General features: G+C 60.4%; 56 protein-coding genes, 1 other RNA gene and 1 pseudogene (1 of these 58 only partly in view). 24 read left to right on the forward strand and 34 right to left on the reverse strand.

Going from position 1 to position 55,617, the window contains the following annotated elements:
* Positions 1-69: 69 nt before the first annotated feature.
* Positions 70-1,011 (reverse strand): phospholipase BipL, encoded by a 942-nt coding sequence (gene bipL / locus ACTD9P_RS01725; protein WP_438866534.1) that lies wholly within the window; start codon positions 1,009-1,011, stop codon positions 70-72.
* Between the two features lie 99 nt (positions 1,012-1,110).
* Between bipL and ACTD9P_RS01730 the strand changes: the two genes are divergently transcribed.
* The 4 genes from ACTD9P_RS01730 to ACTD9P_RS01745 all read left to right on the forward strand — a co-directional run bounded on the left by ACTD9P_RS01730 (position 1,111) and on the right by ACTD9P_RS01745 (position 3,767).
* A complete protein-coding gene (locus ACTD9P_RS01730; RefSeq protein ID WP_438866447.1) occupies positions 1,111-1,689 on the forward strand; it encodes a DUF6436 domain-containing protein in 579 nt (192 codons plus the stop codon).
* Between the two features lie 94 nt (positions 1,690-1,783).
* The gene (locus ACTD9P_RS01735) at positions 1,784-2,140 is read left to right on the forward strand and encodes an EamA family transporter (RefSeq protein WP_026013873.1); all 357 of its coding nucleotides are present in this window, start codon (positions 1,784-1,786) and stop codon (positions 2,138-2,140) included.
* A complete protein-coding gene (locus ACTD9P_RS01740) occupies positions 2,140-2,553 on the forward strand; it encodes a DMT family transporter (RefSeq protein ID WP_219269908.1) in 414 nt (137 codons plus the stop codon). Before ACTD9P_RS01735 ends, ACTD9P_RS01740 begins: the two co-directional genes overlap by 1 nt.
* Entirely contained in the window at positions 2,550-3,767 is a 1,218-nt protein-coding gene (locus ACTD9P_RS01745; protein ID WP_438866448.1) for a DegT/DnrJ/EryC1/StrS family aminotransferase, read from the forward strand. The genes ACTD9P_RS01740 and ACTD9P_RS01745 overlap by 4 nt, the downstream gene beginning before the upstream one ends.
* Here ACTD9P_RS01745 and ACTD9P_RS01750 read toward each other — a convergent pair.
* Positions 3,745-4,623: a hypothetical protein gene (locus ACTD9P_RS01750; protein WP_438866449.1), complete on the reverse strand. Its 879-nt coding sequence runs from the start codon at positions 4,621-4,623 to the stop codon at positions 3,745-3,747. The genes ACTD9P_RS01745 and ACTD9P_RS01750 overlap by 23 nt on opposite strands.
* On the reverse strand, positions 4,620-5,726 hold the full coding sequence (locus ACTD9P_RS01755; RefSeq protein ID WP_438866450.1) for a GNAT family N-acetyltransferase: 1,107 nt from the start codon (positions 5,724-5,726) through the stop codon (positions 4,620-4,622). Before ACTD9P_RS01755 ends, ACTD9P_RS01750 begins: the two co-directional genes overlap by 4 nt.
* Positions 5,727-5,884: 158 nt before the next feature.
* Between ACTD9P_RS01755 and ACTD9P_RS01760 the strand changes: the two are divergent.
* Positions 5,885-8,241: pseudogene (locus tag ACTD9P_RS01760) on the forward strand (penicillin acylase family protein).
* A gap of 145 nt (positions 8,242-8,386) precedes the next feature.
* On the opposite strand, the gene ACTD9P_RS01765 reads toward ACTD9P_RS01760, so the two are convergent.
* The gene (locus ACTD9P_RS01765; RefSeq protein ID WP_438866451.1) at positions 8,387-9,289 is read right to left on the reverse strand and encodes an AraC family transcriptional regulator; all 903 of its coding nucleotides are present in this window, start codon (positions 9,287-9,289) and stop codon (positions 8,387-8,389) included.
* A 99-nt stretch (positions 9,290-9,388) separates the two neighbouring features.
* Here ACTD9P_RS01765 and ACTD9P_RS01770 point away from each other — a divergent pair, with 99 nt between their 5' ends.
* The gene (locus ACTD9P_RS01770; RefSeq protein ID WP_058421201.1) at positions 9,389-9,742 is read left to right on the forward strand and encodes a carboxymuconolactone decarboxylase family protein; all 354 of its coding nucleotides are present in this window, start codon (positions 9,389-9,391) and stop codon (positions 9,740-9,742) included.
* Here ACTD9P_RS01770 and ACTD9P_RS01775 read toward each other — a convergent pair.
* The gene (locus tag ACTD9P_RS01775; RefSeq protein ID WP_438866452.1) at positions 9,720-10,685 is read right to left on the reverse strand and encodes a GlxA family transcriptional regulator; all 966 of its coding nucleotides are present in this window, start codon (positions 10,683-10,685) and stop codon (positions 9,720-9,722) included. The two genes, ACTD9P_RS01770 and ACTD9P_RS01775, sit on opposite strands and share 23 nt — an antisense overlap.
* A gap of 301 nt (positions 10,686-10,986) precedes the next feature.
* On the opposite strand from ACTD9P_RS01775, the gene ACTD9P_RS01780 reads away from it, so the two are divergent.
* Positions 10,987-11,628, forward strand: coding sequence for an HD domain-containing protein (locus ACTD9P_RS01780; RefSeq protein WP_438866453.1), 642 nt, complete (start codon positions 10,987-10,989; stop codon positions 11,626-11,628).
* Between the two features lie 125 nt (positions 11,629-11,753).
* Here ACTD9P_RS01780 and ACTD9P_RS01785 read toward each other — a convergent pair whose 3' ends face one another.
* The 8 genes from ACTD9P_RS01785 to ACTD9P_RS01820 form a co-directional block, all read right to left on the reverse strand.
* Positions 11,754-12,638 carry an ABC transporter permease subunit gene (locus tag ACTD9P_RS01785; RefSeq protein ID WP_034101352.1) on the reverse strand — a complete coding sequence of 295 codons (885 nt, stop codon included), beginning with the start codon at positions 12,636-12,638 and terminating at the stop codon, positions 11,754-11,756.
* A complete protein-coding gene (locus ACTD9P_RS01790) occupies positions 12,635-13,555 on the reverse strand; it encodes an ABC transporter permease subunit (RefSeq protein WP_438866454.1) in 921 nt (306 codons plus the stop codon). Before ACTD9P_RS01790 ends, ACTD9P_RS01785 begins: the two co-directional genes overlap by 4 nt.
* Complete coding sequence (locus ACTD9P_RS01795) at positions 13,552-14,694, reverse strand: ABC transporter ATP-binding protein (protein ID WP_003195240.1); 1,143 nt, start codon at positions 14,692-14,694, stop codon at positions 13,552-13,554. The genes ACTD9P_RS01790 and ACTD9P_RS01795 overlap by 4 nt, the downstream gene beginning before the upstream one ends.
* A gap of 65 nt (positions 14,695-14,759) precedes the next feature.
* The gene (locus ACTD9P_RS01800; RefSeq protein WP_438866455.1) at positions 14,760-15,854 is read right to left on the reverse strand and encodes a polyamine ABC transporter substrate-binding protein; all 1,095 of its coding nucleotides are present in this window, start codon (positions 15,852-15,854) and stop codon (positions 14,760-14,762) included.
* A gap of 239 nt (positions 15,855-16,093) precedes the next feature.
* Complete coding sequence (locus ACTD9P_RS01805; RefSeq protein ID WP_026013874.1) at positions 16,094-17,188, reverse strand: polyamine ABC transporter substrate-binding protein; 1,095 nt, start codon at positions 17,186-17,188, stop codon at positions 16,094-16,096.
* A 195-nt stretch (positions 17,189-17,383) separates the two neighbouring features.
* A complete protein-coding gene (locus ACTD9P_RS01810; protein ID WP_138813402.1) occupies positions 17,384-18,748 on the reverse strand; it encodes an aspartate aminotransferase family protein in 1,365 nt (454 codons plus the stop codon).
* A 59-nt stretch (positions 18,749-18,807) separates the two neighbouring features.
* Positions 18,808-20,166 carry a glutamine synthetase family protein gene (locus tag ACTD9P_RS01815; protein ID WP_083356224.1) on the reverse strand — a complete coding sequence of 453 codons (1,359 nt, stop codon included), beginning with the start codon at positions 20,164-20,166 and terminating at the stop codon, positions 18,808-18,810.
* A 39-nt stretch (positions 20,167-20,205) separates the two neighbouring features.
* Complete coding sequence (locus tag ACTD9P_RS01820; RefSeq protein ID WP_438866456.1) at positions 20,206-20,985, reverse strand: gamma-glutamyl-gamma-aminobutyrate hydrolase family protein; 780 nt, start codon at positions 20,983-20,985, stop codon at positions 20,206-20,208.
* Positions 20,986-21,263: 278 nt separating this feature from the next.
* Between ACTD9P_RS01820 and ACTD9P_RS01825 the strand changes: the two genes are divergently transcribed.
* Positions 21,264-22,640, forward strand: a complete 1,377-nt coding sequence (locus tag ACTD9P_RS01825; protein WP_003213894.1) for a glutamine synthetase family protein — start codon at positions 21,264-21,266, stop codon at positions 22,638-22,640.
* A 229-nt stretch (positions 22,641-22,869) separates the two neighbouring features.
* Entirely contained in the window at positions 22,870-23,499 is a 630-nt protein-coding gene (locus ACTD9P_RS01830) for a TetR/AcrR family transcriptional regulator (protein ID WP_438866457.1), read from the forward strand.
* Between the two features lie 136 nt (positions 23,500-23,635).
* On the opposite strand, the gene ACTD9P_RS01835 is transcribed toward ACTD9P_RS01830, so the two are convergent.
* From ACTD9P_RS01835 to ACTD9P_RS01870, 8 genes are all read right to left on the reverse strand, one after another.
* A complete protein-coding gene (locus ACTD9P_RS01835) occupies positions 23,636-23,851 on the reverse strand; it encodes a TOBE domain-containing protein (protein ID WP_003213899.1) in 216 nt (71 codons plus the stop codon).
* Between the two features lie 19 nt (positions 23,852-23,870).
* The gene (ssuB, locus tag ACTD9P_RS01840; protein WP_438866458.1) at positions 23,871-24,677 is read right to left on the reverse strand and encodes an aliphatic sulfonates ABC transporter ATP-binding protein; all 807 of its coding nucleotides are present in this window, start codon (positions 24,675-24,677) and stop codon (positions 23,871-23,873) included.
* Positions 24,674-25,462, reverse strand: coding sequence for an aliphatic sulfonate ABC transporter permease SsuC (gene ssuC, locus ACTD9P_RS01845; RefSeq protein ID WP_438866459.1), 789 nt, complete (start codon positions 25,460-25,462; stop codon positions 24,674-24,676). Before ssuC ends, ssuB begins: the two co-directional genes overlap by 4 nt.
* 9 nt (positions 25,463-25,471) lie before the next feature.
* Entirely contained in the window at positions 25,472-26,620 is a 1,149-nt protein-coding gene (gene ssuD / locus ACTD9P_RS01850) for an FMNH2-dependent alkanesulfonate monooxygenase (RefSeq protein ID WP_138813398.1), read from the reverse strand.
* Between the two features lie 25 nt (positions 26,621-26,645).
* Positions 26,646-27,614, reverse strand: coding sequence for a sulfonate ABC transporter substrate-binding protein (locus tag ACTD9P_RS01855; protein ID WP_200430493.1), 969 nt, complete (start codon positions 27,612-27,614; stop codon positions 26,646-26,648).
* A 94-nt stretch (positions 27,615-27,708) separates the two neighbouring features.
* Positions 27,709-28,302 carry an NADPH-dependent FMN reductase gene (ssuE, locus tag ACTD9P_RS01860; protein WP_017139541.1) on the reverse strand — a complete coding sequence of 198 codons (594 nt, stop codon included), beginning with the start codon at positions 28,300-28,302 and terminating at the stop codon, positions 27,709-27,711.
* Between the two features lie 331 nt (positions 28,303-28,633).
* Positions 28,634-29,272 (reverse strand): peroxiredoxin, encoded by a 639-nt coding sequence (locus ACTD9P_RS01865; RefSeq protein ID WP_016978988.1) that lies wholly within the window; start codon positions 29,270-29,272, stop codon positions 28,634-28,636.
* Between the two features lie 274 nt (positions 29,273-29,546).
* On the reverse strand, positions 29,547-30,890 hold the full coding sequence (locus ACTD9P_RS01870; RefSeq protein ID WP_200430494.1) for an OprD family porin: 1,344 nt from the start codon (positions 30,888-30,890) through the stop codon (positions 29,547-29,549).
* A gap of 370 nt (positions 30,891-31,260) precedes the next feature.
* On the opposite strand from ACTD9P_RS01870, the gene tauA reads away from it, so the two are divergent.
* The gene (gene tauA, locus ACTD9P_RS01875; RefSeq protein ID WP_438866460.1) at positions 31,261-32,247 is read left to right on the forward strand and encodes a taurine ABC transporter substrate-binding protein; all 987 of its coding nucleotides are present in this window, start codon (positions 31,261-31,263) and stop codon (positions 32,245-32,247) included.
* 145 nt (positions 32,248-32,392) lie between these two features.
* Here the strand turns inward: tauA and argA are convergent, their stop codons facing one another.
* Together argA and argE are read right to left on the reverse strand one after the other, a co-directional pair.
* Positions 32,393-33,691 (reverse strand): amino-acid N-acetyltransferase, encoded by a 1,299-nt coding sequence (gene argA, locus ACTD9P_RS01880; RefSeq protein ID WP_138813395.1) that lies wholly within the window; start codon positions 33,689-33,691, stop codon positions 32,393-32,395.
* A gap of 136 nt (positions 33,692-33,827) precedes the next feature.
* Complete coding sequence (gene argE, locus ACTD9P_RS01885) at positions 33,828-34,976, reverse strand: acetylornithine deacetylase (RefSeq protein ID WP_138813394.1); 1,149 nt, start codon at positions 34,974-34,976, stop codon at positions 33,828-33,830.
* Between the two features lie 158 nt (positions 34,977-35,134).
* On the opposite strand from argE, the gene ACTD9P_RS01890 reads away from it, so the two are divergent.
* The gene (locus ACTD9P_RS01890) at positions 35,135-36,502 is read left to right on the forward strand and encodes a CYTH domain-containing protein (protein ID WP_438866461.1); all 1,368 of its coding nucleotides are present in this window, start codon (positions 35,135-35,137) and stop codon (positions 36,500-36,502) included.
* A gap of 86 nt (positions 36,503-36,588) precedes the next feature.
* Here ACTD9P_RS01890 and ACTD9P_RS01895 read toward each other — a convergent pair whose 3' ends face one another.
* Positions 36,589-37,059, reverse strand: a complete 471-nt coding sequence (locus ACTD9P_RS01895) for an Lrp/AsnC family transcriptional regulator (RefSeq protein ID WP_305456475.1) — start codon at positions 37,057-37,059, stop codon at positions 36,589-36,591.
* 127 nt (positions 37,060-37,186) lie between these two features.
* Here ACTD9P_RS01895 and ACTD9P_RS01900 point away from each other — a divergent pair, with 127 nt between their 5' ends.
* The 6 genes from ACTD9P_RS01900 (at position 37,187) to ACTD9P_RS01925 (ending at position 42,445) form a co-directional block, all read left to right on the forward strand.
* Positions 37,187-37,525, forward strand: a complete 339-nt coding sequence (locus ACTD9P_RS01900) for an ACT-like domain-containing protein (protein WP_438866462.1) — start codon at positions 37,187-37,189, stop codon at positions 37,523-37,525.
* 82 nt (positions 37,526-37,607) lie between these two features.
* A complete protein-coding gene (locus ACTD9P_RS01905; RefSeq protein WP_438866463.1) occupies positions 37,608-39,302 on the forward strand; it encodes a GspE/PulE family protein in 1,695 nt (564 codons plus the stop codon).
* A 77-nt stretch (positions 39,303-39,379) separates the two neighbouring features.
* Positions 39,380-40,300, forward strand: coding sequence for an SPFH domain-containing protein (locus ACTD9P_RS01910; RefSeq protein ID WP_053258568.1), 921 nt, complete (start codon positions 39,380-39,382; stop codon positions 40,298-40,300).
* Between the two features lie 10 nt (positions 40,301-40,310).
* Positions 40,311-40,757: an NfeD family protein gene (locus tag ACTD9P_RS01915; protein ID WP_438866464.1), complete on the forward strand. Its 447-nt coding sequence runs from the start codon at positions 40,311-40,313 to the stop codon at positions 40,755-40,757.
* Positions 40,758-40,826: 69 nt separating this feature from the next.
* A complete protein-coding gene (locus ACTD9P_RS01920; protein WP_043046966.1) occupies positions 40,827-41,141 on the forward strand; it encodes a DUF2388 domain-containing protein in 315 nt (104 codons plus the stop codon).
* Positions 41,142-41,302: 161 nt separating this feature from the next.
* On the forward strand, positions 41,303-42,445 hold the full coding sequence (locus ACTD9P_RS01925) for a DegT/DnrJ/EryC1/StrS family aminotransferase (RefSeq protein ID WP_438866465.1): 1,143 nt from the start codon (positions 41,303-41,305) through the stop codon (positions 42,443-42,445).
* Between the two features lie 154 nt (positions 42,446-42,599).
* Here ACTD9P_RS01925 and gcvH read toward each other — a convergent pair whose 3' ends face one another.
* The 9 genes from gcvH to ACTD9P_RS01970 all read right to left on the reverse strand — a co-directional run bounded on the left by gcvH (position 42,600) and on the right by ACTD9P_RS01970 (position 52,074).
* Entirely contained in the window at positions 42,600-42,983 is a 384-nt protein-coding gene (gene gcvH, locus ACTD9P_RS01930) for a glycine cleavage system protein GcvH (RefSeq protein WP_438866466.1), read from the reverse strand.
* A gap of 52 nt (positions 42,984-43,035) precedes the next feature.
* Positions 43,036-44,118, reverse strand: a complete 1,083-nt coding sequence (gene gcvT, locus ACTD9P_RS01935) for a glycine cleavage system aminomethyltransferase GcvT (protein WP_438866467.1) — start codon at positions 44,116-44,118, stop codon at positions 43,036-43,038.
* A gap of 156 nt (positions 44,119-44,274) precedes the next feature.
* Entirely contained in the window at positions 44,275-45,891 is a 1,617-nt protein-coding gene (locus tag ACTD9P_RS01940) for an ABC transporter permease (protein WP_438866468.1), read from the reverse strand.
* A 182-nt stretch (positions 45,892-46,073) separates the two neighbouring features.
* Positions 46,074-47,078 carry an extracellular solute-binding protein gene (locus tag ACTD9P_RS01945; RefSeq protein WP_017135273.1) on the reverse strand — a complete coding sequence of 335 codons (1,005 nt, stop codon included), beginning with the start codon at positions 47,076-47,078 and terminating at the stop codon, positions 46,074-46,076.
* 206 nt (positions 47,079-47,284) lie between these two features.
* Positions 47,285-48,502 carry a 2-octaprenyl-3-methyl-6-methoxy-1,4-benzoquinol hydroxylase gene (locus tag ACTD9P_RS01950; RefSeq protein ID WP_438866535.1) on the reverse strand — a complete coding sequence of 406 codons (1,218 nt, stop codon included), beginning with the start codon at positions 48,500-48,502 and terminating at the stop codon, positions 47,285-47,287.
* Between the two features lie 9 nt (positions 48,503-48,511).
* Complete coding sequence (locus ACTD9P_RS01955; RefSeq protein WP_017135271.1) at positions 48,512-48,997, reverse strand: DUF4442 domain-containing protein; 486 nt, start codon at positions 48,995-48,997, stop codon at positions 48,512-48,514.
* The gene (ubiH, locus tag ACTD9P_RS01960) at positions 48,990-50,177 is read right to left on the reverse strand and encodes a 2-octaprenyl-6-methoxyphenyl hydroxylase (RefSeq protein ID WP_438866469.1); all 1,188 of its coding nucleotides are present in this window, start codon (positions 50,175-50,177) and stop codon (positions 48,990-48,992) included. The genes ACTD9P_RS01955 and ubiH overlap by 8 nt, the downstream gene beginning before the upstream one ends.
* Entirely contained in the window at positions 50,174-51,496 is a 1,323-nt protein-coding gene (gene pepP, locus ACTD9P_RS01965) for a Xaa-Pro aminopeptidase (protein ID WP_138813380.1), read from the reverse strand. The genes ubiH and pepP overlap by 4 nt, the downstream gene beginning before the upstream one ends.
* Before the next feature lie 20 nt (positions 51,497-51,516).
* Complete coding sequence (locus tag ACTD9P_RS01970) at positions 51,517-52,074, reverse strand: YecA/YgfB family protein (protein ID WP_438866470.1); 558 nt, start codon at positions 52,072-52,074, stop codon at positions 51,517-51,519.
* Between the two features lie 138 nt (positions 52,075-52,212).
* Between ACTD9P_RS01970 and ACTD9P_RS01975 the strand changes: the two genes are divergently transcribed.
* The 4 genes from ACTD9P_RS01975 (at position 52,213) to ACTD9P_RS01990 (ending at position 53,633) form a co-directional block, all read left to right on the forward strand.
* Positions 52,213-52,422, forward strand: coding sequence for a TIGR02449 family protein (locus tag ACTD9P_RS01975; RefSeq protein ID WP_003177365.1), 210 nt, complete (start codon positions 52,213-52,215; stop codon positions 52,420-52,422).
* Positions 52,419-52,736, forward strand: a complete 318-nt coding sequence (locus ACTD9P_RS01980) for a cell division protein ZapA (protein WP_065931843.1) — start codon at positions 52,419-52,421, stop codon at positions 52,734-52,736. Before ACTD9P_RS01975 ends, ACTD9P_RS01980 begins: the two co-directional genes overlap by 4 nt.
* A 30-nt stretch (positions 52,737-52,766) precedes the next feature.
* A non-coding RNA gene (ssrS, locus tag ACTD9P_RS01985) (6S RNA) lies at positions 52,767-52,945 on the forward strand.
* 58 nt (positions 52,946-53,003) lie between these two features.
* Positions 53,004-53,633: a 5-formyltetrahydrofolate cyclo-ligase gene (locus ACTD9P_RS01990; protein ID WP_438866536.1), complete on the forward strand. Its 630-nt coding sequence runs from the start codon at positions 53,004-53,006 to the stop codon at positions 53,631-53,633.
* 7 nt (positions 53,634-53,640) lie between these two features.
* Here ACTD9P_RS01990 and ACTD9P_RS01995 read toward each other — a convergent pair whose 3' ends face one another.
* Complete coding sequence (locus ACTD9P_RS01995; protein WP_010207387.1) at positions 53,641-53,790, reverse strand: hypothetical protein; 150 nt, start codon at positions 53,788-53,790, stop codon at positions 53,641-53,643.
* A gap of 194 nt (positions 53,791-53,984) precedes the next feature.
* Here ACTD9P_RS01995 and ACTD9P_RS02000 point away from each other — a divergent pair, with 194 nt between their 5' ends.
* The 3 genes from ACTD9P_RS02000 to rbbA all read left to right on the forward strand — a co-directional run.
* Positions 53,985-54,434: an EVE domain-containing protein gene (locus tag ACTD9P_RS02000; protein WP_438866471.1), complete on the forward strand. Its 450-nt coding sequence runs from the start codon at positions 53,985-53,987 to the stop codon at positions 54,432-54,434.
* Positions 54,435-54,574: 140 nt separating this feature from the next.
* Positions 54,575-55,540, forward strand: a complete 966-nt coding sequence (locus tag ACTD9P_RS02005) for an HlyD family secretion protein (protein WP_438866472.1) — start codon at positions 54,575-54,577, stop codon at positions 55,538-55,540.
* Positions 55,537-55,617: the beginning of a ribosome-associated ATPase/putative transporter RbbA gene (gene rbbA / locus ACTD9P_RS02010; RefSeq protein WP_438866473.1), read on the forward strand. The gene runs 2,637 nt beyond the window's last position; the window shows 81 of its 2,718 coding nt (coding positions 1-81); the start codon lies at positions 55,537-55,539; the stop codon falls past the right edge of the window. The genes ACTD9P_RS02005 and rbbA overlap by 4 nt, the downstream gene beginning before the upstream one ends.

Below are 55,617 nucleotides of genomic sequence, written 5' to 3' on the forward strand. Positions count from 1 at the left end.
GGTCAGTTAACAAATCAGTGACCGACACTCCGCTTTCGCGAGCAAGCCCGCTCCCACAATTAGATTGCGTTACTTCAGTTGGTCGGTGAGGAATTTGAAGTACTCATCGCGCATCTCTGGAATCTCATTGGCCAAGTGATGCCGACCACGCGGCAGCATCAACACCTGCGGCTGGTCGAACTTGCCGCGCAGCACCTGCAAGTTGTGCTGCCAGTCCACCGTCATATCTTCCTCACCCTGCACAATCACCGGCCGCCTTGAGCTGCGCGGGGCTGCTTCGATGCGTTTTATCCAACGCGCCAGCGCGCCCACCCAAGCGGTCGGCAGTTGGCGCGGCTGCAGTGGGTCAGCTTCCAGGAAGGGTTTGAACTTGGGATCGTGGGTGTTCTCGCTGAACCGCCGCGCAATGCCTTTGACGAACGGGCGCAACAGATAGTAGCTGACCTGCGACCAACCCCATGCACGCGGCCGTACCAGGGGCGAGAGCAGGAAGGTCTTGCCTTGGGCCGGGCTGTCGGCGCCGTGGTTGAGCAGATGGTCCACCACCACCGCGCCGCCGGTGCTTTGCCCGAACAGGTGCCACGGTTGCGGCAGTTGCAGCAAATGGGCCTGCGCAAACAACGCCTGCACCACATCCTGGTACACCGCAAAATCGTCGATGCTGGCGCGCGCACCACTGGAAAGCCCGTGGCCCGGCAAGTCGCAGGCGATCACCACAAACCCCTGGTCCAGCGCCCAGTCCACCACATGCCGGTACAGGCCCATATGGTCGTAGAAACCGTGGTACATGAACATTGTCGCCACTGGCACAGCCGGCCACCAGACTTGCGCCACCACCTGGAAGCCATCTACCTCAAAGCGCCCCAGACGGCTCACCGCAGGCACTTTGCGCGCGCCCAGGTCCAGCCCATAGAAACGCTGGTAGACCCGCGCCTCGGCGCTGAGCGGTTGCGCATCCACCAGTGGCCGCAAGCTCTCGCGCAGATGATCGGGGTCAAAACTCACAGGCATAAAGGCTTCCAGACTGACGGTGAAGATGAATATCGAGCTGCGATATTCATCTGTCAGGGCAAGCATGGCAAGCTACGCGACCTTCGAGGATAGTTCCGAATGCGACAACCCTACCGCTCTGCCTTGTTTGCCGGCCTGCTGTTGGTCATCTGCGCCGGCGTGCTGTGGGCGGCTTATGACTGGTTCCAGGGCCGCTACTTGCGCGCATTCAGCGAACACACTGCGGTGTTTTCCGGCGATTCGCTGCGCCTGCCCGCCGAACTCGCAGGCCCAGGCCCGATTCGCCTGGTGCACTTCTGGGACCCGGCCTGCCCCTGCAACGTCGGCAACCAGCAGCACTTGGGCGAACTGATCGAGCAATACGCGCCCCAAGGCGTCGAGTTTTATGCCCTGCAAAAAGCCGGCAGCCACGGCCAACTGCCCGACAATTTGCGCAAGATGAAACCGCTCAATGCCCTGCTCGGCGCCGAGCAAGTGCCGGCCACACCTGCTGTCGGCATCTGGGATCGCAGCGGCAAACTCGCGTATTTCGGGCCGTACAGCGAAGGACTGACGTGCAATTCGAGCAACAGTTTTATCGAGCCTATCCTCAAAGCCCTTGAGGCCGGGCGCGACGTCGATGCCACCCATACCCTGGCGGTGGGTTGCTATTGCCAGTGGAGCAAGGCGTCAAACTGAACGCTGGCTGTTCGACCGGCAAACTCCGATAACCTGGCCGGCAGGCTCCTGTATTGTAAGCGTCCAGTGACATTGCAAGCAGACACGAAACTCCATGAGCCAGTTAACCATCATCCTCTGGATGCTCAACGTTATCGTCGATACGTCCGGCCAACTCGCGTTCAAAGCCGCCGCCTCGGCCAGCGCCGAACATGACGGCCTCGCCCACTGGAAACACATGCTCAAGCGCCCGTGGATCTGGCTGGGGGTGATCTGCTATGTCTTCGAATTCGTGTTGTGGCTGGCGTTCCTGACGCTGGTGCCGTTGTCGGTCGGCGTGATGCTGGGCTCGATCAACATTGTGGTGATCATGATTGCCGGGCGTTTCCTGTTCAAGGAAAGCCTGAGCAAATGGCGGTTGATCGGCATCATGCTGATCGCCTGTGGCGTGACCGTCGTAGGGTTTGAATGATGAAACGTTTTTATATCCTGGGTTTTCTCGCGCTGATCATTTTCGACACCTTGGCGCAGGTCAGCTTCAAATTCGCCTCGGTGCATGCCGAACCGTTAACCATGGACGTCGCCTGGCTGGTGCGCGTGTTTGGCGCGCCGTGGATCTACGGCGCCTTTGTCGGCTATATCGGCGCGTTTTTCACCTGGATGACTTTGCTCAAATACGCGCCGGTAGGCCCGGCGTTTGCCGCCTCGCACCTGGAGTTGATCAGCGTCACGCTGATCTCGGTCTGGCTGTTCGATGACACCCTGACCTGGCCGAAAATCATCGGCGGCGCGCTGATCATCGCGGGCATCCTGTGCCTGGCGCGCAGTGAAGACAAAGAGAGCAAAACCGTCGAGGCCGAACCTTCGCAGCCACTGGTGTCATGAACAAAGAAATCCCGCCCACCGCCGGCCTGCCCTTGCGCGGGCGGGATTTGCTCAGTTTATCGGGCGACCTCGCGCAGTCGCTGGCCCGCCAGTTTTCGCTTCCATTGCCTGCACTGCCCTGCTCTGGCACCGCCGCGTTGATCATCGCCTTGCGCGTGTTGCAGCAGCGCATGCCCGGCCGCACTCGGCTGATTGTGCCGGCGTACACCTGCCCATTGGTGGCATTGGCCGCGCATTACTGCCCGCCATTGCGGGTGGTGCCCTGTGATTTGCAGCCCGCCAGCATTGACCTCGACGAGCACCACCTCAAGCAGCTGTGCGACGACAGCACCCTGGCCGTGGTGGTCACCCACCTGGCCGGGCGCGTGGCGGATGTAGACGCCGCCAAGCGTATTGCCGAATCAGTCGGCGCCGTGGTGATCGAAGACGCCGCCCAGGCGTTGGGCGCCCTCGACGATGGCCGCAGCGTCGGACTTAAAGGCGATGTAGGGTTTTTCAGCCTGGCGCTCGGCAAAGGCCTGACCACGGCCGAAGGCGGCGTGCTGTTCAGCCGCGACCCGGTGCTGCATCAGGCATTGCACCGCCAGTGCGCACAGGACCTGCCCTTCAGCCTGCGCTGGGAGCTGCAACGCAGCGCCGAGCTGTGGGGTTACGCCCTGCTTTACCAGCCGCGCGGCTTGCACTACGTGTACGGCAAAGCCTTGCGCACGGCGCTGGCGCAGGGCGACGAAGTGGCCGCCGTGGGTGATGATTTTTCGGTCAACGATATCCCGTTGCACCGCCTTGGCGGCTATCGGCAGAAGGTCGGCGCCGCCGCACTGGCGCGCCTGCCCGACTACTTGCAGCAAGGCCGTACCCGCGCCTTACGCCGGGCGGCACGCTTGAATGACTTACCCGGCGTCGCGGTGATCATGGACCGGCTGGGGCAGCAAGGCACCTGGCCGTTTTTGATGGTGCTGATGCCGACCGCACAGGCGCGTGATGCCGCCATGGCGAAGTTGTGGACATCCGGGCTGGGCGTGACGCGCCTGTTTATCCACACCTTGCCGGACTACCCCGCCGTCGCCCCGCTGTTGCAATCGGGCGGCGACATTACCCAGGCCCAGGCGTTTGCCAGCCGCACCCTGTCGATCAGCAACAGCCATTGGCTGACCGACGAACACTTCGAAAGCGTATTCGCCCAGCTACAGGTTATTCTCGCCAACCCTGATTGATACGGGCGACTAAGCGGCCATTCAGCTCGTTCTGCTGTGCTTGCCAGATCTGCACCTGCGCCGGCGGCAGTTCTTCCTGGCCATCGGAGGCACTCAACCAGCGTTTGAACTTGCTCTCATAGTGGTAAGCCGACACATCGCCGGTGATGTCCGCTCCGATGATCCGGCCCTGGCAAGCGTCGATCAGGTCGTTCAAATGCTGTTCCAGGAACTCGCCCTGGTCCCAATTGGTGTTGACCACTTCGGGGCTCAACACGTCTTTGTCGATGGACAGGTAAACCGGCAGCGTACGGTCCAACTGCGCCAGGAACGCACGCATCAGCTCATCGGCGTTGCTGAACGCACGGTTGCTGCGCCCGGCGCCGATCCAGTTCATCCAGCGCGTGTCGACGTTGACGTTCCAGTAGGTCAGCTTGCGTTTGAGCAGCGGCGACCAGTGATTCTCCCAGGCGTGGCCCAGGCCGATATCCTGGGAACCGATGCCCAATACATGCACATGCTCGACCTGGGGCAAACGGCTGGCCCAGTAAACCCATGAGCCGCAATGGATACCGAACGGGTAGCGCATGTTGTCGGGATGGTTGTCGCAAATGATCAGCTGGAACTTCTGCTGCGTCGGCAGGCGGTTCAGCAGCAGTTGGCTGAGGTGGTGATAATCGCCGCTGCCGGTGAACACACAGCCGTAATCGCTGGGCATCTGCGCATGCAGGGCAGTTTCCAGTTCCTTGAACTGCGCCCAGCGGCAACCGAAGCGGATTTTTTCCTGCCAGGCCTGCAGGGGCAAGGTGATCGCGCCGGGAATATCACTCACGGCACTGTCGAAATCGAGGATCAGCGGTGCGCGGTCCTGGCTCATTCGGGTTTCTCCTGCTGCCACTGCGCGTCGCTTTCAAAGTAATGGCGCAAACGCTTGCCGAGCTTGCGCAGCAGCGGGTTGCGGATCCAGACCAAATGGCGGGTGAAGGTAAAGTCGGCGCCGAGGCTGGCCTTGACCTGCGGGTCGGTCCAGCCCGCCACGTAAAATTTCAGCCCATTGGCCACGGCGTATTCCAGGTTCACAAACCAGCTGACGAAGTACAGGTTGAACTCCAACGCCTGCGGGTAGTTGAGCCCGATGTACTTGTCGAGCAGCTTGTCGCCCTCTACGTAGCACAGGTTGTAGCCGATGAGCTCGTCGCAATGCCAGTAGCAGAACACCCGCCCGTTGCTGGCGGCATCCTGCAACAAGCTGCGGAAAAACCCCGGGGTCAGCAGATCGAAATGGATTTCGCTCTGGTCGTACACCGCCTTGTACAGGCCGTACAACTGCGCAAGCCACGCCTCATCGTTGAAGCGCGCATCGCCAGTGTCCAGGACTTCCACCCGCAACGCCTCGCGGCTGCGCAGTTTGCGCCGGATATTGCGCCGACGGCTGTGGGACAAACGCGCCAGGTATTCGTCGATGCTGCTGAAGTTGATCGGCACGTAGGCCAATGCCTGGCCTTCCAGGCTGATAAAGCCGCGCCGGGTGCAGTCTTCGATCAAGGCTTGGGCGTAGCGGTTATCCGCCTCGCTGAGCAGCGGCGAGTCGCAGGGCACATCTTTTACGACCGTGAGTTTGCGCTGCGGCGCGCATTCTTCTTGCAGCCACTGCGCGAGGTCCTGGGGCGACACGTTGCGGGGCAATGGCGAATATTCACTGACCGTGGTGCCGACAAAGCAGCTATCGATACGCAGCCACGAACGCCACAAACTGAATGCAGGCCAGCCGCGCACACGCTCCACAAACGCGTCTTCGGCGGTGGTGAGCAGGTCGAACGGCGTAAAGAAGTACGGCAGGCCCTGGTCGGACAGCCGCGCGTCAAAGCCCACCGGCGGGTGCTGCAAGAAACGGCCGATCAGCGATGGCGCTTCCAGGCAGCACGCGTAGGCAGCCTCGCAGCGGCTGGAGTCTGGGATAGGTGGCGTGGCGCAAGTCATGGAAAAAAGCTCAAAGATGACCGGCGCAATAGTAGCTTATTCGACGTATTCGCCACTTGAACCTCGGCTGTCACAACGGCGTATCAGCAATTCCCGCAGTGCTCACCAAACCGATTAGACTCCGTTGACCTTCAAGGTGACTGACTCAAGGACCGTCCATGAAACGCAGCCTGACCGTGCTCGCTATCCTGATTGCCGCCCTCATGGCCGGCGCTGGCTGGTATGTCTACAGCAAGCAACCGACCCGCCAGGGCACCGAGACACTGGCCAACCTGCAAGGCGCAGTCACGGTGCGTTATGACGACCGTGGCGTGCCGCACATTCGCGCCGAGAACGAGACCGACCTGTATCGCGCCCTCGGCTATGTGCATGCCCAGGACCGGCTGTTCCAGATGGAGATCATGCGGCGCCTGGCCCGTGGCGAGCTGGCCGAGGTGCTGGGGCCTAAAGTGCTGGAGACCGACAAGCTGTTTCGCAGCCTGCGCATTCGCGAGCGCGCCTTGAGTTACGTCGAGCACATGGATCACGATTCGGCAGCCTGGAAGGCCTTGCAAGCCTACCTGGACGGCATCAACCAATATCAGGACAGCCACACCAGCCCCATGGAGTTTGACGTGCTGGGCATCCCTAAACGACGCTTTACCGCCGAGGACACCATCAGCGTGGCCGGGTATATGGCCTACAGCTTTGCTGCCGCGTTTCGTACTGAGCCGCTGCTGACTTACGTGCGCGACCAACTGGGCAATGACTACCTGAAAGTCTTCGACCTCGACTGGCAACCCAAGGGCGCCCTCAACCTGGCTGCCGGCGACTGGAAATCCCTCGGCGCCCTCGCCGCCTTGAGCGACAAGGCCCTGGCCGACAATGGCTTGCCGCAGTTCGAAGGCAGCAACGCCTGGGCTATCAGCGGCAGCCGCACCAAAAGCGGCAAACCGTTGCTGGCCGGTGACCCGCATATCCGTTTCTCGGTGCCGTCGGTGTGGTACGAGGCGCAGTTGTCGGCGCCGGGCTTTGAGCTGTACGGCTATCACAACGCACTGGTGCCGGTGGCGTTTTTGGGGCACAACCTGGATTTCGGCTGGAGCCTGACCATGTTCCAGAACGATGACCTCGACCTGATCGCCGAAAAGGTCAACCCGGACAACCCCAACCAGGTCTGGTATCACGGCCAATGGGTCAACCTGACCAGCAGCGAACAGCAGATTGCGGTCAAGGGCCAGGCGCCGGTGACGCTCACCCTGCGTCAGTCGCCCCACGGCCCGATCATCAATGACGTGCTCGGCGAGAATGCCGGCAGCACGCCGATTGCCATGTGGTGGGCGTTCCTCGACACCGAAGACCCGATTCTCGAAGGCTTCTACGAACTCAACCGTGCCGACACCCTGGCCAAAGTACGTGCGGCAGCGGCCAAGGTTTCCGCGCCGGGCCTGAATATCGTGTGGGCGAATGCCAAGGGTGATATCGGCTGGTGGGCAGCGGCGCAGTTGCCGATCCGCCCGGCTGGCGTCAACCCGGCATTCATTCTCGACGGTAGCACCGCCCAGGCCGACAAGCTGGGCTTCTACCCGTTCAGCGCCAACCCCCAGGAAGAAAACCCGGCCCGTGGCTACGTGGTGTCGGCCAACGCCCAGCCGGCCTCGCCCACTGGCATGGAGATCCCCGGTTACTACAACCTCGCCGACCGTGGCCAGCAGTTGAACGCGCAGTTGAGCGACAAAAGCGTGAAGTGGGACGTGAACAACAGCCAGGCCTTGCAACTGGGCACCACCACCGCCTACGGCCCACGCCTGCTGGCGCCGCTGTTGCCGGTGCTGCGTGAAGTGGTCAAGGACCCGGCGCAGTTGAAACTGGTGGAGCAGCTTGCAAGCTGGAAAGGCGACTACCCGCTGGACTCCACCAGCGCCACGCTGTTCAACCAGTTCCTGTTCAACCTCACCGACGCGGCCTTCCACCCTAAACTGGGCGACGCAATGTTCAAGACGCTACTCGGCACGCGGGTGATCGACGCCGCACTGCCACGCCTGGCCGCCTCAGCGGATTCGCCGTGGTGGAACGGCAAGCGCGCCGACACGGTAAAACTCGCCTGGGACAACAGCCTCGCGCACCTCAAGGCCACCTTGGCGATGACCCGTCGCAATGGCAGTGGGGCAAGGCCCACACCCTGACCCATGGCCACCCGCTGGGCATGCAGAAGCCGTTGGACATGATTTTCAACGTCGGCCCTTTCCCGGCGCCCGGCACCCACGAAGTGCCGAACAACCAATCGGCGATGATCGGCCCTGCGCCGTGGCCCGTGACCTATGGCCCGTCGACCCGCCGCCTGATCGACTTTGCCGACCCGGCCCACGCACTGACCATCAACCCTGTGGGGCAAAGCGGGGTGCCGTTTGACTCGCACTATGGCGACCAGGCGGAGACTTATATCGAGGGTGGGTACGAGCAGGCGCATTTCAGTGATGAAGAGGTGACGGCGAATACCCGTGGCACGCTGAAGCTGTTGCCAGCGAGAAAATAGTGCTGGAAGAATGCGGTCAATGTGGGAGCGGCGGTGCGACGATTCGACTTGCTCGCGAATGCGGAGTATCAGTCACCAGATGTATCGACTGGCACACCGCATTCGCGAGCAAGCCCGCTCCCACATTGGCTTTGTGTTGTAGCGACTAACGAGCTCGCATCCGCCCTGGCGCCTCGCCGTAGGTTTCCTTGAACTTCTTGCTGAACGCCGCCTGGGACTGATACCCCACCTGGGCGGCGATATCCAGCAGGCTCAGGCGCGATTGGCGCAGCAGGTTGAACGCCAGCTCCATGCGCAGCTGGGTCAGCAGCACCCACGGCGACACCCCCGCGACTTTCACAAACGCCCGCATGAAGGTGGCCCGCGACATGCTGGCTGCCGCCGCCAGGCTGTCGATGGTCCACTCATGGCCCGGCTCGGCCAGCATCGCCTGCCAGGCTTTGCTCAGGCGTTTGTCGGCGAGCAAGGCGAAGGTGCCTGCCACCGGCGCCTGACGGGCCAGCCAGGTGCGCAGGATCAGGGTGAACAAGGCCTGCGACAGCGCGTCGATAAACGAACGCGCGCCCAGTTGCTGGCCGTCCGCTTCGCTGCGCAACAAGGCAATCAGCGCAGCCAATTGCCCATCGCCCTCCCACTCACGGCTGGACACCACCAGGTAGTCCGGCAACGCACTGAGCAACAACGACTGGCGGTTGTAGCGAAAGCTGCCGCAGAGCATGTCCACGTCCGGCTGCTCTCCTCCCAGGCGGTGAATCGGCAACAGGCCACCCTCGATGATGGTCTGCGCCACCGGTTTTACCCGCGCGCCCTGGCTGCGCACCAGATGCGTCGCGCCACCGGGCATCAACAGGATGTCGCCCTCCTCCAGCGTCACCTGCTGGCCGCCCGACAACTCGGCGTGGCAGGTGCCCGCCAGCACGATGTGATACGGCGCCACGCCCAGCGGCTCAGGCTCATGGTCCATGGCCCACGCGCCCTGGAACTGGCAGCGCAGGTCCAGGCTGCCACGCAGGTTGGCCAACGCAATCAGGGTGTCGATGGAGTTCATTTGCGAGCATCGATCAAAAAGGTGAGTGGATCGAACAAAAGCGCCCAACCTGAACCGCGCACACTGGCTTCACACCCAACCCGTTCAGGAGTTACCGCAATGTTCAATAACTGGTCCAACTTGCTTGCTAACGTGAATAAAACCTTTGGCGCGCTGGGCAAGAGCAACCCGAAGATGGTCAAAGCCTACATGGCGCTGGGCGAGGCTGCCGAGGAAAACAATGTACTCGACGCCAAGACCCGTGAGCTGATTTCCATCGCCGTGGCCATCACCACCCGCTGCGACGGCTGTATCGCCGCGCATGCCGACGCGGCGATCAAGGCCGGCGCGACCCGCGAAGAAGTCGCCGCCACCCTGGCCACCGCCATCTCGCTGAATGCCGGTGCTGCGTACATCTACTCGTTGCGCGCGCTGGAAGCCTACGACACGCTCACACCGGCGCCGCAAAGTTAAGCCGGAACTGTTGCGGCGTCACGCCCAGCCGGCGGTTGAACACACTGCGCATGTGCTGGGCGTCCCGAAAACCGCATTGGTAGGCCACAGTTTTCAGCGGTGCGGGGCTGCTTTCGAGCATCACCCGCGCCGCGTCCACCCGCGCCCGCTCGACAAACTCGGCAGGCGTTATGCGCGCTTCACGGGCAAACACCCGAGAAAAATTACGCGCGCTCATATTGGCGGCCTTGGCCAGGTCGGCAATGCCCAAATCCCCGGTCAAGTTCGCCAGCACGTACAACTGCACCATCGCCACCGCCGAGGTGCTTTTGGCGTGGGGCGTGAGGAACGGGCTGAACTGCGACTGCCCGCCCGCGCGCTGGGTAAATACCACCAAGCGTTTGGCCACGCTCAACGCGACTTCCGGGCCATGGTCCTGGGCCAGCAGGTACAGCGACAGGTCGATACCAGCCGTGACGCCCGCCGAGGTGTAGAGATTGCCGTCCTGCACGTAGAGCCGGTCGGCATCCACGTGGGCCGAGGGGCACAGGCGCGCCAGGTCGGCGGCATCGTTCCAGTGCGTGGTGACGGTTTTGCCATCCAGCAATCCGGCGCGCGCCAGCATGAAGGCGCCATTGCAGATCGAGCCGAAACGCTGTGCGCGGGCGGCGGCGCCGCGTAGCCAATCATCAAACTGGGCGCCGAAATCCTCGAAGGGCAGCTGTGGGCCACCGGCGACCAGTAGCAGGTCATAGGCTTGCAGGGCCTCGAGGTAGTGCCGATGGGCCTGCAATGCCAGGCCGTTGGAGGCTGCCATGGTGCCGTGGACCAAGCCGATCACTTCAAGCTGATAGTGGTCTTCAGGCGGCAGAAAACGATTGGCCTCGCAGAACACATCCATGGGGCCGGTCACGTCCAGTGACTGGACGCCGGGGAAGATCAGGATGGCGACGGTTTTGCCCATGCTGCAAACACCTTTTCTAACTGAATAAATGCAAAACCCCTGTGGGAGCGGGCTTGCTCGCGAATGCGGTAGTTCAGTTGACACATGCATTAACTGACATACCGCTTTCGCGAGCAAGTCGAATCGTCGCACCGCCGCTCCCACATTTGATCTTCACAGGCCTCAAGAGACTGTTCAGGCTGGCACGATGTGCAACCACATTGGCCGACATCGCACCCTCGCGGCGATAGCCCCTTCGCGGGTACGCGACCAGACTTCACTCATCGGCGCCACCCCCGGCGCTTTGTTGAGGAGAACGACCATGAGCAACTCCATCGCCGGCATCCAGATCCCGGACAGCGCCCTGGCCAAGGCCACCACCGAATACATCCGCGACGTCGAGTCCGACTTGCTTTACCACCACTCGCGCCGGGTGTTTCTGTTCGGCGCGTTGAGCGGTGAGCGCAAGCAAATGGCCTACAACCCCGAGCTGCTTTACGTCGGCGCGATGTTCCACGACCTGGGCCTGGTTGAAGGCCATCGCAGTGACAATGAGCGCTTCGAAGTGGACGGCGCCAACGCAGCGGCCGCATTCCTCAAGCCTTACGGGTTGAGCGATGACGATATCGAACAAGTCTGGTTGTCGATCGCCCTGCACACCACGCCGGGCGTGCCGCAGCATTTGCGCCCGACCGTGGCGCTGGTGACCGCCGGCGTTGAGATGGACGTGCTGGGCATGGACTACGCCGCCTTTTCCAGCGTGCAGCGCGAAGCTGTGGTGCATGCGCATCCACGCGGCGAAGGGTTCAAGGAATGCATCATCTGCGCGTTTGCCGACGGCTTGCGCCATCGCCCGCAGACCACGTTTGGCAACGTGAAGACCGATGTGCTGGTGGACCAGGAGCCGGGGTTCAAGCCGATGAACTTTGTCGAGGTGATTCGCAAGTCGCCGTGGGCTGCCTGACCAGATCGTTCCCACGCTCTGCGTGGGAATGCAGCCATGGACGCTCCGCGTCCGCTCTTGGAAGCGTGACGCAGAGCGTCAGAGGAGGCGTTCCCACGCGGAGCGTGGGAACGATCTTTATCAAGTTAGACCGGCGCAGGCGCCCGGCGCTTGTCCGGTTGCTGCCAACCGTCCGCCGCCGCTTCTTCGATGGCTTGTTGAATCGCCTTCTTGCGCATCTCTTCGGCCCGACGGCTGAAGAACCACACCAGGAAGGTCACCAGCGACACCGCCAGCAGAATCAAACTGGCCACGGCGTTGATCTCGGGTTTAACCCCCAGACGCACCGCCGAGAACACTTCCATCGGCAACGTCGTCGAACCCGGCCCCGACACGAAGCTGGCCAGTACCAGGTCGTCCAGCGACAGCGCGAACGACATCATGCCGCCCGCCGCCAGCGACGGCGCGATCATCGGGATGGTGATCAGGAAGAACACCTTCCATGGCCGCGCGCCCAAATCCATCGCCGCTTCTTCGATCGACAGGTCCAGCTCACGCAAGCGCGCCGACACCACGACCGCCACGTACGCCGCACAGAAGGTGGTGTGGGCGATCCAGATGGTGACGATGCCACGCTCCTGGGGCCAACCAATCATCTGCGCCATGGCCACAAACAGCAGCAACAGCGACAGACCGGTGATCACTTCGGGCATCACCAAGGGCGCCGTCACCAGGCCGCCGAACAGCGTGCGGCCCTTGAAGTGACTGATACGGGTGAGCACGAACGCCGCCAGCGTACCCAATGCCACCGCCGCAATGGCGGTGTAGCAGGCGATTTCCAGAGAGCGTGCCACCGAGCCCATCAACTGGGTGTTGTCCAGCAAGCCCACGTACCACTTGATCGACCAACCGCCCCACACCGTCACCAGTTTGGATTCGTTGAACGAGTAGATCACCAGGATCAGCATCGGCAGGTAGATAAACAGCAACCCCGCCACCAGCATGAAACTCGAGAAACTGAAGCGCTTCATATCTTGCCCTCCATCTCTTTGGCTTGGCTGCGGTTAAACAGGATGATCGGCACGATCAGGATCGCCAGCATCACCACCGCCAGGGCAGACGCCACCGGCCAGTCACGGTTGTTGAAGAACTCTTGCCACAGCACTTTACCGATCATCAGGGTTTCCGGGCCGCCGAGCAGTTCAGGAATCACGAACTCGCCCACCACCGGGATAAACACCAGCATGCAACCGGCGATGATGCCGTTCTTGGACAGCGGCACGGTGATTTTCCAGAAGCTGTTGAAGGTGCTCGAACCGAGGTCCGATGCGGCTTCCAGCAGGCTCTGGTCGTGTTTGACCAGGTTGGCGTACAGCGGCAGGATCATGAACGGCAGGTACGAATAGACCACGCCGATATACACCGCAATGTTGGTGTTGAGGATCTGCAGCGGCTCGTTGATCAGCCCGATGGACATCAGGAAGCCATTGAGCAAGCCGTTGTTGCTGAGGATGCCCATCCACGCATACACGCGGATCAGGATCGCGGTCCAGGTCGGCATCATGATCAGCAGCACCAGCACGGTCTGCATTTCTTTGCGGGCGCTGGCAATGGCGTACGCCATCGGGTAGCCGATCAACAGGCACAAAAGAGTGCTGAAAAACGCCATCTTCAGCGAGCCCAGATAGGCGGCGATGTACAGCTCATCGTCGCCGAGCATCGCGTAGTTGCCCAGGTTGAGCACCAGTTGCAGCTTTTGCTCAACGAAGGTGTAGATCTCGGTGTAAGGCGGGATCGCCACGTCGGCTTCGGCAAAGCTGATCTTCAGGACGATGAAGAACGGCAGCGCAAAAAACAGGAACAGCCAGAGGAAAGGGATCCCGATGACCACATGCCGGCCACCGGGTGTTATTCGTTGCAGCTGGCGTTTGAATTTCTTCATGTTCATGAGCGAAGCACCACGCCGCTGTCGTCTTCCCACCACACGTACACCTGGTCACCCCAGGTTGGGCGCTGGCCACGGCGTTCGGCGTTGGCCACAAAGGACTGCACCAGCTTGCCGCTCGGCAGTTCCACGTAGAACACTGAGTGGCCGCCGAGGTAAGCGATGTCGTGCACCTTGCCGCTGGACCAGTTGTGTTCGCAGGTCGGCATTTCGGTGGTGACCAGCAGTTTTTCCGGGCGGATCGCGTAGGTCACCGACTTGTCTTCCACCGAGGTGGCGATGCCGTAGCCCACGTAGATGTCGCGGTCCAGATCCGGGCACTTGAGCACCGCGTGGCCTTCGGCGTCGTCCACCACTTGGGTGTCGAAAATGTTGACGTTGCCGATGAACTCGCACACCAGGCGGCTGGTTGGGGTTTCGTAGATGTCGATCGGGCTGCCGATCTGCGCGATCCAGCCCAGGTGCATGATCGCGATACGCTCGGCCATGGTCATGGCCTCTTCCTGGTCGTGGGTCACCATCACGCAGGTCACGCCCACGCGCTCGATGATTTCCACCAGTTCCAGCTGCATCTGCGAACGCAGTTTTTTGTCCAATGCGCCCATCGGCTCATCGAGCAGCAGCAGTTTCGGGCGCTTGGCCAGGGAACGTGCCAACGCCACACGCTGACGCTGGCCACCGGACAGCTGGTGCGGCTTGCGCTTGGCGTACTGGCTCATCTGCACCAGCTTGAGCATCTCGGCCACGCGGGCGTCGACTTCAGCCTTGGGGATCTTGTCCTGTTGCAGGCCGAAGGCGATGTTCTGCGCCACGGTCATGTGTGGGAACAAGGCGTAGGACTGGAACATCATGTTGATCGGCCGCTCGTAGGGCGGCATGTCGGTGATGTCCACACCGTCGAGGTAGATGCGACCTTCCGTTGGGCGCTCGAAGCCTGCGAGCATGCGCAGCAGGGTGGATTTGCCCGAACCCGAGCCGCCGAGCAAGGCGAAGATCTCGCCTTTTTTGATTTCCAGGGACACATCGTCCACGGCAATCGTCTCGTCGAACTTCTTCGTGACCCGGTCGATTTTGACCAACACCTTTTTCGGTGTCTGGTCGCCCTCGAGGGCTTTCTTATAGGCGCCGGAGGCAACTGCCATTTACGAAACTCCCAACAAAATTTGAGGTTCGCCCAAGACGGGCGAAACCTTGGATAGTTTGAGCTTTACTTGCCCGTCTTGACCTTGGTCCAGCTACGGGTCATTAAACGTTGCACTTTCGGGGGTAGCTCGAAGTTGACGAAAGTCCGGTCGAGAACCGCCTGCGGTGGGTAAACCGCTGCGTCAGTGCGTATCGATTGCTCCATCAGTTTGTCCGCCCCCGGGTTAGGGTTGGCATAACCGACTTGATCACTGACCTGAGCGATCACCTCAGGTTGCAGTAAATAGTTGATGAAGGCGTGGGCCTCTTTGACGTTGGCGGCATCCGCCGGAATCGCCAGCACGTCAAACCACAAATTGCCGCCTTCTTTGGGAATCGTGTAGGCGATGTTTACGCCTTTGCCAGCTTCAGCCGCACGGGCCTTGGCCTGGAACACATCACCGGAGAAACCGGCCGCCACGCAAATGTTGCCGTTGGCCAGGTCCGAGATGTATTTGGAAGAATGGAAATAGGTCACGTAGGGCCGGACTTTGAGCAGCTTCTCTTCGGCCTTCTTGTAGTCTTCGGGGTTGGTGCTGTTGGGGTTCAGGCCCATGTAGTTGAGCACGGCCGGCAGCATTTCATCGGCCGAGTCCATGAACGAAACGCCACAGGTGGCGAGCTTCTTCATGTTCTCCGGTTCGAACAGCACGGCCCAGGAATCGATATGGTCGACGCCCAGCACTTCTTTGACTTTGTCGACGTTGTAACCGATGCCGTTGGTGCCCCACAGGTACGGCACGGCGTACTGGTTACCCGGATCGTTCTTTTCCAGGCGCTTGAGCAGCGCCGGGTCCAGGTTGGAATAGTTCGTCAGTAATGACTTGTCGAGCTTCTGGAACGCCCCGGCCTTGATCTGCTTGCCGAGAAAATGGTTGGACGGCACCACCACGTCGTAACCGGTACGACCGGCGAGCAACTTGCCTTCCAGGGTTTCGTTGGAATCAAACACGTCATACACGGGCTTGATGCCTGTCGCCTTTTCAAAATTGGCCAGGGTGTCCGGGCCAATGTAGTCCGACCAGTTATAAATATGCACCGTCGGTGCGGCCTGCACGCTCACAGCCAGCGTGATACCTGCACCCACCAGCATGGCTTTGCGAAATAAAGAAATTGGCAAGTGGAGGTCCTCTTAAATAGTTGGGCCTTAAAGTTGTTGCCCGGCAACAAAACCGGCGCGCAACTTACCCTCGATAAACCGATCCGGCAAAACTTTCTGTCATTTAATTTGTGTGAACGGGCTATGTGGGAGCGGGCTTGCTCGCGAAAGCGCAGTATCAGTAGATACATCCGCTGGCTGACACACCGTCTTCGCGAGCAAGCCCGCTCCCACACAAGCCACTCCCACAGCTTTAAGGTTTACTTACCAGACTTGATCTTGGTCCAGCTGCGTGTCATTTCACGCTGGGTTGCAGCCGGCAAGTCAGCAATGGCGTAGAGCTTGGCCTGCACATCAGCTGGCGGGTAGATGCCCGGGTCGCTGGTGATGTCTTTGTCGACCAGTGCGGTCGCCTTCTCGTTACCGTTCGGGAAACGCACGCTGTTGGTGATCGAGGCCATGACTTCCGGCTTGAGCAGGTAGTTCATGAACTTGTAGGCGGCGTCGACGTTTTCGGCATCTTTAGGGATGGCGACCATGTCGAAGAAGCTACCGGCGCCTTCTTTCGGAATGTCATAGGCAACCTTCACCTTGCCACCGGCTTCAGCCGCGCGGGACTTGGCCTGCTGGATGTCACCCGAGTAACCCACGGCTACGCAGATGTTGCCGTTGGCCAGGTCCGAGATGTACTTGGACGAGTGGAAGTAGCCGATCGATGGGCGCAGCTTGAGGAACAGGTCTTCAGCTTGCTTGAGGTCAGCTTTCTTCTGGGTGTCAGTCGGCAGGCCCAGGTAGTGCAGCGCCACCGGCAGCATTTCGGTTGGCGAATCAAGGAAGCTCACACCGCAGCTTTTGAGCTTGGCGATGTTCTCAGGCTTGAGCAGCACGTCCCACGAGTCGATCTTGTCGATACCCAGTGCAGCCTTGACCTTCTCCGGGTTGTAACCGATGCCGATCGAGCCCCACATGTACGGGAAAGCGTGCTTGTTGTCCGGGTCGCTGATCGACACGGCTTTGAGCAGGGATTTATTCAGGTTGTCGTAGTTAGGCAGCTTGGACTTGTCCAGCTCCTGATAGACACCGGCCTTGATCTGCTTGGCGAGGAAGTTGTTCGACGGCACGACGATGTCGTAACCGGACTTGCCTGCCAGCAACTTGGCTTCGAGGGTCTCGTTGCTGTCAAAAACGTCGTACACCACCTTGATGCCCGACTCTTTTTCAAAGTTGGCGATGGTGTCCGGTGCAATGTAGTCGGACCAGTTGTACACGTGCAGGACTTTATCGTCTGCCTGGGCCGCGCCCGCCATTGCGCCCAACAGGGACAAGGCGAGGAGGGTCTTGCCAGCGTTCTTCAAACCTAATGCCTTCATTTGGTGATGCTCCAATTTTTCTTTTTTGGGCCACGTTCTTACAGTGTTAAGCGGCCCGTCTAAAGGGCAACAAAACAGGGCGACAGTCTGGCAAGTTCCGAGGCCGGCTTTCAACCAAAGCCTCATTTATAGCTGCTCAGAATGCAGCGCCCGAAAGCCGCTGCGTTCTGAGCCTAGCACTTAGCCCTGCAATGCCGCCAAAGTCAGGTCCAGGCAATGGCGAGCCTTGGTCACCAGCTCGTCGATTTCCGCGTTGCTGATCACCAGCGACGGCGAAATGATCATGGTGTCGCCCACGGCGCGCATGATCAGGCCATTCTCGAAGCAGAACGTGCGGCAGATCATGCCCACACCCCGGCCTTCGTAACGTTTGCGCGTGGCCTTGTCCTGCACCAGCTCAATCGCCCCGAGCATGCCCACACCGCGAACTTCACCCACCAACGGGTGATCAGCCAGTTCCCTCAGACGTTTCTGCAAATACGGTGCCGCTTCATCGTGCACACGCTTAATGATTTTTTCATCGCGTAGAATGCGGATGTTTTCCAGGGCCACGGCGGCGGCCACCGGGTGACCGGAATAGGTGAAGCCGTGGTTAAAATCGCCGCCTTCGTTGAGCACGGCAACCACGTCGTCGTGCACGATCAAGCCGCCCATGGGGATGTAACCCGAGGTCAGGCCTTTGGCGATGGTCATCATGTGCGGCTTGAGGTCGTAGAAATCGCTGCCGAACCATTCGCCGGTACGACCGAAACCGCAGATCACTTCGTCGGCGACGAACAGGATGTCGTACTTGGCGAGGATTTCCTTGATGCGCGGCCAGTAGGTCTCAGGCGGCACGATCACGCCACCGGCACCCTGGATCGGCTCGGCAATAAAGGCCCCGACGTTGTCCACGCCCAGTTCCAGAATCTTTTCTTCCAACTGGTTGGCAGCCCAGATCCCGAACTCTTCCGGGCTCATGTCGCCGCCTTCGCCATACCAGTACGGCTGGGCGATGTGGGTGATGCCCGGAATCGGCAAGTCGCCCTGTTCATGCATATAAGTCATGCCGCCCAGGCTGGCGCCGGCCACGGTGGAGCCGTGGTAGCCATTCTTGCGGCTGATGATGGTTTTCTTGTTCGGCTGGCCCTTGATCGCCCAGTAATGGCGGACCATGCGCAGCATGGTGTCGTTGCCTTCGGAGCCGGAACCGGTAAAGAACACGTGGTTCATGCCGGCAGGCGCGACCTCGGAAATGACTTTGGCCAACTCCAGCACCGGCGGGTGCGCGGTCTGGAAGAACAGGTTGTAGTACGGCAGTTCTTTCATCTGTTTGGCGGCGGCGTCAGCCAGTTCATCGCGACCGTAACCGATCGCCACGCACCACAGGCCGGCCATGCCGTCGAGGATCTTGTTGCCTTCGCTGTCCCACAGGTAAACGCCGTGGGCTTTGGTGATGATCCGTGGGCCTTTCTCTTTCAATTGCTTGAAGTCGCTGAACGGCGCCAGGTGGTGATCATTGCTCAAGGCTTGCCATTCACGGGTTTGCGGGTTGTTGCTGGACATACCGGTCTCCTAGACTTTTTCGGTGAAGGGCGCGCAGGTTGCCCCGCGCGCCCGGCGCATCAGACGGCGAAGAGCAGGAATTCCCGCTCCCACGAACTGATCACGCGCTTGAAGTTTTCATGCTCGGCCCGCTTGACCGCGACGTAGCCTGTGATGAATTTTTGCCCCAGGTACTTCTCGATGGTCTTGCTGTTTTCCATACGCTCAAGAGCGTCTTCAATGGTCAACGGCAGGCGCAGGTTGCGGCGCTCGTAACCACGGCCCACTACAGGTGCGCTGGGGTTATGGCCTTCGACCATGCCGATGTAGCCACACAGCAAGCTGGCGGCAATCGCCAGGTACGGGTTGGCGTCGGCGCCCGGCAGGCGGTTTTCGACGCGGCGGTTCTGCGGGCCGGCATCCGGTACGCGCAGGCCGACGGTGCGGTTTTCTTCGCCCCATTCCACGTTGACCGGCGCCGAGGTGTCGGGCAGGAAGCGGCGGAACGAGTTCACGTTGGGGGCAAACAGCGGCAGCAATTCCGGGATGAATTTCTGCAGGCCGCCAATGTGGTTGAGGAACAGCTGGCTCATGGTCCCGTCTTCATTAGAGAAGACGTTCTTGCCGGTGGCGATGTCGATGATGCTCTGGTGCAAGTGCATCGCGCTGCCCGGCTCGCCGGTCATTGGCTTGGCCATAAAGGTGGCGGCTACGTTGTGCTTGAGCGCGGCCTCACGCATGGTGCGCTTGAACACCAGGATCTGGTCCGCCAGGGACAGGGCATCACCGTGACGGAAGTTGATTTCCATCTGCGCCGTACCGTCCTCGTGAATCAGGGTGTCGAGGTCCAGTTCCTGCAGCTCGCACCAGTCGTAGACGTCTTCGAACAACGGGTCGAATTCGTTGGCGGCTTCTATAGAGAAGGACTGGCGGCCCGTCTCCGGGCGACCGGAACGGCCAATCGGCGGTTGCAGCGGGAAGTCCGGGTCTTCGCAGCGCTTGGTCAGGTAGAACTCCATCTCCGGCGCCACGATCGGCTGCCAGCCTTTATCGGAATAGAGCTTGAGTACCTTCTTGAGCACGTTGCGCGGCGACAGCTCGATAGGGTTGCCTTGCTTGTCGTAGGTGTCGTGGATCACCTGGGCGGTCGGCTCGATGGCCCAAGGCACCAGGAATACCGCGTTCTGGTCGGGGCGGCAGATCATGTCGATGTCGGCCGGGTCGAGCAGTTCATAATAGATGTCGTCTTCGACATAGTCGCCGGTCACGGTCTGCAACAGAACGCTCTCGGGCAGGCGCATGCCTTTTTCGGCGATGAACTTGTTGGTCGGCGAGATCTTGCCCCGGGTGATGCCCGTGAGGTCGCCAATCATGCATTCGACTTCTGTGATCTTGTGGTCTTTCAACCAATCGGTGAGCTGGTCGAGGTTGTTACTCATAAATGCCTCTGGGCTGTGTTTCCTGACATCCATTAAAGGTCAGGCGTTGGTTGACGCAGCATCCGCGTCGCGTTGCATCGCCCGCTTTCGACAAGCCGAGCCAAAGGCCTGGAAGATCGCGAGATAGTGCGGGTTAGAGCTTACCTGCCATTCGGGGTGCCATTGCACTCCTAAAGCAAAAGCCTTGCCCGACGTGTAAGAAAAAGCTTCGATCAACCCATCGGGTGCGGTCGCTTCGACCTGCAGCCCCGGCGCCAGGCGGTCAACGCCCTGGCTGTGAATCGAGTTGACCTGAATCGTCGGCGGCAAACCCAGGCCCGCCAACACCCCATTGGGGGTAATCGCCACGGCGTGCGCCGGGCCGTACTGGATCTCCAGCGGCTGGGTCTCGTCTTCGCGGTGATCCATCATGCCCGGTACTTCATGAACCTTCTGGTGCAGGCTGCCGCCGAAGGCCACGTTCATTTCCTGGAAACCACGGCAGATGCCCAGCACCGGCACGCCTGCCGCGATCGCGGCACGCAGCAACGGCAGGGTGGTCTGGTCGCGTGCAGAATCATGAGCAGTCCCAGGCGCGCTGGCCGGACCGTCGTAGTGAAAGGGTTCGATATTGGAGGGGGAGCCGGTAAAGAGAATGCCATCCAGGCCGTCAAGAATATTGGCCGGGCCGAGCAGGTCGCCCAAGGATGGAATGATCAATGGCAAGCCCTTGGCAGCGACTGCGACTGCACGGACGTATTTGTCGCCACTGATGTGATAAGCATGCAAACCGACCTGTTTGGAGCAGGCGGTGACGCCGATTAACGGCAGGCGAGACATGAAGCACCCCGGTATTATTGCTGTTATGGGTTTGAATCGAGCTTAGCCTTGTTCATTTTTTTACACAACACCCCCGTAAAAAATACAACACGGCCCGCTTTAGCCTGCTAGTCCCAAGCCCTTCAAACCCAAAAAACCGCCCCAAAAAGCCCCAAAAAAGGCCTCGAGGCGCTTTTTTAGGGCAAAAAAGGCCTCGCTTGACTTCGGCATGCCGTTCGGGTTGACTGAAACCAGAAAAGATCAATGATTGATATTTTTAACAACAAAGGTGTTGCATCATGTCGGTACCCCCGCGTGCCGTTCAGCTTAACGAAGCGAACGCGTTCCTTAAGGATCATCCTGAGGTTCTGTACGTAGACCTTCTAATTGCGGATATGAATGGTGTGGTGCGCGGTAAGCGCATCGAACGCACCAGCCTCCACAAGGTTTACGAGAAGGGCATTAACCTGCCTGCCTCTTTATTTGCCCTGGATATCAACGGCTCGACGGTGGAAAGCACCGGCCTGGGTCTGGACATCGGTGATGCTGACCGAATCTGTTATCCAATCCCCGACACCCTGTGCAATGAACCCTGGCAAAAGCGCCCAACCGCGCAACTGCTGATGACCATGCACGAACTTGAAGGTGAACCTTTCTTCGCCGATCCTCGCGAAGTGCTCCGCCAAGTTGTAAGCAAATTTGACGACCTCGGTCTGACCATCTGCGCCGCCTTCGAGCTTGAGTTCTACCTGATCGACCAGGAGAACGTGAACGGCCGCCCACAACCGCCCCGCTCGCCGATCTCCGGCAAACGCCCGCACTCGACGCAGGTCTACCTGATCGACGACCTCGACGAATACGTCGACTGCCTCCAGGACATTCTGGAAGGTGCCAAAGAGCAAGGCATCCCGGCTGACGCAATCGTCAAGGAAAGTGCCCCGGCGCAGTTCGAAGTGAACTTGCACCACGTCGCCGACCCGATCAAGGCTTGCGACTACGCGGTACTGCTCAAGCGCCTGATCAAGAACATCGCCTACGACCATGAGATGGACACCACCTTCATGGCCAAGCCTTACCCAGGCCAGGCAGGCAACGGTTTGCACGTACACATCTCCATTTTGGACAAGGACGGCAAAAACATTTTTGCCAGCGAGGATCCCGAGCAGAACGCCGCACTGCGTCACGCGATCGGCGGTGTGCTCGAGACCCTGCCCGCCCAAATGGCGTTCCTGTGCCCCAACGTCAACTCCTACCGTCGTTTCGGCGCACAGTTCTACGTGCCGAACTCGCCGTGCTGGGGTCTGGACAACCGCACCGTGGCCATTCGCGTACCTACCGGCTCGTCCGATGCCGTGCGTATCGAACACCGCGTGGCCGGTGCCGACGCCAACCCTTACCTGCTGATGGCTTCGGTCCTGGCGGGCGTGCACCACGGTCTTACCAACAAGATCGAGCCTGGCGCACCGGTGGAAGGCAACAGCTACGAGCAGAACGAACAGAGCCTGCCGAACAACCTGCGCGATGCATTGCGTGAGTTGGACGACAGCGAGGTGATGGCCAAGTACATCGATCCCAAGTACATCGATATCTTCGTCGCCTGCAAGGAAAGTGAGCTGGAAGAGTTTGAACACTCCATCTCCGACCTTGAGTACAACTGGTATCTGCATACGGTGTAAGCCGTTGCAGTTTTAAAGGAACGCCGCTGACGTTGGTCTGCGGCGTTTTTTTATGGGTTTCTTTTCGAGACCGAGTTGGCTTCTTCGCAGGCAAGCCAGCTCCCACATTTGATTGCATTTCATCGTTGGAACTCGGTCAAGTGTGGGAGCGGGCTTGCTCGCGAAGGCGGCCTGGCAGACAACACACTTCTGTGCTCATACAATGCCCTCTGCCTTGTAGGAGACTTCCATGCCCACCCGCCCCGCCGCCCCTCGCAAACCCCGCGCCCGCAGCCAGGCCCGGATCGATGCGATCCTCGACGCCGCTCGCACCTTGCTGGCGAGCGAAGGCGTGGCGAGCTTGTCGATCTACAGCGTGGCCGAACGGGCGCAGATCCCACCGTCGTCGGTGTATCACTTTTTCGCCAGCGTGCCGGCGCTGCTGGAGGCGTTAACTGCCGATGTACATGCCGCTTTCCGCGCCGCGATCCAGGCGCCCATCGAGCATGATTCACTCAAGGTGTGGCGCGACCTGTCCTCTATCGTCGAGCAACGCATGCTTAGCATCTACAGCAACGACGCGGCTGCACGCCAGTTGATCCTGGCGCAGCATGGGCTTGCTGAAGTGACCCAGGCAGACCGTCAGCATGATTTGGAGCTGGGGGATTTGATGCTTGAAGTGTTCAACCGCCACTTCGAAGTGCCGACCTTGCCCACCGACGTGGACGTGTTCGCGCTGGCGCTGGAATTGAGCGACCGCGTGTACGCGCGCTCGGTGCATCAGCATGGGCAGATAACGCCGCGCATGGCCGAGGAAGGGATGCGGGTGTTTGATGCGTATGTGGAGCTTTATTTACCGGCGTATTTGCCTAAGCGCTGAGCCTTGTAGTGGCTGAGCCGGCCTCTTCGCGAGCAAGCCCGCTCCCACATTTGAATGCATTCCACAGTTGGAACTCGGTCAAATGTGGGAGCGGGCTTGCTCGCGAAGGCGGCATCAAGGGCACCGCAGAATTCGATCACAACTTGGCGATCGACACCTCGGTGGACTTAACAAAGGCAATCACTTCGCTGCCGATCACCAATTCCAGCTCTTTGACCGAGCGAGTGGTGATCACCGACGTCACGATGCCGGACGCGGTCTGCACGTCGATTTCCGACAGCACGTCGCCTTCGACGATTTCCTTGATGGTGCCTTTGAACTGGTTACGTACGTTGATGGCTTTGATAGTCATGATGGTTTTCCTCTATGAGTTATTGAGCCCAACGCAATTGCGTAGGCAGCGGTGAAACAGGTTCAGGTTCCGGCGGCGAGCCTGGCAGCGACAGCACCCGGTTAAGCACTTCGGCTTCCAGCGCGGCCAGGCGATGTGAGCCGCGGGCGCGTGGGCGTGGCAGGTCGACGAGCAGGTCGAGGCCGATTTCGCCGTCTTCGATCAGGATCACGCGGTCAGCAATCGCCACCGCCTCGCTGACATCGTGGGTGACCAGCAACACGGTGAAGCCGTGCTTCTGCCAGAGGTTTTCGATCAGTTGCTGCATCTCGATGCGGGTCAGGGCGTCCAGCGCCCCCAACGGCTCGTCGAGCAACAACAGGCGCGGCTGGTGAATCAGCGCACGAGCCAGGGCCACACGTTGCTTCTGGCCACCGGACAAGGCCGCCGGCCACTCATTGGCGCGCTCGGCCAAACCCACTGCCTCCAATGCTTCCAATGCCTTGGGGCGCCAGTTGCCCTTGAGGCCCAGGCCGACGTTGTCGATGATCTTTTTCCACGGCAGCAAACGCGCTTCCTGGAACATCAACCGCGTGTCTTCAATCGCCTCGTTCAGCGGCGCAGAACCGGCCAGCAGCTCGCCGCCACTGGCTTTATCCAGGCCTGCGAGCAGGCGTAGCAAGGTACTTTTGCCGCAGCCGCTGCGGCCGACCACGGCCACGAACTGGCCCGCCGGAATGTGCAGATCAATCTCTTTGAGTACTTCCCGCGCACCAAAGGCCTTGCGCAATTTGCGCACCGCCAGCGGGATGCCCTTGAGCAGGCGCGGAGGTTGTTGAGCGGTCATGCCGCACCTCCTTTATTCACTTGGTAAGCCGGGTGCCAGCGCAGCCACACACGTTCCAGGCCACGCGCGGCGAGGTCGGCGAGCTTGCCGAGAATCGCGTAGAGCACAATTGCCAGTACCACCACGTCGGTTTGCAGGAATTCGCGGGCGTTCATCGCCAGGTAACCGATGCCCGAGCTGGCCGAGATGGTTTCCGCCACGATCAGCGTCAGCCACATAAAACCCAGGGCAAAACGCACGCCCACCAGAATCGACGGCAACGCGCCCGGCAGGATCACTTGCCAGAACAGGCTGAAACCGGACAGGCCGTAGCTGCGCGACATTTCCACCAGCGCCGGGTCGACGTTGCGGATGCCGTGGTAGGTGTTCAGGTAAATCGGGAACAGCGTGCCGAGGGCGACCAGGAAAATCTTCGCGGTCTCGTCAATGCCGAACCACAAAATCACCAGCGGAATCAGCGCCAGGTGCGGCACGTTGCGGATCATCTGCACCGAACTGTCCAGCAGGCGCTCGCCCCACTTCGACAGGCCAGTGATAAAGCCCAGGGCCAGGCCGATGCTGCCACCGATCACAAAGCCCAGGCCCGCACGCCAGCCGCTGATGGCCAGGTGTGTCCAGATTTCGCCGCTGCGTACCAGGTTGATGCCCGCTTCGATCACGGCACTCGGCGCCGGCAAAATGCGCGTCGACAACCAGCCCGCCGACACCGACAGCTGCCACACCGCCAGCAACAAAATCGGTAGCACCCAAGGCGCAACACGATGACTTAATTTTTCAAAATCCATAATGGCGCCTCAGCTCTGCGACGCAGCTTTGGGAAGGATGTCGTTGGCGACCATTTCGCCGAACGGGCTGACGTAACCGGCGCTTTTCGGCAGCTCGGGACGCTCGATATCCAGGTGCGGGAACAACAGCTCGGCAACCCGATACGACTCTTCCAGGTGTGGGTAACCGGAGAAGATAAAGGTGTCGATGCCCAGCGCGGCGTATTCCTTGACCCGCGCCGCAACGGTTGGGCCATCACCCACCAGTGCGGTGCCCGCACCGCCGCGCACCAGGCCGACGCCGGCCCACAGGTTCGGGCTGACTTCGAGGTTGTCGCGGCTACCGCCGTGCAAGGCAGCCATGCGCTGCTGGCCCACCGAATCAAAGCGCGACAGCGAGGCCTGGGCGCGGGCGATGGTTTCGTCGTCTACGTGGGAGATCAGCTTGTCGGCGGCCTTCCACGCTTCTTCGTTGGTTTCGCGCACGATCACATGCAAGCGAATGCCAAAACGCAGGGTACGCCCCAGCTTTTCGGCCTTGGCCCGCACCTGAGCAATCTTTTCCGCGACCGCGGCGGGCGGCTCGCCCCAGGTCAACACCATCTCCACCTGTTCGGCTGCCAGGTCCTGGGCCGCTTCGGAGGAACCGCCGAAGTACAGCGGCGGACGTGGCTGCTGGATCGGCGGATAGAGCAATTTGGCGCCTTTGACGCTGATGTGCTCGCCGTCGTAATCGACGGTTTCGCCTTCGAGCACGCGGCGCCAGATGCGGGTGAATTCCACCGAGGCCTGGTAACGCTCTTCGTGGCTGAGGAACAAGCCATCGCCAGCCAGCTCTTCCGGATCACCGCCGGTGACCAGGTTGAACAGTGCTCGCCCACCGGACAAACGGTCCAGGGTCGCGGCCTGGCGCGCAGCCACTGTTGGGGAAATGATCCCTGGACGCAGCGCAACAAGGAATTTCAAACGCTGGGTCACCGGGATCAGCGAGGCGGCCACCAGCCACGAATCTTCGCAGGAGCGGCCGGTAGGAATCAGCACCCCGCCGAAACCCAGGCGATCGGCCGCCTGGGCCACTTGCTGCAGATAACCGTGATCGACGGCGCGTGCGCCTTCGGCGGTGCCAAGGTAATGGCCGTCGCCGTGGGTAGGCAGGAACCAGAAAATATTGAGGCTCATGGAGTTGTCTCCTGAAGAAGTCGGATTACGGCGCTGTGGCGACGGCGGCGGGTGGAGTCCAGATCACGTCTTTGATGCTCAAGGGTTTGGGGATCAATTTGAGCTGGTAGAAGGTGTCGGCGATTTTCTGCTGGGCAGCGACCACCTCCGGGGTCAGGAACAGCGCGCCATAGCCTTGGCGCTTAACCGAGGTCAGAGTGATGTCCGCCGGCAAGCCGAGCAGCGGCGCGACTTGTTCGGTCACCTCCGCAGGGTTGGCCTTGGACCACTCGCCCACTGCGCGCACTTCTTCCACCAGCGCCTTGATCACGTCCGGGTGCTGCGTGGCGTAAGGCTTGGTGGCCAGGTAGAACTGGTGGTTGTCGGCAATGCCGGTGCCGTCACGCAGGGTGCGGGCTTGCAGCTGTTTCTCGGCGGCAGCCTGGTACGGGTCCCAGATCACCCAGGCGTCGACGCTGCCACGTTCGAACGCGGCACGGGCATCGGCGGGCGGCAGGAAGATGGTGTGCACGTCGGTGTATTTGAGGCCGGCATCTTCCAGGGCACGTACCAACAGGTAGTGCACGTTGGAGCCTTTGTTGAGCACGATTTTCTTGCCCTTGAGCTCGGCCACCGATTTGATCGTCGAATCTTTGGGCACCAGGATCGCTTCACTGGTCGGTGCGGGTGGCTCGTAGGCGACGTAGAGCAAATCTGCACCCGCTGCCTGGGCAAACACGGGAGGCGTTTCGCCGGTGACACCAAAGTCGATGGCGCCGACGTTCAGGCCTTCGAGTAACTGTGGGCCACCGGGGAACTCGGTCCATTGCACTTGCACGCCTTGGGCGGCCAGGCGTTTTTCCAGCGAGCCTTTGGCTTTGAGCAGCACCAGCGTGCCGTACTTCTGATAACCGATCCGCAGGGTCTCGGCGGCCTGGGCTTGAACAATGGCGCCGAAGGACACAGCCGCAGCAAACAGTGCGACCAGACCACGACGCAAGATGACAGTGCGCATGGCGCTCTCTCCAAATAATGCGATGAGGGGGTTGGCTGCACCTGCTTGGCCGTTGGCGGCTGAGTAAGGTGAGTACTACAAAATCCGGTACGGCTTAAATGCTCCAGCGAGCACTCAACAAACGTTCATTCAACACATTCGGGTCCAGCGGTTTGGGGCGACGGGCCATGGCGCCGTAAAGCGTCTCGAGGGCCTCGTGCAATCGCTGTTCAAGCACCGGCACCAGTTGCGCCTGGGCACTGCCTTCGGCGTAAGCGATCTGGCTGTCTTCGGCGAAAATACCGTGGAGCAATTCCTGGGCCTTGAGGGCCGACAACACCGGCTTCAAGGCGTAGTCCACCGCCAGCATGTGGGCGATGCTGCCGCCGGTGGCCATCGGCAACACGACCTTGTGGGCCAGGGCGCGTTCGGGCAGCAGGTCGAGCACGGTTTTCAGCGCGCCGGAAAACGAGGCCTTGTACACCGGCGTGGCGATGACCAGGCCGTCGGCATTGGCGATTTGCTGCAACAGGTCGATGACTTTGGGGCTGTCGAAGCGGGCGTGCAGCAAGTCTTCGGCCGGGAAGTCCCGTATCTGATAACTCACCACTTCCACGCCTTTGTCTTGCAGCCACTGACGGGTTTTTTCCAGCAAGACCCCGGAGCGCGAACGCTGGCTGGGGCTGCCTCCAAGTGTTACGACCAGCATGCAGGTATTCCTTGGGCAAGTGTCGGCGGTTCGCTGGGTGGCGATGGCGCCAAGATGGAACAGACCCTATCAGCATATTTATATATCTTTAAATCTTATTTTTTCATTTGTTTATTCTATAAATGCATATGGAGATTATTAATCTCAAGGCGAAAAAAAAGGCCGTCGAAACGGCCTGAAAACCCCTGCTATGTGAGACTGGAAATGCGTTCAAATGTGGGAGCGGCGGTGCGACGATTCGACTTGCTCGCGAAAGCGGTGTGTCATTCAAAGATGCATCAACTGAAAGTCAGCATTCGCGAGCAAGCCCGCTCCCACATTTAGTTCTGCGTTAACGGTTAGGCTGCGGGGTGAGCCGCAGGTACGGCTTCACCGCACGGTAGCCCTTCGGAAAGCGCTTCTTGATCTCTTCCTCGTCCTTGAGCGACGGCACGATCACCACTTCATCGCCGTCCTGCCAGTTGGCGGGCGTGGCGACCTTGTGGTTGTCGGTCAGCTGCAACGAGTCGATGACCCGCAGGATTTCGTGGAAGTTGCGACCGGTGCTGGCCGGGTAAGTGATGGTCAGGCGGATCTTCTTGTTCGGGTCGATCACGAACAAGGAACGCACGGTGAGCGTGTCACTGGCATTCGGGTGGATCAGGTCGTAAAGGTCCGACACCTTGCGATCGGCATCGGCCAGGATCGGGAAGTTGACGATGGTGTTCTGGGTTTCGTTGATGTCTTCGATCCACTTGTGGTGCGAGTCCACCGGGTCAACCGACAGGGCAATGGCCTTGACGCCGCGCTGAGCGAATTCGTCCTTGAGCTTGGCAGTAAAGCCCAGCTCCGTGGTGCACACCGGAGTGAAGTCCGCCGGGTGGGAAAACAACACGCCCCAGCTATCGCCCAGCCATTCGTGGAAACGAATCTTGCCGGCGCTGGAATCCTGTTCAAAGTCGGGGGCGATGTCGCCCAATCGTAGGCTCATGGTGTGGCTCCTGGTGAGTGCTTATGGAACCCACTGTGCATGGGTTGGGGATTATTTAAAAAGAATAAATATCGATTTATCTAGACGATAAGGGAATATTAAAAATCTGTTCATTGGACTTGGGAACGGGCGAGGATCAACATCGGTTTCAAGGTTCGAGAAGGCCTTGAGACGCTGTACAAAGAGGGGATTCAGGAAGGGCTTGCGGGGGTTGAGCCCGACTTGAACAGTAAGTCACCTTGCCCGGCATTGCGCCGGGCAAGGTTTTACGCTCTTACAACAGCGGGATCGAGTAGCTGACGATCAGGCGGTTTTCGTCTTGCGCGCGAGTCGCGGGCAGGTCGGTACGCCACATAGCGTTTTTCCAGGCTACGCCGAGGTTTTTCAGCGGGCCTTGTGGCACAACGTAGGCCAGAGTCAGGTCACGTTCCCACTCGTTTTTGCTACCGACCGACGTGTCGATGTTGCTGCCTTTGAGGTACACAACACCCGCGGTCAGGCCTGGCAGGCCAACCTTGGCGAAGTCATACGCGTAGCGAGCTTGCCAGGTACGCTCGCCAGCACGGGCAAACTTCTGGATCTGCATGTCGGTGGTGGTGCTGTTCGAAGAGCCGTCACCTTGGTTAAGCCAAGGGAAGTCACTGTCGCCTTTGGTGTACTGGTAGCCGGCGCCGAAGGTGTGACCTTCAACCGAGTACAGTGCCAGGTAGCTGTACAGGTCGTTGTCGACCTTGCCCTTGGTGACCTTGTTGCCGTAGTAACCGGTGGTGTAGTAGCCAGCGGTGTCACCGTTAGCGCCATTGTCGCGGCTACGGTAGTAGCGCAGGTCGCTTTTCAGCACGCCCGGGCCGATAGCCCAGTTGTGTACCAGGCCCAGGAAGTTCTGCGAGTAGAAGTCTTTCAGCTCACCGAAGTAGTACGAAGCAGTCAGGTCTTTGGTGATCTTGTAGTCAGCACCGGCGTAGTAGAACTTGTTGACGAAGTTACCTGCGTCATAGTTCGAGCTGCCGTTGGCACCGGCCAGGGACAGACCTTCGTTGTTGCTGGAGTTACGACCCTTGGCGTGCTCGATCTGACCGGCAGTCAGGGTCAGGTCCTTGATCTCGTTCGACGTGATCTGGCCGCCCTGGAAGGTTTGTGGCAACAGACGACCGTCGTTGGTCTTGATGACCGGGTTGTTCGGTTGCAGGGTGCCGATTTTCAGTTCGGTCTGGGAGATCTTGACCTTGCCGGTCAAGCCCAGGCTGGCGTAGTCACGCACAGCTTTGTTGCCGTCGCTTGGGAACACAGTACCGCCGGAAGCGCTGCCGGTGTAGTTACCGTGGTCGGCGCGGCTGGAATCGAGGCGCATGCCATACAGGCCAATGGCGTCAACACCAAATTGAACGGTGCCTTGGGTGTAACCCGAGATGAAACGCAGGTCGAAACCTTGGCCCCATTCAGCGTTTTTGCTCTGGCTGTTGGACTTAGGGCTGCTGGCACCATCACGGTTATCCGTGTTGATGTAGAAGTTACGCAGACCCAGGGTAGCCTTGCTGTCTTCGATGAAACCGGCGGAGTGTGCCTGTTGTGCAATTGCAGCCACAGCCACGGCCAACGCCAATGTTGACTTCTTCATGTACCGCTCCTCTCATTTCTAATTTTTGTATTTCTAAGGTCCCGGGTCTGACGCCCTGGATCCACAGATGCGCGATTAGCGCCGGATAGTGACCGACAAGTCAATCGTAACTTTGTATGTCTACTACCTTCGTCTAACCGCAGTTAATTTGGTCCCTGCAGGGTAATGAGTTTTTCATACACCCAAAAAGAATTGTTTCATTCTTTTTCATACGATTCAGGAATAAGCCTCAGCAGGCAGCGAACCGATCAGCATAGATCAACCGCTCCATAAGCTAATTCCTAAAGGGTATTTACCAGCCTTTTTTTAGATCGATTAGTGTGACCGTACTGTTGCATACGTCACCCACGATCAAAAAGGCGACGCCATCATGGCCAAACGCACATCCTCCCGTCAATTTGTTACAGTTTTTGTGTCACTAATTCTTTCTTTTGGTGTCAAAGCCGCCGATTTGACCATCGGCTACCAAACCGGCATCGACCCCAGCAAAGTCCCCCAGGCTGACGGCCTCTATGAAAAGGCCATCGGCGAGAAAATCGCCTGGCGCCGTTTCAACAGCGGCCCCGAAGTGGTCACCGCGATCGCCTCCGGCGATGTGCAGATCGGCAATCTCGGTTCCAGCCCCCTTGCAGCAGCGGCTTCACGCAACCTACCGATCGTGGCGTTTATCGTATCGGCGCAGATCAACACTTCTGAAGCCCTGGTAGTACGCAATGGCAGCGGTATCGACAAACCCGCAGACCTGGTGGGTAAAACCATCGCCACCCCGTTCGTCTCGACCTCCCATTACAGCCTGCTCGGGGCGCTGAAGCACTGGGGCCTGGACACGCAAAAAGTCAAAGTGGTGAACCTGCAACCAGCCGAAATCGCCGCCGCGTGGAAACGTGGCGATATTGACGGCGCGTTCGTGTGGTCGCCTGCCTTGGGCGAGATCCGCAAGACCGGTAAAACCCTGACAGACGCGGCCCAGGTAGGTCAGTGGGGCGCGCCAACGTTCGAAGTGTGGGTGGCGCGCGAGGATTTCGCGCAAAAACATCCTGACGTAGTGGCCAAGTTTGCCAAGGTCACGCTGGATTCGTTTGCTGACTACGCCGCCCATAAAGACAGCTGGACCGTCGACTCCGAACCGGTGCAGAAAATCGCCAAATTGACAGGTGCGAATGCCGCCGATATTCCTGAACTGTTGGCCGGCACCACCTTCCCGGATGCCCAGGCACAGCAGACCGAGGCACTGCTTAAAGGCGGCACCGCGAAGGCGATTGGGGAGACGGCGAAGTTTTTGAAGGAACAGGGGAAGGTTGAAACGGTGTTGCCGGATTACTCGGCCTATGTGAGCGATAAATTCATAAGAGACTAAACGCAATCCAATGTGGGAGCGGCGGTGCGACGATTCGACTTGCTCGCGAATGCGGTGTACCAGTCACAGGTGTAGTGACTGATAGTGCGCTTTCGCGAGCAAGCCCGCTCCCACATTTAGACCTGCTGCGTTCCCGGATTAGGGTTTATAGCGCCTTCTCGAAAATCTTCGAATTACGCTGATAGTTGTACAGCGACGCCCGCGCCGACGGCAGGCGGTCCACGCTGCTCGGCACAAACCCGCGCTCGCGGAACCAGTGCGCGGTACGCGTGGTGAGGACAAACAACGTCTTCAAACCCTGCGCACGGGCACGGGTTTCGATGCGTTCCAACAGTTCATCACCACGCCCGCCGTGGCGGTACTCCGGGTTCACCGCCAGGCACGCCAGCTCACCGGCATCCGAATCGGCGATCTGATACAGCGCCGCACAGGCGATGATCATGCCTTCGCGCTCGACCACGCTGAACTGCTCGATCTCACGCTCCAACACCTCACGCGAACGGCGCACCAGAATGCCCTGCTCTTCCAGCGGGCTGATCAGGTCGAGCAAGCCACCGACGTCTTCAATCGCTGCTTCGCGCACCAGTTCGAATTGCTCCTGGGCCACCAAGGTGCCGCCGCCGTCGCGGGTGAACAGCTCGGTGAGCAACGCGCCGTCTTCGGCATAACTGACGATATGGCTGCGCCCTACTCCGCCACGGCAAGCCTCGGCGGCGGCATCCAGCAATTCAGCCTGGTAGTTGTTGCCCAAACGTTGCAGGTGCGCCGGCACTTGTTGCGGGCGCAACTCACGCACCAGGCGACCATGCTCATCGATCAAACCAAGGTCGGCGCCAAACAGCAGCAGCTTGTCGGCGCCCAGGTCGATGGCAGCGCGAGTGGCAACGTCTTCGCAGGCCAGGTTGAAGATCTCGCCGGTGGGCGAATAACCCAATGGCGACAGCAGCACGATGGAGCGCTCGTCCAGCAGGCGATTGATGCCTTTGCGGTCGACGCGGCGCACTTCGCCGGTGTGGTGGTAGTCCACCCCTTCGAGCACACCGATCGGCCGTGCGGTGACGAGGTTACCGCTGGCCACGCGCAGGCGCGAGCCTTGCATCGGCGACGAGGCCATGTCCATGGACAGGCGTGCCTCGATAGCAATGCGCAGATGCCCAACCGCGTCGATCACACATTCCAGGGTCGCCGCATCGGTGATGCGCAAACCTTCGTGGTACGCCGGGGTGAGGCCGCGTGCTTCAAGGCGGGTTTCGATCTGTGGGCGCGAACCGTGCACCAGCACCAGCCGCACGCCCAGGCTGTGGAGCAGCACCAGGTCGTGGACGATATTGCCGAAGTTGGGGTGTTCCACACCATCGCCGGGCAGCATGACCACAAAGGTGCAGTCGCGGTGGGCGTTGATGTAAGGCGAAGCGTGACGAAGCCAATTAACGTATTCGGGCATAAAACCTGGGCCTGTAATAAAAAGCAGCCAAAAAAGGGATGAATCGTGAAAGCGCACAGCGGGCTGATGGTTATCGTCGGAACAGGCTTGGCGACACGCTCGCTCTCCTTCTATGTACGAATAGGCAGGGGTTAATTTATGCAGGTTTCAGGCAGTAATGCTCGATCAGCTCCCGCAATAGACGCACTGTAGGCGTCAAGCGTGACATTTCGAGGTATTCGCCCGGCTGGTGGGCGCAGGCGATGTCGCCGGGGCCAAGCACCAGGGTTTCACAACCAAGGCGCTGAAGATAAGGCGCTTCGGTGCCGAACGCTACTGCTTCGGCACGATGACCGGTCAATCGTTCCGCAACCCTTACCAGCTCGGCGTCTTCGGCCTGCTCGAACGGCGGCACTTCTGGGAACAGCGGCGCGTAGTCGATCTTGACTTTATGGCGCTCGGCCAAGGGTTCGAGCTTCTGGCGGATCGCGGCGCGCAGCACCTGCGGGTCCATGCCCGGCAACGGCCGCAGGTCGAATTCCAGCGAACATTGGCCGCAGATGCGATTGGGGTTGTCGCCGCCATGGATACAACCAAAGTTCATGGTCGGTTGCGGCACGCTGAATTGCGGGTTGCGGTACTCACGCTGCCAGGCCAGGCGCAGGCCACGCAGTTCGCCCATCGCGTCGTGCATGGCTTCGAGGGCGCTGTGGCCCAGGCTAGGGTCCGACGAATGGCCGCTTTGGCCAAGAATATCGATACGCTCCATCATCACGCCTTTGTGCAGGCGTATCGGCTTCAGGCCCGTCGGCTCACCGATCACCGCCGCACGGCCCAACGGGCGCCCGGCTTCGGCCAGGGCGCGGGCACCGGACATCGAGCTTTCTTCATCGCAGGTGGCGAGGATCAGCAGCGGTTGCTTGAAAGGTTGATCCAGCAAAGGCAGCACGGCTTCGATGGCCAGGGCAAAAAAACCCTTCATGTCGCAGCTGCCCAAGCCTACCCAGCGACCGTCGACTTCTGTCAGCTTGAGTGGGTCGGTCTTCCACAGCGCAGCGTCATACGGCACCGTATCGCTATGCCCGGCCAGCACCAGCCCGCCGGGGCCGCTGCCGAAGCTGGCCAACAGGTTGAACTTGCCGGGGCTGACCTGCTGGATATCGATGGCAAAACCCAGGTCGCCCAACCAACTGGCGAGCAGGTCGATGACCGGGCGGTTGGTCTGGTCGAGAGACGCTTGGGTGCAACTGACCGACGGCGCGGCAATCAACGCGGCGAATTGCTCTTTCATGGACGGTAACGGCATGCGCGGCCTCTCAACTTCCCGGATGAACCCCACTATAGAACCATCTGTACGACACAATAAACCGTTGCGGCACGTTGCCGGGCTCAGTCCTGTACACTGCACGACCTTGGCAGCCACACATTTCCCCGGCTGCGCTCCCGATCCTGGATTTTCCGGCCATGCAGAAAGAAACCGAAATCAAGCTCCGCGTCAGCCGCGAAACCCTCGCCGCGCTGCGTGAGCACCCGCTACTGAAAAAACGCAACAAAAGTGGCTGGGAACGCCGTGAGTTGATGAACCAGTATTTCGACACCCCCGAGCGCGACCTGGCCCAGGCCAAAGTCGCCCTGCGCCTGCGCAAGGACGGTGAAGAAATCATCCAGACCCTCAAGACCCGTGGCCAAAGCGTCGCCGGCTTGTCGGAACGTAACGAATACAACTGGGACCTGCCCAAAGCCAAGCTCGATGTGAAGAAACTCGACGGCGAGTGCTGGCCCGAGCAATTGGCCGAGCTGGACAAAAAGACCCTCAAGCCAATCTTCACCACCGATTTTGTGCGTGAACGCGCCGAAATCGCCTGGGGCCGTGGCAAGGCCAAGGTGGTGATCGAAGCCGCCCTGGACCTGGGCCATGTGGTGGTCGGCAAGCAGAAAGAAGAAATCTGCGAGCTGGAACTGGAACTGCGTGAAGGCGAACCGGCTGCCCTGCTGGAACTGGCCGCCGAACTGGCCGCGACCCTGGCGCTGATGCCGTGCGATATCAGCAAGGCCGAGCGCGGCTACCGCCTGTACGACGCCAGCAGCTACTCGCTGAGCCTGCCGGCCCCGCAAATCCACGCCGAAATGCCGTTGGACGATGCCTTCGCCGCGATCATGTGGCACCTGCTCGGCAGCAGCCAGCGTCTGGCCGAGCAATACCGTTTCAACGGTCATTGGCGTCTGCTGCAGGACTGGGTCGAGAACCTCGGCGAGCTGCGCGCCCTGATCGGCAGCCTCGGCCAAGCCGCGCCGCGTCAATCCACCAGCGAACTGCGTGCCGCATTGGACGCGTTGCTGGAAGACTGGCGCCCACTGGTGCAGGCCGGTGACGACGACGAAGACATCCGCAAAGCCGCGCCGGAACAGTTCGCCGAAGAGCTCGAAGACGTGCGTTGGGGCCTGTTCTCGCTGAACACCTCGCGCTGGCTGCTGGCCCGCACCTGGACCGCCGACCGCAACGTGCGTGGCAACCGCCAGGGCGCCGCGCAAATCACCAACTGGCTGCCGCGCCTGCTGGCCGACGACGCCGTCGCCCTGCAACTGCCGCGCTACCAGCAGCAACCGGAAGACCTGGCCGAGCAACTACCGCGCATCGAGCGCATCCAGGCCTGGCTGCACCACGCACGTCAGGTGGTGGACATCCCCGAGCTGGACCGCTTGTACGGCGAGCTGAACAAGCTGGCGTTGCTGGCCAACCAGCCGATCACCGATGAATCGCTGGATGCGCGCATGCATCAGGCGATTGCGGTGTATCAGAACCGGGCCTGGAAGACCCTGCTGCGCCTGTAAGATCGCTATCGCAGTTCAGCCCGGCTCCCACAGGGGAATGCATTCCGATGTGGGAGCCGGGCTTGCCCGCGATGAAGCCTGCCCTGTCAGCGCAAGACTGGCAGGCTGGTGGTGGATTTGATCTCCGACAACGCCACGATCGAGTTTACCTCCTGAATCCCCGGCACCATCGACAGTTTCTCGAAGAAAAACCGCTCATACGCCTCAATGTCCGAGGTGACGATGCGCAGCAGAAAATCCACAGCGCCCATCAGCACATAACACTCCAACACTTGCGGAAAGCCGCGAATCGCCTCGGTGAACTCGGTGAAGTTGGAACGGCCGTGTGCATTGAGTTTGACCTCGGCAAAAATCTGCGTGTTGAGGCCAATCTTCTTGCGGTCCAACAGCGTGACCTGGCCGCGAATCACACCTTCCTCCTTGAGCCGCTGGATACGCCGCCAGCACGGCGACTGGGACAGGCCCACCTGTTCGGCGATCTGTGCGCTGGACAGCGATGCATCCTCTTGCAGCAGCGCCAGGATACGGCGGTCGTAGGCGTCCAACTCACTGTGCATAAAAATACCTTTGAATGTGCCAACTACGAATTAATCTATTCGATAAATCGCAAATAGAACCCATCTTAGATAAGAAATCTCCGATGGCGAATGTAAAAATTTCTCCAGTCGAATTTGGAGAGTCAGCATGCACGTCATCGAAACCACCCACACACCCGCACGCGTTGATGCCTGGGCTGTCAACAGCGCCCATTGCCAGGCGCATTATCAGATCGTCGCCGAGGCCGAGCCGGACGTGCTGTGCCGGGTGCTCAACTATTTCGCCTTGCAGTTCCTGACCCCGCAACAGGTCAATGTGAGCCGTGAAGACGACCTGTTGAACATTGATATCGTGATGGACGGTTTAAGCTGGCACCGTGCCCAAGTGATCGGTGAAAAGATTAGAAACCTGATCAGCGTCTGCTCGCTGAACGTGTGGCGGGCCGATTCCCTGCGGCCTGCAGCCGTGACGGCGGCCAGCCTGTAAAAGCCGGCAATACTCACTGGGAGGTGGATATTCAGGGGCAGGCTAGCCTGGGTTTACACCCCAAGCCCGCCAGGAAATACCCATGCCTACCGCCTTGCACACTCACCGATTGGAACTGCATCAGTTGCTGCCGGCGCTGGTCGAGCAAGGGCTGATAAGCGCAGAGGTGGCGCATTCATTAGCGGCGCTGCCCGCCACCCGGCAGCACCCTCTGGAATGCATCGCAGCACAGGGGCTGTGCCTGGAAACTTTGACGCAATGGCTGGCCACGCACGTCGGGCAGCCTTATCTGCGTATCGACCCGCTCAAGATCGACGTGGCCACCGTGGTGCCGCTGATGTCCCATGCCTTTGCGCAACGCCATGGGATCCTGGCGGTGGCCGTTGATGCGCAGACCGTCACCGTCGCCAGCGCCCAGCCCCATGTCCGTGACTGGGAAGCCGGGTTGGCGCAGGTGCTCAAGCGCTCGATCAAGCGCGTGGTCGCCAACCCCAAGGCGATTGAGCGCTGCATTGGCGAGTTCTACCGGTTGGCCAAATCCGTCAGCGGCGCAGATCAAAAGGCGGCGGTGGCAGGCAACGTCGAACTGCTCAGCCTCGGCGCCAGCGATCAGGAGCCGGATGCCAATGACGCGCATATCGTCACCATCGTCGACTGGCTGTTGCAGTACGCCTTTGAGCAGCGGGCCAGTGATATCCATATCGAACCCTGTCGCGACCAGGGCCGCGTGCGTTTTCGTATCGACGGGCTGCTGCACGATGTGTATCAGTTTCCGCCTCAGGTCACGATGGCGGTGGTCAGCCGCCTCAAGAGCCTGGGCCGGATGAATGTGGCAGAAAAGCGCAAACCCCAGGACGGCCGGGTCAAGACCAAAAGCCCGGCGGGCATAGAGGTGGAACTGCGCCTTTCGACCTTGCCGACGGCGTTTGGTGAAAAACTGGTGATGCGGATTTTCGACCCGCAGGTGCTACTGAAAGATTTTGACCAGCTTGGTTTGTCAGATGACGACCAGCAACGTTGGCACGCCATGACCGGCCAGGCCAACGGCATCATCCTGGTCACCGGGCCAACCGGCTCCGGCAAGACCAGCACCCTCTACGCCACGCTCAAGCAACTGGCAACCCGCGAGGTCAACCTGTGTACGGTGGAGGACCCGATCGAAATGATTGAACCTGCCTTCAACCAGATGCAGGTGCAGCACAACATCGACCTGACCTTCGCCAGCGGCGTCCGCGCCCTGCTGCGCCAGGACCCGGACATCATCATGATCGGCGAGATTCGTGACCGGGAAACCGCAGAAATGGCGATCCAGGCCGCATTGACCGGGCACCTCGTACTGTCGACCCTGCATACCAATGATGCACCCAGCGCCATCAGCCGGTTGCAGGAGCTGGGCATTGCTCATTATTTGATCAAAGCTACCCTTATAGGGGTAATGGCGCAGCGTCTGGTGCGGCTTTTATGCCCGCATTGCAAACGCGCGGTGGGCGCGCCGGGCACCGCGCATGAAGCTGTCGGCTGCGCAGAATGCCGTGACAGTGGTTATCGAGGCCGCGCCGGGCTCTACGAAATCATGCCGATGAACGAGGCGCTCAAGGCACTGATCACCCCAGGTGCCGACGTGCAGGCTCTACGTCTGGCCTCAGTGGAGCAAGGCATGCGCAGCCTGCGCATGGCCGGTGTCGACAAAGTGAACGCTGGGCTGACCACCCTGGCAGAGGTGTTACGGGTAACGCCTGGGGATTCAGAAACAAATGATTTGATTGTTGGCCCGTGAAACCGTCCTTATCCGTGACCAGGCCGTTACAATCGGCCACACGTCGCTTCACTGACACCATCAGATAGGGAATCGCTATGCAGATCGGAACCGTACTGCTTCTTTTCGTGGGTTTGGCCGTGGCCATCCTGTTCATGGGCTTTAAAGTGGTGCCCCAGGGCTACCAGTGGACTGTCGAGCGTTTCGGCCGTTACACCAACACCCTCAAGCCTGGCCTGAACATCATTATTCCGATCATGGACCGCATCGGTCGCAAGATGAACGTGATGGAAAGCGTGCTGGATATTCCACCACAAGAAGTGATCACTGCCGACAACGCCACCGTGCAGATCGACGCCGTGTGCTTCTTCCAGGTGGTCAACACCGCCCAGGCCGCCTACGAGGTCAACAACCTCGAGCACGCCATCCGCAACCTGCTGCAAACCAACATCCGCACCGTGCTGGGCTCCATGGAACTGGATGCCATGCTGAGCCAGCGCGACGGCATCAACGAAAAACTGCTGCGTACCGTGGATGAAGCCACAGCGCCGTGGGGCATCAAGATCACCCGCATCGAGATCAAAGACATCAGCCCGCCTGCCGACCTGATGGCCGCCATGTCCGGCCAGATGAAAGCCGAGCGGATCAAGCGCGCGCAAATCCTGGAAGCCGAAGGCCTGCGGGCATCGGCGATCCTGACTGCAGAAGGCAAGAAGCAGGCGCAGATACTTGAGGCCGAGGGCAGTCGCCAGGCGGCTTTCCTGGAGTCCGAAGCCCGTGAGCGTCAGGCCGAGGCCGAAGCCCGCGCCACACAGGTGGTCTCCGAGGCTATCGCGTCGGGCAACGTGCAGGCGGTTAACTACTTCGTCGCGCAAAAATACATCGATGCCTTGGGCAAACTGGCGTCGGCCAACAACAGCAAAGTCATTCTGATGCCGCTGGAAGCCAGCCAGGTGATTGGCGCCGTCGGTGGTATCGGCGAAATCGTCAAGGCAACCTTCGACAACAAGAAAGGCTGAGGCAACTGCCATGTGGGATTTCCTGCAGCATCTGTCGTTCTGGGATTGGCTGGCACTGGGTACGGTGTTACTGATTCTGGAAGTGTTCGGCGCCGGCGGTTACCTGCTGTGGATGGGCATCGCCGCTGCCGCTGTAGGCGTTATCAAGTTTCTGGTGCCGCCGCTCGGGCTGGAATGGCAACTGCTGTTGTTTGCCGTGCTGTCGATTTTGACCGCCGTCTATTGGTGGAAACGCCAGCGCAGCAGCGCCAAGGTCAGTGACCAGCCGGGACTGAACATGCGCGGCTCGGAGCTGCTCGGCCGCACGTTTTTGGTGCATCAGGCCATCGTCGATGGCCGGGGCAAGATAAAAGTCGGTGATGGCGTGTGGATGGCAACTGGCCCGGACAGCCCCGTAGGCGCTCAAGTCCGTGTCATTGGTCAGGACGGCGTGGTTTTACAGGTCGAAACTGTTTAGTCAGTGATGGAACTCGACTGAGCTAACTACAATCAAACTGTTCAGATAACCCAGTCGGAGTCACCCATCATGCGTCTCAAATATGCTGTCGCAACCCTCGCTGTGCTTTCCCTTCCTGTCGGTTCAGCCATGGCCGACAGCTTTTGGCGTAATGTCATTTCATCGGGCGCCACTACCGGCTCGACGTACCTGACCTTCAAGGACCACAAGCTGGTGGTCGCCGCACAGGACGACGCAGGCAGCTTTGTTGCCAGCGACGGCGGCATCCGCGGTCCATACCTGGAAGCCGCCATGCAGAAAGTCCGTGCGGATAACCCAGGCCTCAAGGCCACAGACATGGAATTGGCCAACGCTATCCTCGCGAAAAATGCTGTGACCGAGTAAAGCGCTTATAAAAAATGCCGCTCATTGAGAGCGGCATTTTTTTGCTCGTAACATGACGATTCATTCACCTGTGACAGGCTATATTCAGTCGAACCATGCAACCATGCGGTACTGATACGTTTATTACTCATCGCCTATCTGAAACGGATGCCTTCGTCGTTATGAGCCAACAGCCCTTTCTGCCGTTTTCCAAACCTACCATTGATGAAGCCACCATCTCGGCGGTCGGCGATGTACTGCGCTCGGGGTGGATCACCAGCGGGCCAAAAGTGCAGGCGTTCGAAGCACAGCTGTCGGAATACTTTGGCGGCCGCCCGGTGCGGACGTTCAACTCCGGCACCTGCACCATGGAAATTGCCCTGCGCATCGCCGGGATTGGCCCAGGGGATGAAGTCATCACCACGCCGATCTCCTGGGTCGCCACTGCCAACGTGATTCTGGAAGTCGGCGCCACACCGGTATTTGCCGATATCGACCCGGTAACCCGCAATATCGACCTGGCCCAGGTAGAAGCCGCAATCACCCCACGTACAAAGGCGATCATCCCGGTGTACCTGGCGGGCCTGCCCCTGGACATGCCGATGCTGTATGCGCTGGCCAACAAGTACAACCTGCGTATCGTCGAAGACGCCGCCCAGGCACTGGGCTCCAGCTGGGATGGCGAACGTATCGGTGCAACCGGCGACTTCGTTTCCTTCAGCTTCCAGGCCAACAAGAACATCACCTCTTCCGAGGGCGGTTGCCTTGTGTTGAACAATGCCGAAGAAGCCCGACTGGCCGAGAAATATCGCCTGCAGGGCGTTACCCGCACGGGTTTCGACGGCCTGGACGTGGATGTGTTGGGCGGCAAGTTCAACATGACCGACATCGCCGCAGCCATCGGCCTGGGCCAGTTCGCTCATATCGAGAAGATCACCGCCCACCGCCAGAACCTGGCGCGCCACTACTTCAAATGCTTCGGCAGTGATTTCGAAGCGCAGTACGGTGCACAACTGCCGCCGGCAGACTTCGAAAACAGCAACTGGCACCTGTTCCAGCTGGTGTTGCCGGAGCGTCAGGATGGCAAGCCGGCACGTGCTACCTTCATGGAGCAGATGCAGGCGCATGGCGTCGGTATTGGCTATCACTACCCGCCAATTCACCTGCTGAGCCTGTATCGGGCACAGGGTTTCAAGGAAGGCATGTTCCCGGTGTCGGAGCGTGTTGGGCGTTTGATCGTGTCGTTGCCGATGTTCACAGCGATGACAGAGGCGGACGTGGAGAGGTCGGTTGCGGCGGTTAAAGCCGTATTGAAAGCGGTTTAAACAAAAAACGCTGACTTGCCAAAATCAACTGTCGGAGCAGGCCTGCTGTGGCGAGCAAGCTTGCTTGCGCTGGGGTGCGAAGCGCCCCCAAAAGCCGGCTCCAGGGAGCAAGCTCCCTCGCCACAGCAAGCCTGCTCCCACATGGGTACTGGGTTTACTCGCCGATGGCAGCTTTGTAGCCCGCAGCATCCAGCAGCTTTTCCAGATCAGCCGGGTTGCTTGGCTTGAGCTTGAAGATCCAGGCACCGTAAGGGTCGGTGTTCAACAGCTCAGGGCTGCCACTCAGTTCCTCGTTGACGGCAATCACTTCGCCAGCAATCGGGGCGTAGATATCCGAAGCAGCCTTCACTGACTCAACCACGCCAGCCTGGCCTTCAGCTTCAAACTGGGCGCCAACTTCCGTCAGCTCAACAAACACCACATCACCCAACGCTTCCTGTGCATGGTCGGAAATCCCGACGGTCACAGTGCCGTCAGCTTCCAGACGGGCCCATTCGTGACTTTCGGCAAAACGCAGGTCAGCTGGGATATCGCTCATAGTCTGTGTCCTCAAGAAGAAATGTCAGCGGCCTTTGGCCTGCCGGAAATAGTTAGATCAAGGTTTTGCCATGGCGTACGAAGGTCGGTTTGACCACTCGAACCGGGTACCACTTGCCGCGGATTTCCACTTCGGCCCGATCGGCGGTGGCCGTCGGTACGCGCGCCAGGGCAATGGATTTGCTCAGCGTAGGAGAGAAACTACCACTGGTGATCTCCCCTTCGCCAACATTGGCGATACGAACCACTTGGTGAGCGCGCAAAACCCCACGCTCCTCCAGTACCAGCCCGACCAATTTGTACTGCACACCCGACGCCAACTCTGCTTGCAGCGCGCTGCGGCCAATGAAGTTGCGACCGGCAGGTTCCCAGGCAATGCTCCAGGCCATGTTCGCCGCCAGGGGCGAAACATCCTGGTGGATATCCTGACCATACAGGTTCATGCCGGCTTCCAGGCGCAGGGTATCGCGCGCGCCAAGGCCAATGGGTGAAATACCCGCGCCGACCAGGTCGTTGAAAAACCCCGGCGCCTGATCGGCAGGCAGGACAATTTCCAGGCCGTCTTCACCGGTATAGCCGGTACGGGCGATAAACCAGTCGCCGTCGGCCTGGCCTTCAAACGGCTTGAGCTGATGAATCAGGGTGCCGCGCGACTGGGTGACCAGTTCGGCGATTTTCTGCCGGGCGTGGGGCCCCTGAATAGCGAGCATGGCCAACTCGGGCCGCTCCTGCAGTTGCACCGAATAGTTGCCCAGTTGCGCCTGCATCCAGGCCATGTCCTGGTCGCGGGTGGCCGCGTTGACGACCAAGCGGTAACCGGCTTCGGTGCGGTAGACGATCATGTCGTCCACCACGCCGCCCTGCTCGTTGAGCATGGCGCTGTAGAGCGCACGGCCGCAGCCATGCAAACGGTCGACATCATTGGCCAGCAAGTGCTGGAGCCATTCCTTGGCCTGGGGGCCGGTGACATCGATCACGGTCATATGAGATACATCAAACACCCCGCAGTCGCGTCGCACCTGATGGTGTTCTTCAACTTGCGAGCCGTAGTGCAGAGGCATATCCCAACCGCCAAAATCGACCATTTTCGCGCCGAGGGCGAGATGCAGGTCATACAGAGGCGTACGCTGTCCCATGGGTTTCTCCTTCCGGGCTTGGCGAAGGTGCGCGGAGCTGCTGTTTGCGCTGAACACCTTGAATTACAAGGCCTGCAGCCACGCCCAGCGACTCGCTCCGAAAGACGAAGCGCACCGAATGCCGCGCATTGTAGCCGCAAGCCGTAGGACTGGCACCTAACCGATTTGCCTCGCAGAGCGTCGGATTAGGCCGATGACCGGCAGCAGCCCCACCAGCACAAGGGTCAGCGCCGGCAACGAGGCTCGCGCCCATTCTCCTTCACTGGTCATTTCAAAGATGCGAACTGCCAGGGTGTCCCAGCCAAATGGGCGCATCAGCAAGGTTGCGGGCATTTCCTTGAGCACATCGACGAACACCAGCAACGCTGCGCTCAACGTGCCCGGCAGCAGTAACGGCAGATACACTTTGCAAAACAGTCGTGGCCCGCTTACCCCGAGACTGCGTGCCGCTTCCGGCAGCGACGGGCGGATTCGCGCCAGGCTGTTTTCCAACGGCCCGTAGGCCACCGCCAGAAAGCGCACCAGATAGGCCAGCACCAGTGCCGACAGACTGCCGAGCAACAAGGGTTTGCCCGCGCCACCAAGCCAACCCGACAGCGGCACCACCAACTCTCGGTCCAGGTAGCTGAAGGCCAACATGATCGATACGGCCAATACCGAGCCCGGCAAGGCATAGCCGACGTTAGCCAGGCTGATACCGGAGCGAATCGCCCGGGTCGGCGCCAGCCGATTGGCAAAGGCGAGTATCAGCGCCACGCTGACCGTGATCAGCGCGGCAATGCCGCCCAGGTAAAGGGTGTGGACGATCAGGCCGGTGTAGCGCTCATCCAGATCGAAGCGGCCGCGCTGCCAGAACCACGCGACCAGTTGCAGCATGGGGATAACAAAGGCGCAGGCGAACACCAACCCGCACCACGTGCTGGCCGCTGCCGCCTTGAACCCACGCAGGTGATACAACGCCTGGCCCCGTGGCCGCTCGTTGCTTGGGCGGCTGGCACCGCGGGCACGCCGTTCGCCGTACAGCACCAGCATCACTACCAGCAGCAACAGGCTGGCCAGTTGGGCAGCGCTTGAAAGGCTGAAAAAGCCGTACCAGGTCTTGTAGATGGCGGTGGTGAAGGTGTCGAAGTTGAACACCGAAACCGCGCCGAAATCCGCCAGGGTTTCCATCAAGGCCAGGGCCACGCCGGCACCAATCGCCGGCCGCGCCATGGGCAGCGCGACGCGCCAGAACGCTTGCCAGGGCGATTGCCCGAGCACGCGCGCCGCTTCCATCAGGCCTTTACCCTGGGCCAGAAACGCCGTGCGCGCCAGCAGGTAGACGTAGGGGTAGAACACCAGCACCAATACGATAATCACGCCGCTGGTGGAGCGCACGCGCGGCAGCCGCAGACCAGTACCGAACCCTTCGCGCAGCAGGGTTTGCACCGGGCCGGCGAAATCCAGCAAACCGACAAACACAAAGGCCAGTACGTAGGCGGGAATGGCAAAAGGCAGCATCAAGGCCCAATCGAGCCAGCGCCGTCCAGGAAACTCGCAAAGGCTGGTCAGCCAGGCCAGGCTTACGCCCAGCAGCGTCACCCCCACACCCACGCCCAGCACCAGGGTGAGGGTATTGCCCAGCAGGCGTGGCATCTGGGTGTCCCACAGATGCGACCAGATTTGCGCATCGATGCTTTGCCAGGACAGCAACAGCACGCTCAGCGGCAGCAGCACCAGGGCGGCGACGCTGAAGACCGGCAGGTACCAGCGGCGTTGGGCGGGGTGGGCCAAGGAAAGGACTCTCAGAGTGTCGGTTGTCTTGAACGCGCCACCAACCAATGTGGGAGCGGCGGTGCGACGATTCGACTTGCTCGCGAAGGCGGTGTATCAGTCACATGTGTATCGACTGACGGGACGCTTTCGCGAGCAAGCCCGCTCCCACATTTAGTTCGGCGCTTGCCTGCAAATTGTAGTCAGTTCCAGCCGGCGCGATCCATCAGGCGGATAGCCTCAGCCTGACGCTTGCCGGCCACTTCCACCGGCAAGGTATCGGCCACGAACTTGCCCCAGGTCGCCACTTCCGCCGATGGCGGCACCGCCGGGTTGGCCGGGAATTCCTGATTCACGTCGGCGAAGATCTGTTGCGCTTCAGGCGTGGTCATCCACTCAACCAATGCCTTGGCCGCTTCCGGGTGCGGTGCGTGCTTGGTCAGGCCAATGCCCGACAGGTTCACGTGCACACCGCGGTCGCCCTGGTTCGGCCAGAACAGTTTTACCGCCAAATCCGGCTTTTGCTTGTGCAGGCGGCCGTAGTAGTAGGTATTGACGATGCCCACGTCGCATTGCCCGGCGTTGATCGCCTCCAGCACGGCGATGTCGTCGGAGAACACGTCGGTAGACAGGTTGTTGACCCAGCCTTTGACGATTTCTTCGGTCTTGGCCGCGCCATGGGTTTCGATCAGGGTGGCGGTCAGCGACTGGTTGTAGACCTTTTTCGCCGTGCGCAGGCACAGGCGGCCTTCCCATTGTTTGTCGGCCAGGGCTTCGTAAGTGGTCAGGTCACCGGGTTTTACCCGGTCGGTGGAATAGGCGATGGTCCGCGCGCGCAGGCTCAAGCCGGTCCAGGCGTGGTTTGAGGAGCGGTATTGCAGCGGAATATTCTTGTCGATCACCGCTGAGGTGAACGGCTGCAGGATGCCCATTTGCTCAGCCTGCCAAAGGTTGCCGGCGTCGACGGTGAGCAACAGGTCGGCCGTGGCGTTTTCGCCTTCGGCCTTGATGCGCTGCATCAGCGGGGCTTCCTTGTCGGTGATGAACTTCACCTGCACGCCGGTCTTTTTGGTGTAGGCATCGAACACCGGCTTGATCAGTTCGTCGATGCGCGAGGAGTAGACCACGACTTCGTCGGCTGCCTGCACGGTGGTGCTGCCGATAAGGGTGAGTGCCAGGGCAGTCAGGAGGCGCTTGGGTGCCAACATGGGTGCGGTCTCTCATTTGCAAAAAGAGGGCAAATGATAAGGACTCACATTTGGTAGCGCTTGGTGGAGGCGTTACGAGATGTTGCACAGCGCTTTCCCTTGTGGGAGCGGGCTTGCTCGCGAAGGCGTCGTGTCAGTCGATACATGTGTAACTGATACACCGCTTTCGCGAGCAAGCCCGCTCCCACAGGGGGACGCATTGCAATTCAGGGTTTGGCCAGTTCCGGGAGGTCGCCGGTCAGGCCCAAGGCCTGGCGGACGAAGACGGCCTTGGCTTCGGGCATCTGGTCGACGATTTTAAGCCCGGCGTTGCGCAACCAGCGCAATGGCAACTGGTCGGCCTGGAACAGGCGTTCAAAGCCTTCCATGGCCGCCATCAGCGCCAGGTTATGCGGCATGCGCCGACGTTCGTAGCGGCTCAACACCTTCACATCGGCCAGACGCTCACCGCGTTCGGTTGCCGCCAGCAGCACTTCAGCCAGCACGGCTGCATCGAGGAAACCCAGGTTCACGCCCTGCCCCGCCAATGGGTGGATCACGTGGGCGGCGTCGCCAATCAGCGCCAGGCCTTCGGCCACATAGCGTTTGGCGTGGCGTTGGCGCAATGGCACGCACACACGTGGATCGGCGCTGAGCACCCTGCCGAGCCGCCCTTCAAAGGCGCGCTCCAGCTCACGGCAGAAGTTTTCGTCGTCCAGCGCCATCAGGCGTTCGGATTCGGCCGGGGTGGTCGACCAGACGATCGAACACCAGTCTTCCTGCCCATCGCGCACCAGTGGCAGAAACGCCAGCGGGCCAGTGTCGGTGAAACGCTGCCACGCCGTGCGCTGGTGGGGCTGGCTACTGCGAACGCTGGTGACAATGGCGTTATGCAAGTAATCCCACTCGCGGGTCGCAGTGCCGGTCAGGCGGCGTACGGCGGAGTTGGCGCCATCGGCGGCGACCACCAGCGGCGCACGCAATTTACGCCCGTCCGCCAGGGTCAGCAGCCAGTCATCACCGGAGCGGCGCATCTGTTCCAGGCGGGCGTTGGCCAGCAGGCCCAGGTCGCAATCATGCAGGCGGTCGAGCAGCGCGTCTTGAACCACACGGTTCTCGACGATATGCCCGAGCACTTCAGCGTGCACACTGGCCGCCGAGAAGTGGATCTGCCCGGTGCCGCTGCCGTCCCACACTTGCATCTCGCCATAGGGGCTGGCGCGCCGCGACACAATGCCGTCCCACACGCCCAGGCGCTCGAGGATGCGCTGGCTGGCGGCCGACAAGGCACTCACCCGTGGCTCGAAGGCCGCCTGACGGTCGAACGGCTTGACGCTCAGCGGGCTGCCGTCGAGCAGCAGCACCTGCAGGCCACTGCCCTGCAACGCCAGCGCCAGGGCGCTTCCGACCATTCCGGCCCCGACAATCAGCACATCTGCGCGCATGTCCATGCTTTAAGCCTGCTTTGCTGGCGGCTTGCGCCGCACGTAAAGGGTTTTGTCGACCCGCGCCACCAGGGTGCCGGAGCCGTCATGAATCTCGACCTTGAGGTGAGGCAAGTATTTCTCGCCACCTTCGGTCTGCCGGCGAATTTCGTCCAGCAAGGCGTCGTCGATGGAAAATTCGGCGTACACCGGGCCTTTGCCCGGCGACACGAAGTCAATGCTCGCGGCCTTGTCCCACACGATGTAGTCGCGGCCCAGGTTCTCCATCAACAGCAACATGTAGAACGGGTCGACCATCGAGTACAGGCTGCCGCCGAACTGCGTACCAACGTAGTTGCGGTTGTACCAACCCAGGCCCATGCGCACTTTGACATGACGAAAGTCAGCGCTCATGTGCTGCACGCTTATCCCCGCCCCAAGATAGGGCGGATAAAGGGTCATGACCCAACGCAACAGCCGCGCTTTCCCCAAACGTTGGATCAACCACTTACGCATCGGGGCGCGTACCCAGGCCCATGGCCTGACGGGCGAACCAGCGTTTGGCCGGCGGTAGCAGGTCCAGGCCGAGCAGGCCCATGTTGCGGCCCAAAGCCACTAATGGCTGGGCACTGCCAAACAGGCGCGTGACTTGATCGGAGAAACCCACCGTGAGCTTCTGGTCCAGATGCTGGCATTCGCGGTAGCGCTGCAAGGTCGCCAAGTCGCCCGGCACCGCAGGCCCGGCCAGCAAGGCTTCGGCCAAGGCATTGGCATCGCGCAAGGACAGGTTGAAACCCTGCCCGGCAATCGGGTGCAGGCTGTGGGCGGCATTGCCGAGGATCGCCAGGTGCGAGCGCACTTGTTCTTCGGCTTCCACCAGCGTCAGCGGGTACAGGTGCCGTGCGCCGACTTGCTTGAGGGTGCCCAGGCGATAGCCGAACACGCCCTGCAGCTCGCTCAAGAAACTGCGCTCATCGAGGTTGGCCAGGCGCTGGGCGTCCATGCCGATGCGTGTCCACACCAGCGCGCAGCGGTTGTCCGGCAACGGCAACAGGGCCATCGGGCCTTCATCGGTGAAGCGCTCGAAGGCCTCGCCGTTATGGGCTTCGCTTGGAGTGATGTTGGCGATCAGCGCGCTCTGGTTGTAAGGGCGGGTTTTGACGCCAATACCCAGTTGCTCACGCAAACCGGAGCGGCCGCCATCGGCCAATACTGCAAGGTCGCATTCCAGCACGGTTTCATCGTTGAGGGTCAGGCGATAGCCGTCGGGCAGCGGCTCCATGCGCGTGACTTCCGCCGGGCAGCGCCAGCTCACCACCTCTTTGTCCAGGCCTTGCCACAGGCACTGGCCGAGCCAGGCGTTTTCCACCACATAGCCGAGGGCCGGCACGCCCTCCTCCAGAGCGGACAAGCGCGCAGTGGAGAAACGCCCACGGTCTGACACGTGAATCTGCTTGATCGGCTCGGCGCGGCGGGAGATGTCCTGCCACACACCCAGGCGCTGATAGATCTGACGCGCTCCGTAGGAGAGTGCCGAAGAACGCGCATCGTAGCTCGGCTGGTAAGTGTCACCCGGCGCGAACGGTTCGATCAGCACGATCTTCCAACCCCGTGCCTTGGCACCGGCCTGTAATGCCAACGCCAGGCTGGCGCCGACCAGGCCGCCGCCGATAATCGCCAGGTTGACCCGGCTCATCGGGCTGCCGCCATCAGCGCTTCGATCTCGGCGACGGTTTTGGGGACGCCGCCGGTCAGAATCTCACAGCCTTGCTTGGTCACTATCACGTCGTCCTCGATGCGTACGCCAATGCCACGCCATTTCTTTGCCACATTCTGGTTGTCCGGCGAGATATAAATGCCCGGCTCCACGGTCAACGCCATGCCCACTTCCAGCACACGCCATTCACCGCCCACTTTGTATTCGCCCACATCATGCACATCCATGCCCAGCCAGTGGCCGGCGCGGTGCATATAAAAGGCGCGGTAGGCTTCGCTGGCGATTAATTCGTCGACGTCGCCCTGCAACAAGCCCAACTTCACCAGCCCGGCGGTGATGACCTGCACGGTCGCCTCATGGGCCTGGTTCCAGTGTTTGTTCGGCGCGATCTCGGCAAAAGCGGCTTCCTGGGAGGCCAGCACAATCTCGTAGATCGCCTTTTGTTCGGGTGAAAATTTGCCGCTGACCGGCCAGGTACGCGTGATGTCGCTGGCGTAGCAGTCGATCTCGCAACCGGCGTCGATCAACACCAGGTCACCGTCCTTGAGCAGCGCGTCATTCTGCTGGTAATGCAGAATGCAGCTGTTACGCCCGGCGGCGACGATGGAGCCATAGGCCGGCATTTTCGCGCCGCCTTTGCGGAACTCGTAATCCAGTTCGGCCTCCAGGCTGAACTCATACAGCCCGGCGCGACTGGCCTGCATCGCCTTGACGTGGGCCGCGCAGGAAATTCGCGCGGCCTCGCGCATCACCTTCACTTCTGCCGCCGATTTATACAGGCGCATGTCGTGGAGCAGATGATCCAGGGCAACAAATTCGTTCGGCGGCTGGGCGCCCAAGTGCGCTTTGGAGCGGATCACGTTGATCCATTCCATCACATGCCGATCGAATTCGGCGTTGCTGCCCATGGCCGAATACACCCGGTCGCGGCCTTCGATCAGGCCGGGCAAGATGTCGTCGATATCGGTGATGGGGAACGCATCGTCAGCGCCAAAGTCGCGAATTGCGCCTTCGGTGCCGGCGCGCAGGCCGTCCCACAGTTCGCGTTCGGCGTTGCGCTCGCGGCAGAACAACACGTACTCGCCATGCTGACGACCGGGCATCAGCACGATCACAGCTTCGGGTTCAGGGAAGCCGCTCAGGTACTGGAAGTCGCTGTCCTGACGGTAGACATGCTCGACATCACGGTTGCGGATGGCCACGGCGGCGGCCGGCAGGATCGCGATGCTGTTGGGTTCCATCTGCGCCATGAGCGCCTTGCGGCGGCGGGTGTATTCCGCTTTCGGGATATGGATCATGGGCAGATGGACTTCCTTGCTTAGTGCAGCGACGGCTTGGGTGCGGCGGGCTCAGCGGATTTTTTGGTCTCGGTGAACAGCAGCAGCGGCGCGACGCGCAGGTATTCCATCACTTCCATATAGTCACCTTCGCCGTCCTCGGACTCTTCCAGGGCATCTTGCACCTGGGAGATGGCAGCCAGGTCTTGCAACACTTCTTTGGCGTCGGTGCTCAGCTCCAGGCCGCCGGCGTTCACGCCAAAGCCGTGCAGGAAGCCTTGGCACCATTGGCCCAATGCGGCGGCGCGATCGGTGAGCGGCGCATCGTCGGTCGGCAGCAGCAGGACCACGGTGACGTCATCACCGGTCAGCTCGCCCTTGACCATCTCTTGCAGGCCGATCAGCGCGTTACGCACGTTCTCGGTAGGTTCGGTTTCCAGCAGCTCGGCCACATCGGCCAGCCAGTTGTCGGCATCAAAGCCAACGCCCGTGCAGCTGCGGCCCAACAGCACGCCGTGCAGTTCGGCAGGCGAGCAAGGATGACCGCTGGAGCTCAGCAGTTTGGAAAAAGCGTCGTACGGGGAGTTCTGAATAGGCATGGTGAGCTAGGCGCCAGACGGCGCAATGTCTAGAATGAAGCGCTGTATCCTAGCACCGGCAGACGTACCAAGACTATCGAGGGCGTCAGATCGTTTATCCTGAAGTTGCCATTCATCAGACAAATCCAGTGGAACCCAATGGAAGACACCGACCTGCAAGCGCTGATGGCCAGACTCGAACTGCTAATTGATCGGGTCGAGCAACTTAAGAGTCAAAACGGACTCCTATTAGCTCAGGAAAAGACCTGGCGCGAGGAACGCGCTCACCTCATTGAAAAAAACGAAATCGCCCGGCGTAAGGTCGAATCGATGATTTCGCGCCTGAAGGCCCTGGAGCAAGACTCATGAGTTCAAGCAATAGCGTTACCGTGCAGATCCTCGACAAAGAATATTCGATCATCTGCCCTCAGGAAGAACGCAGCAATCTGGTGAGTGCTGCCCGCTATCTGGATGGCAAGATGCGTGAAATCCGCAGCAGCGGCAAAGTCATCGGCGCCGACCGTATCGCCGTGATGGCCGCACTGAATATTACCCACGATCTGCTGCATAAGCAGGAACGGCCTGACGTGCAGGCCAGCGGTTCGACACGTGAGCAGGTGCGCGACCTGCTCGAACGCGTGGATCTGGCACTTTCTACCGATCCAGAGCCACCCAAGGGCTGATTGACGCCTCTGTTTAAGGTATACTCGCCCCACTCCCTGGCGTGTTTGCCAGTCGGCGATGTCCCTGAGCCGATTCGCACTACCCTGGAAGTTGCACGTTGGGCTGGTGTGCATGTCCGCTAGACGGAAAGCCTTAAAGCCTACTGCATCTTCCACCTTGAACTTTCGGGTTCAAGGGCTAAGTCGACAGCGGCTCTGTCGGGGAGCCTGAATTCCCAAACTCAATGCCAGTCTTAGGACTGGCATTGTTTTATGAGCCGAACAACCATGACCGAACCTGCGCCGCTTTCCCGTCCGCAACTTCGACGCATGTTGCGCAAAGCCCGCCGCGCCCTTACGCCGAGCGAGCAGCGCAAGGCCGCCCATGGCCTGTATCGGCAACTGGCACAGCATCCGCTGTTTCGCCGGGCCAAACATATTTCCTTATATCTACCCACGGACGGTGAAATCGATCCGCGCTTGCTGCTACGCGCTGCCCAGCGGCGGGGTAAGGCCACTTATCTGCCGGTGCTGAGTGCCTGGCCGCGCACCAAGATGGTGTTCCAGCGCGTGCGGCCTGGGGATAAGTTATTGCCCAACCGCTTTCGCATTCTTGAGCCGCACGTAAATGCCAACCGCCAACGCAACGTCTGGGCGCTGGACCTGGTGCTGTTGCCACTGGTGGGTTTCGATGATGTGGGTGGGCGACTGGGCATGGGCGGTGGGTTTTATGACCGTAGCCTGGCCTACCTGGCTCGGCGCAAGAACTGGCGCAAGCCGACGCTATTGGGCTTGGCCCATGAATGCCAGAAGGTCGAACGTTTGGCGCAGGCGAGCTGGGATGTGCCATTAGCTGGCACCGTCACCGATAAAAAATGGTATGTCGCTGAAACGTCGCTGGAACCAGCGACGCATTGAAAAAGTGTTAACGCTTGAACGGTTGAGGCTGCTGCTGAGCCAGTTCAACAGGTGCATCAGTCTTGTTCGACCACAAGCTCTGGGCATACCCGGTGGTCACGACGCCCAGACCAAACAAAATAACCAAAATCCATAGTAAATCCGGTTTACGTTGCATCGATTGCCCCCCTTCAGGCACCTCGTACACGATGACAACAACGTTCCAAAGTAGTCCGTTGCAGCTGCGTCAAGCTTAAAAGCGGGCATTCTGCGGTAACGTGAACCAACACGCAAACCTTGACGCCAACCGACTGTCGGTTTGTCATGGAATTGCCTGACAACTTGCCCAATGCCCTTTTCAGGAGCCCCCAAATGGCCTACTGGCTGATGAAATCCGAGCCCGATGAACTCTCAATCAAAGGCCTGGAAAAGCTCGGTGAAGCGCGCTGGGACGGCGTGCGCAATTACCAGGCGCGCAACTTTCTGCGAGCCATGGCGGTTGGCGATGAGTTTTTCTTTTATCACTCAAGCTGCCCTGAGCCGGGCATTGCCGGGATCGGCAAAATTGTCGAGGCGGCTTATCCGGACCCGACCGCGCTGGAACCCGAAAGCCATTATTTCGATGCCAAAGCCACACCGGAGAAAAACCCGTGGACGGCAATCAACGTGGCCCACGTCGAGACATTTCCAAAGGTGCTGGGCCTTGGCTACCTCAAACAACAAACTGCCCTCGCCGAATTGCCGCTGGTGCAAAAAGGCAGTCGATTGTCGGTGATGCCGGTGACGGCCGAACAATGGGCGGCGGTACTCGCCCTGCGCTGAACAGGCAGAACCCTGCGGTCACACCTGTGATGCAAGCATCTTCACGCCAAGCGGGTTAGGCTTGCGCTTCATTTGACCGGTATCAAGAGCCTTCGGGCGCTACCGGTCAAACTAGGACGCTTATGCCGCAGGATGCAGCCATGTCTACGAATCACACTATGTCGCGCCTTTTCGCCGTTGCGCTGATCACCTTGTTGCTGGGTGCCGGCGGGTTCGGTTATTGGCGATCGACTCAGGACCGCCTGCCCGAAGGCCTGAGCATGGGCAATGGGCGCCTGGAATCCACCGAAGTACAGATCGCCGCCAAGATCCCCGGGCGCCTGGCCGAAGTGCGTGTGGATGAAGGCGACAAGGTGCTCAAAGGCCAACTGCTCGCGCGCATGGACACCCGCACCCTCGAAGCCCAGCGCACCCAGGCCGAAGCCGAAGTGCTGCGCGCCAAGGAGAACTTCGCCGCCGCCGAGGCCAACGTGCAGTTGCGCCAAAGCGAACAACTGCTGGCCAACCAGGAACTCAAGCGCACCCAGGAGCTATACAAGCGCGGCTTCGCCAGCAGCCAGTTGATCGACCAGCAGCAAGCACGCCAGAACACCGGCAACGCGGCCGTGATCGCCGCGCAGGCTCAAGTCAACGCGGTGAAAGCGGCCATCGGCGCGGCACAGGCTCAGGTGGCCCAACTCACCAGCGAAATCGACGACAGCAGCCTGCGTGCGCCCATCGACGGCATCATTCAATTGCGCCTGGCCGAACCCGGTGAAGTGCTCGGCGCGGGCGGTCGCGTTTTACTGTTGATTGACCCGAATGATCAGTACATGAACCTCTACCTCCCCGCTTCCGTCACCGGCCGCCTGACCGTCGGCAGCGACGCACGCATCCTGCTCGACGCCCTGCCCCAGCAGCCGCTGCCGGCGAAAATCAGCTTTGTCGCGGCCAAATCGCAGTTCACCCCCAAAGAGGTGGAGACCCGCGACGAACGCCAGAAATTGGTATTCCGCGTCAAGCTGCGCCTGACTCAACCCAGCGCCGTACCACAAGCCAAACCGGGCATGCCCGGCGCCGGTTATGTGCGCACGGCTGATATCGACTGGCCGGCCAACCTGCAATGACCGACCTGGCGCTGCACGCCACCGGCATCCAACACCGTTACGGCAAGCAACAGGCACTGATCGACATCGCCTTCAGC

The organism is Pseudomonas onubensis, from assembly GCF_965653655.1.
Lineage (GTDB): Bacteria > Pseudomonadota > Gammaproteobacteria > Pseudomonadales > Pseudomonadaceae > Aquipseudomonas.

Coding starts and splice junctions, on each gene's coding strand:
- ACTD9P_RS01945 (WP_017135273.1), bottom strand. CDS start 47,078: ATGTTGGCACCCAAGCGCCTCCTGACTGCCCTGGCACTCACCCTTATC.
- ACTD9P_RS01765 (WP_438866451.1), bottom strand. CDS start 9,289: ATGAACTCCATCGACACCCTGATTGCGTTGGCCAACCTGCGTGGCAGC.
- ACTD9P_RS01920 (WP_043046966.1), top strand. CDS start 40,827: ATGCGTCTCAAATATGCTGTCGCAACCCTCGCTGTGCTTTCCCTTCCT.
- gcvH (WP_438866466.1), bottom strand. CDS start 42,983: ATGAGCGATATCCCAGCTGACCTGCGTTTTGCCGAAAGTCACGAATGG.
- pepP (WP_138813380.1), bottom strand. CDS start 51,496: ATGATCCATATCCCGAAAGCGGAATACACCCGCCGCCGCAAGGCGCTC.
- ACTD9P_RS01905 (WP_438866463.1), top strand. CDS start 37,608: ATGCCTACCGCCTTGCACACTCACCGATTGGAACTGCATCAGTTGCTG.
- ACTD9P_RS01980 (WP_065931843.1), top strand. CDS start 52,419: ATGAGTTCAAGCAATAGCGTTACCGTGCAGATCCTCGACAAAGAATAT.
- ACTD9P_RS01975 (WP_003177365.1), top strand. CDS start 52,213: ATGGAAGACACCGACCTGCAAGCGCTGATGGCCAGACTCGAACTGCTA.
- ACTD9P_RS01950 (WP_438866535.1), bottom strand. CDS start 48,502: ATGCGCGCAGATGTGCTGATTGTCGGGGCCGGAATGGTCGGAAGCGCC.
- ACTD9P_RS01890 (WP_438866461.1), top strand. CDS start 35,135: ATGCAGAAAGAAACCGAAATCAAGCTCCGCGTCAGCCGCGAAACCCTC.
- ACTD9P_RS01795 (WP_003195240.1), bottom strand. CDS start 14,694: ATGGCAGTTGCCTCCGGCGCCTATAAGAAAGCCCTCGAGGGCGACCAG.
- ACTD9P_RS01740 (WP_219269908.1), top strand. CDS start 2,140: ATGAAACGTTTTTATATCCTGGGTTTTCTCGCGCTGATCATTTTCGAC.
- ACTD9P_RS01770 (WP_058421201.1), top strand. CDS start 9,389: ATGTTCAATAACTGGTCCAACTTGCTTGCTAACGTGAATAAAACCTTT.
- ACTD9P_RS01830 (WP_438866457.1), top strand. CDS start 22,870: ATGCCCACCCGCCCCGCCGCCCCTCGCAAACCCCGCGCCCGCAGCCAG.
- ACTD9P_RS01785 (WP_034101352.1), bottom strand. CDS start 12,638: ATGAAGCGCTTCAGTTTCTCGAGTTTCATGCTGGTGGCGGGGTTGCTG.
- gcvT (WP_438866467.1), bottom strand. CDS start 44,118: ATGGGACAGCGTACGCCTCTGTATGACCTGCATCTCGCCCTCGGCGCG.
- ACTD9P_RS01755 (WP_438866450.1), bottom strand. CDS start 5,726: ATGACTTGCGCCACGCCACCTATCCCAGACTCCAGCCGCTGCGAGGCT.
- ACTD9P_RS01990 (WP_438866536.1), top strand. CDS start 53,004: ATGACCGAACCTGCGCCGCTTTCCCGTCCGCAACTTCGACGCATGTTG.
- ACTD9P_RS01955 (WP_017135271.1), bottom strand. CDS start 48,997: ATGCGTAAGTGGTTGATCCAACGTTTGGGGAAAGCGCGGCTGTTGCGT.
- ACTD9P_RS01745 (WP_438866448.1), top strand. CDS start 2,550: ATGAACAAAGAAATCCCGCCCACCGCCGGCCTGCCCTTGCGCGGGCGG.
- bipL (WP_438866534.1), bottom strand. CDS start 1,011: ATGCCTGTGAGTTTTGACCCCGATCATCTGCGCGAGAGCTTGCGGCCA.
- ACTD9P_RS01730 (WP_438866447.1), top strand. CDS start 1,111: ATGCGACAACCCTACCGCTCTGCCTTGTTTGCCGGCCTGCTGTTGGTC.
- ACTD9P_RS01780 (WP_438866453.1), top strand. CDS start 10,987: ATGAGCAACTCCATCGCCGGCATCCAGATCCCGGACAGCGCCCTGGCC.
- ssuD (WP_138813398.1), bottom strand. CDS start 26,620: ATGAGCCTCAATATTTTCTGGTTCCTGCCTACCCACGGCGACGGCCAT.
- ACTD9P_RS01820 (WP_438866456.1), bottom strand. CDS start 20,985: ATGTCTCGCCTGCCGTTAATCGGCGTCACCGCCTGCTCCAAACAGGTC.
- ssuC (WP_438866459.1), bottom strand. CDS start 25,462: ATGGATTTTGAAAAATTAAGTCATCGTGTTGCGCCTTGGGTGCTACCG.
- ACTD9P_RS01870 (WP_200430494.1), bottom strand. CDS start 30,890: ATGAAGAAGTCAACATTGGCGTTGGCCGTGGCTGTGGCTGCAATTGCA.
- ACTD9P_RS01855 (WP_200430493.1), bottom strand. CDS start 27,614: ATGCGCACTGTCATCTTGCGTCGTGGTCTGGTCGCACTGTTTGCTGCG.
- ACTD9P_RS01775 (WP_438866452.1), bottom strand. CDS start 10,685: ATGGGCAAAACCGTCGCCATCCTGATCTTCCCCGGCGTCCAGTCACTG.
- ACTD9P_RS02000 (WP_438866471.1), top strand. CDS start 53,985: ATGGCCTACTGGCTGATGAAATCCGAGCCCGATGAACTCTCAATCAAA.
- ssuE (WP_017139541.1), bottom strand. CDS start 28,302: ATGCTGGTCGTAACACTTGGAGGCAGCCCCAGCCAGCGTTCGCGCTCC.
- ACTD9P_RS01900 (WP_438866462.1), top strand. CDS start 37,187: ATGCACGTCATCGAAACCACCCACACACCCGCACGCGTTGATGCCTGG.
- argE (WP_138813394.1), bottom strand. CDS start 34,976: ATGCCGTTACCGTCCATGAAAGAGCAATTCGCCGCGTTGATTGCCGCG.
- ACTD9P_RS01750 (WP_438866449.1), bottom strand. CDS start 4,623: ATGAGCCAGGACCGCGCACCGCTGATCCTCGATTTCGACAGTGCCGTG.
- ACTD9P_RS01825 (WP_003213894.1), top strand. CDS start 21,264: ATGTCGGTACCCCCGCGTGCCGTTCAGCTTAACGAAGCGAACGCGTTC.
- ACTD9P_RS01915 (WP_438866464.1), top strand. CDS start 40,311: ATGTGGGATTTCCTGCAGCATCTGTCGTTCTGGGATTGGCTGGCACTG.
- ACTD9P_RS01790 (WP_438866454.1), bottom strand. CDS start 13,555: ATGAACATGAAGAAATTCAAACGCCAGCTGCAACGAATAACACCCGGT.
- ACTD9P_RS01925 (WP_438866465.1), top strand. CDS start 41,303: ATGAGCCAACAGCCCTTTCTGCCGTTTTCCAAACCTACCATTGATGAA.
- ACTD9P_RS01995 (WP_010207387.1), bottom strand. CDS start 53,790: ATGCAACGTAAACCGGATTTACTATGGATTTTGGTTATTTTGTTTGGT.
- ACTD9P_RS01970 (WP_438866470.1), bottom strand. CDS start 52,074: ATGCCTATTCAGAACTCCCCGTACGACGCTTTTTCCAAACTGCTGAGC.
- ACTD9P_RS01815 (WP_083356224.1), bottom strand. CDS start 20,166: ATGAGTAACAACCTCGACCAGCTCACCGATTGGTTGAAAGACCACAAG.
- ACTD9P_RS01810 (WP_138813402.1), bottom strand. CDS start 18,748: ATGTCCAGCAACAACCCGCAAACCCGTGAATGGCAAGCCTTGAGCAAT.
- tauA (WP_438866460.1), top strand. CDS start 31,261: ATGGCCAAACGCACATCCTCCCGTCAATTTGTTACAGTTTTTGTGTCA.
- ACTD9P_RS01835 (WP_003213899.1), bottom strand. CDS start 23,851: ATGACTATCAAAGCCATCAACGTACGTAACCAGTTCAAAGGCACCATC.
- ACTD9P_RS01735 (WP_026013873.1), top strand. CDS start 1,784: ATGAGCCAGTTAACCATCATCCTCTGGATGCTCAACGTTATCGTCGAT.
- ACTD9P_RS02005 (WP_438866472.1), top strand. CDS start 54,575: ATGTCTACGAATCACACTATGTCGCGCCTTTTCGCCGTTGCGCTGATC.
- ubiH (WP_438866469.1), bottom strand. CDS start 50,177: ATGAGCCGGGTCAACCTGGCGATTATCGGCGGCGGCCTGGTCGGCGCC.
- ACTD9P_RS01865 (WP_016978988.1), bottom strand. CDS start 29,272: ATGAGCCTACGATTGGGCGACATCGCCCCCGACTTTGAACAGGATTCC.
- argA (WP_138813395.1), bottom strand. CDS start 33,691: ATGCCCGAATACGTTAATTGGCTTCGTCACGCTTCGCCTTACATCAAC.
- ACTD9P_RS01910 (WP_053258568.1), top strand. CDS start 39,380: ATGCAGATCGGAACCGTACTGCTTCTTTTCGTGGGTTTGGCCGTGGCC.
- ssuB (WP_438866458.1), bottom strand. CDS start 24,677: ATGACCGCTCAACAACCTCCGCGCCTGCTCAAGGGCATCCCGCTGGCG.
- ACTD9P_RS01895 (WP_305456475.1), bottom strand. CDS start 37,059: ATGCACAGTGAGTTGGACGCCTACGACCGCCGTATCCTGGCGCTGCTG.